52 protein-coding genes (1 of these 52 cut by a window edge) are annotated in these 56502 nt (G+C 66.8%); 25 read left to right on the top strand and 27 right to left on the bottom strand.

The window, feature by feature from the left end; translation table 11 throughout:
- The 4 genes from L6Q96_06095 to L6Q96_06110 form a co-directional block, all read right to left on the bottom strand.
- Nucleotides 1-1719 carry the 5' portion of a VCBS repeat-containing protein gene (locus L6Q96_06095; GenBank protein MCK6554142.1) on the bottom strand. The gene continues 1002 nt to the left of window position 1, outside the view, so the window shows 1719 of its 2721 coding nt (coding positions 1-1719); its start codon is at nt 1717-1719; its stop codon lies beyond the left edge, outside the window.
- A gap of 149 nt (nt 1720-1868) precedes the next feature.
- Nucleotides 1869-2216: a Grx4 family monothiol glutaredoxin gene (gene grxD, locus L6Q96_06100; GenBank protein ID MCK6554143.1), complete on the bottom strand. Its 348-nt coding sequence runs from the start codon at nt 2214-2216 to the stop codon at nt 1869-1871.
- Nucleotides 2217-2241: 25 nt separating this feature from the next.
- A complete protein-coding gene (locus L6Q96_06105; GenBank protein ID MCK6554144.1) occupies nt 2242-2487 on the bottom strand; it encodes a BolA/IbaG family iron-sulfur metabolism protein in 246 nt (81 codons plus the stop codon).
- A gap of 146 nt (nt 2488-2633) precedes the next feature.
- Nucleotides 2634-3308 carry an NUDIX domain-containing protein gene (locus L6Q96_06110; protein ID MCK6554145.1) on the bottom strand — a complete coding sequence of 225 codons (675 nt, stop codon included), beginning with the start codon at nt 3306-3308 and terminating at the stop codon, nt 2634-2636.
- A gap of 130 nt (nt 3309-3438) precedes the next feature.
- On the opposite strand from L6Q96_06110, the gene L6Q96_06115 reads away from it, so the two are divergent.
- Together L6Q96_06115 and purN are read left to right on the top strand one after the other, a co-directional pair.
- Entirely contained in the window at nt 3439-4650 is a 1212-nt protein-coding gene (locus L6Q96_06115) for a M20 family metallopeptidase (protein MCK6554146.1), read from the top strand.
- 126 nt (nt 4651-4776) lie between these two features.
- Nucleotides 4777-5427, top strand: coding sequence for a phosphoribosylglycinamide formyltransferase (purN, locus tag L6Q96_06120; protein ID MCK6554147.1), 651 nt, complete (start codon nt 4777-4779; stop codon nt 5425-5427).
- Between the two features lie 12 nt (nt 5428-5439).
- Here the strand turns inward: purN and infC are convergent, their stop codons facing one another.
- Nucleotides 5440-6081 carry a translation initiation factor IF-3 gene (gene infC / locus L6Q96_06125; protein MCK6554148.1) on the bottom strand — a complete coding sequence of 214 codons (642 nt, stop codon included), beginning with the start codon at nt 6079-6081 and terminating at the stop codon, nt 5440-5442.
- Between the two features lie 222 nt (nt 6082-6303).
- Entirely contained in the window at nt 6304-6522 is a 219-nt protein-coding gene (locus L6Q96_06130; GenBank protein ID MCK6554149.1) for a sulfurtransferase TusA family protein, read from the bottom strand.
- A gap of 255 nt (nt 6523-6777) precedes the next feature.
- Between L6Q96_06130 and L6Q96_06135 the strand changes: the two genes are divergently transcribed.
- A complete protein-coding gene (locus tag L6Q96_06135; GenBank protein MCK6554150.1) occupies nt 6778-8772 on the top strand; it encodes an ATP-dependent helicase in 1995 nt (664 codons plus the stop codon).
- Nucleotides 8769-8939 (top strand): hypothetical protein, encoded by a 171-nt coding sequence (locus tag L6Q96_06140; protein ID MCK6554151.1) that lies wholly within the window; start codon nt 8769-8771, stop codon nt 8937-8939. The genes L6Q96_06135 and L6Q96_06140 overlap by 4 nt, the downstream gene beginning before the upstream one ends.
- 23 nt (nt 8940-8962) lie before the next feature.
- On the opposite strand, the gene L6Q96_06145 is transcribed toward L6Q96_06140, so the two are convergent.
- From L6Q96_06145 to L6Q96_06160, 4 genes are all read right to left on the bottom strand, one after another.
- Nucleotides 8963-10030, bottom strand: coding sequence for a mannose-1-phosphate guanylyltransferase (locus tag L6Q96_06145; protein ID MCK6554152.1), 1068 nt, complete (start codon nt 10028-10030; stop codon nt 8963-8965).
- Between the two features lie 121 nt (nt 10031-10151).
- Nucleotides 10152-10463, bottom strand: a complete 312-nt coding sequence (locus L6Q96_06150) for a hypothetical protein (GenBank protein ID MCK6554153.1) — start codon at nt 10461-10463, stop codon at nt 10152-10154.
- Nucleotides 10464-10511: 48 nt separating this feature from the next.
- Entirely contained in the window at nt 10512-11651 is a 1140-nt protein-coding gene (locus L6Q96_06155; protein MCK6554154.1) for a hypothetical protein, read from the bottom strand.
- A gap of 54 nt (nt 11652-11705) precedes the next feature.
- The gene (locus L6Q96_06160; GenBank protein MCK6554155.1) at nt 11706-12581 is read right to left on the bottom strand and encodes a formyltetrahydrofolate deformylase; all 876 of its coding nucleotides are present in this window, start codon (nt 12579-12581) and stop codon (nt 11706-11708) included.
- A gap of 160 nt (nt 12582-12741) precedes the next feature.
- On the opposite strand from L6Q96_06160, the gene L6Q96_06165 reads away from it, so the two are divergent.
- The 4 genes from L6Q96_06165 (at nt 12742) to L6Q96_06180 (ending at nt 16240) form a co-directional block, all read left to right on the top strand.
- Nucleotides 12742-13509 carry a TraR/DksA C4-type zinc finger protein gene (locus tag L6Q96_06165; GenBank protein ID MCK6554156.1) on the top strand — a complete coding sequence of 256 codons (768 nt, stop codon included), beginning with the start codon at nt 12742-12744 and terminating at the stop codon, nt 13507-13509.
- Nucleotides 13506-14075 carry a THUMP domain-containing protein gene (locus L6Q96_06170; protein ID MCK6554157.1) on the top strand — a complete coding sequence of 190 codons (570 nt, stop codon included), beginning with the start codon at nt 13506-13508 and terminating at the stop codon, nt 14073-14075. Before L6Q96_06165 ends, L6Q96_06170 begins: the two co-directional genes overlap by 4 nt.
- Before the next feature lie 147 nt (nt 14076-14222).
- Complete coding sequence (locus tag L6Q96_06175; protein MCK6554158.1) at nt 14223-15407, top strand: RNA polymerase sigma factor RpoD/SigA; 1185 nt, start codon at nt 14223-14225, stop codon at nt 15405-15407.
- A 164-nt stretch (nt 15408-15571) separates the two neighbouring features.
- Nucleotides 15572-16240 carry an FKBP-type peptidyl-prolyl cis-trans isomerase gene (locus L6Q96_06180; protein ID MCK6554159.1) on the top strand — a complete coding sequence of 223 codons (669 nt, stop codon included), beginning with the start codon at nt 15572-15574 and terminating at the stop codon, nt 16238-16240.
- Between the two features lie 65 nt (nt 16241-16305).
- On the opposite strand, the gene L6Q96_06185 is transcribed toward L6Q96_06180, so the two are convergent.
- A complete protein-coding gene (locus tag L6Q96_06185; protein ID MCK6554160.1) occupies nt 16306-17250 on the bottom strand; it encodes an MBL fold metallo-hydrolase in 945 nt (314 codons plus the stop codon).
- 196 nt (nt 17251-17446) lie between these two features.
- On the opposite strand from L6Q96_06185, the gene ilvE reads away from it, so the two are divergent.
- Nucleotides 17447-18316 (top strand): branched-chain-amino-acid transaminase, encoded by an 870-nt coding sequence (gene ilvE / locus L6Q96_06190; protein MCK6554161.1) that lies wholly within the window; start codon nt 17447-17449, stop codon nt 18314-18316.
- Nucleotides 18317-18326: 10 nt separating this feature from the next.
- Here the strand turns inward: ilvE and L6Q96_06195 are convergent, their stop codons facing one another.
- Nucleotides 18327-19490, bottom strand: a complete 1164-nt coding sequence (locus L6Q96_06195; GenBank protein MCK6554162.1) for a beta-lactamase family protein — start codon at nt 19488-19490, stop codon at nt 18327-18329.
- Nucleotides 19491-19603: 113 nt separating this feature from the next.
- On the opposite strand from L6Q96_06195, the gene L6Q96_06200 reads away from it, so the two are divergent.
- From L6Q96_06200 to L6Q96_06210, 3 genes are all read left to right on the top strand, one after another.
- On the top strand, nt 19604-21502 hold the full coding sequence (locus L6Q96_06200; protein ID MCK6554163.1) for a thiamine pyrophosphate-dependent enzyme: 1899 nt from the start codon (nt 19604-19606) through the stop codon (nt 21500-21502).
- A 59-nt stretch (nt 21503-21561) separates the two neighbouring features.
- Nucleotides 21562-23025, top strand: coding sequence for an NAD-dependent succinate-semialdehyde dehydrogenase (locus L6Q96_06205; protein MCK6554164.1), 1464 nt, complete (start codon nt 21562-21564; stop codon nt 23023-23025).
- A 96-nt stretch (nt 23026-23121) separates the two neighbouring features.
- On the top strand, nt 23122-24810 hold the full coding sequence (locus L6Q96_06210) for a dihydroxy-acid dehydratase (GenBank protein ID MCK6554165.1): 1689 nt from the start codon (nt 23122-23124) through the stop codon (nt 24808-24810).
- Between the two features lie 35 nt (nt 24811-24845).
- Here the strand turns inward: L6Q96_06210 and L6Q96_06215 are convergent, their stop codons facing one another.
- Nucleotides 24846-25910 (bottom strand): Gfo/Idh/MocA family oxidoreductase, encoded by a 1065-nt coding sequence (locus L6Q96_06215; GenBank protein ID MCK6554166.1) that lies wholly within the window; start codon nt 25908-25910, stop codon nt 24846-24848.
- A gap of 117 nt (nt 25911-26027) precedes the next feature.
- Here L6Q96_06215 and L6Q96_06220 point away from each other — a divergent pair, with 117 nt between their 5' ends.
- Entirely contained in the window at nt 26028-26447 is a 420-nt protein-coding gene (locus L6Q96_06220) for an NFACT RNA binding domain-containing protein (protein MCK6554167.1), read from the top strand.
- Between the two features lie 59 nt (nt 26448-26506).
- Here L6Q96_06220 and L6Q96_06225 read toward each other — a convergent pair whose 3' ends face one another.
- From L6Q96_06225 to L6Q96_06255, 7 genes are all read right to left on the bottom strand, one after another.
- Nucleotides 26507-27301 carry an SDR family oxidoreductase gene (locus tag L6Q96_06225; protein MCK6554168.1) on the bottom strand — a complete coding sequence of 265 codons (795 nt, stop codon included), beginning with the start codon at nt 27299-27301 and terminating at the stop codon, nt 26507-26509.
- Between the two features lie 114 nt (nt 27302-27415).
- Nucleotides 27416-28648, bottom strand: coding sequence for an ABC transporter permease (locus L6Q96_06230; protein ID MCK6554169.1), 1233 nt, complete (start codon nt 28646-28648; stop codon nt 27416-27418).
- Nucleotides 28645-29379: an ABC transporter ATP-binding protein gene (locus L6Q96_06235; protein MCK6554170.1), complete on the bottom strand. Its 735-nt coding sequence runs from the start codon at nt 29377-29379 to the stop codon at nt 28645-28647. Before L6Q96_06235 ends, L6Q96_06230 begins: the two co-directional genes overlap by 4 nt.
- A gap of 1 nt (nt 29380) precedes the next feature.
- Nucleotides 29381-30601, bottom strand: a complete 1221-nt coding sequence (locus L6Q96_06240) for an efflux RND transporter periplasmic adaptor subunit (GenBank protein MCK6554171.1) — start codon at nt 30599-30601, stop codon at nt 29381-29383.
- Nucleotides 30602-30731: 130 nt separating this feature from the next.
- Entirely contained in the window at nt 30732-31703 is a 972-nt protein-coding gene (gene corA, locus L6Q96_06245) for a magnesium/cobalt transporter CorA (protein ID MCK6554172.1), read from the bottom strand.
- A gap of 60 nt (nt 31704-31763) precedes the next feature.
- Complete coding sequence (locus L6Q96_06250; GenBank protein ID MCK6554173.1) at nt 31764-33086, bottom strand: TolC family protein; 1323 nt, start codon at nt 33084-33086, stop codon at nt 31764-31766.
- A gap of 110 nt (nt 33087-33196) precedes the next feature.
- On the bottom strand, nt 33197-35023 hold the full coding sequence (locus L6Q96_06255) for a TolC family protein (GenBank protein MCK6554174.1): 1827 nt from the start codon (nt 35021-35023) through the stop codon (nt 33197-33199).
- Between the two features lie 160 nt (nt 35024-35183).
- Between L6Q96_06255 and L6Q96_06260 the strand changes: the two genes are divergently transcribed.
- From L6Q96_06260 to L6Q96_06275, 4 genes are all read left to right on the top strand, one after another.
- Nucleotides 35184-36506 carry a citrate synthase gene (locus tag L6Q96_06260; protein ID MCK6554175.1) on the top strand — a complete coding sequence of 441 codons (1323 nt, stop codon included), beginning with the start codon at nt 35184-35186 and terminating at the stop codon, nt 36504-36506.
- Entirely contained in the window at nt 36472-37701 is a 1230-nt protein-coding gene (locus L6Q96_06265) for a class I SAM-dependent rRNA methyltransferase (GenBank protein MCK6554176.1), read from the top strand. Before L6Q96_06260 ends, L6Q96_06265 begins: the two co-directional genes overlap by 35 nt.
- Nucleotides 37702-37770: 69 nt before the next feature.
- A complete protein-coding gene (gene radC, locus L6Q96_06270) occupies nt 37771-38451 on the top strand; it encodes a DNA repair protein RadC (protein ID MCK6554177.1) in 681 nt (226 codons plus the stop codon).
- Between the two features lie 110 nt (nt 38452-38561).
- Entirely contained in the window at nt 38562-38915 is a 354-nt protein-coding gene (locus L6Q96_06275) for a four helix bundle protein (protein ID MCK6554178.1), read from the top strand.
- A gap of 130 nt (nt 38916-39045) precedes the next feature.
- On the opposite strand, the gene L6Q96_06280 is transcribed toward L6Q96_06275, so the two are convergent.
- The gene (locus L6Q96_06280) at nt 39046-39885 is read right to left on the bottom strand and encodes an alpha/beta hydrolase (GenBank protein MCK6554179.1); all 840 of its coding nucleotides are present in this window, start codon (nt 39883-39885) and stop codon (nt 39046-39048) included.
- A 182-nt stretch (nt 39886-40067) separates the two neighbouring features.
- On the opposite strand from L6Q96_06280, the gene L6Q96_06285 reads away from it, so the two are divergent.
- Genes L6Q96_06285 through L6Q96_06295 form a run of 3 tightly spaced genes read left to right on the top strand, consistent with a single transcriptional unit; the run spans nt 40068 to nt 42215 of the window.
- Complete coding sequence (locus tag L6Q96_06285) at nt 40068-40979, top strand: DNA-processing protein DprA (GenBank protein ID MCK6554180.1); 912 nt, start codon at nt 40068-40070, stop codon at nt 40977-40979.
- The gene (locus tag L6Q96_06290) at nt 40976-41752 is read left to right on the top strand and encodes a cupin domain-containing protein (GenBank protein ID MCK6554181.1); all 777 of its coding nucleotides are present in this window, start codon (nt 40976-40978) and stop codon (nt 41750-41752) included. The genes L6Q96_06285 and L6Q96_06290 overlap by 4 nt, the downstream gene beginning before the upstream one ends.
- Before the next feature lie 16 nt (nt 41753-41768).
- Nucleotides 41769-42215 carry a hypothetical protein gene (locus L6Q96_06295; GenBank protein MCK6554182.1) on the top strand — a complete coding sequence of 149 codons (447 nt, stop codon included), beginning with the start codon at nt 41769-41771 and terminating at the stop codon, nt 42213-42215.
- Between the two features lie 34 nt (nt 42216-42249).
- Here the strand turns inward: L6Q96_06295 and L6Q96_06300 are convergent, their stop codons facing one another.
- Complete coding sequence (locus tag L6Q96_06300) at nt 42250-43677, bottom strand: aldehyde dehydrogenase family protein (protein ID MCK6554183.1); 1428 nt, start codon at nt 43675-43677, stop codon at nt 42250-42252.
- Nucleotides 43678-43839: 162 nt separating this feature from the next.
- Between L6Q96_06300 and L6Q96_06305 the strand changes: the two genes are divergently transcribed.
- The 3 genes from L6Q96_06305 (at nt 43840) to L6Q96_06315 (ending at nt 49335) form a co-directional block, all read left to right on the top strand.
- A complete protein-coding gene (locus tag L6Q96_06305) occupies nt 43840-45108 on the top strand; it encodes an MFS transporter (GenBank protein MCK6554184.1) in 1269 nt (422 codons plus the stop codon).
- 316 nt (nt 45109-45424) lie between these two features.
- Nucleotides 45425-48445 (top strand): PAS domain S-box protein, encoded by a 3021-nt coding sequence (locus tag L6Q96_06310; protein ID MCK6554185.1) that lies wholly within the window; start codon nt 45425-45427, stop codon nt 48443-48445.
- A 137-nt stretch (nt 48446-48582) separates the two neighbouring features.
- Nucleotides 48583-49335 (top strand): DUF72 domain-containing protein, encoded by a 753-nt coding sequence (locus L6Q96_06315; protein MCK6554186.1) that lies wholly within the window; start codon nt 48583-48585, stop codon nt 49333-49335.
- 263 nt (nt 49336-49598) lie between these two features.
- Here L6Q96_06315 and L6Q96_06320 read toward each other — a convergent pair whose 3' ends face one another.
- The 4 genes from L6Q96_06320 to L6Q96_06335 form a co-directional block, all read right to left on the bottom strand.
- Nucleotides 49599-49820, bottom strand: a complete 222-nt coding sequence (locus L6Q96_06320) for a CopG family transcriptional regulator (GenBank protein MCK6554187.1) — start codon at nt 49818-49820, stop codon at nt 49599-49601.
- Nucleotides 49801-50070, bottom strand: a complete 270-nt coding sequence (locus tag L6Q96_06325; protein ID MCK6554188.1) for a BrnT family toxin — start codon at nt 50068-50070, stop codon at nt 49801-49803. Before L6Q96_06325 ends, L6Q96_06320 begins: the two co-directional genes overlap by 20 nt.
- A 339-nt stretch (nt 50071-50409) precedes the next feature.
- Complete coding sequence (locus L6Q96_06330; GenBank protein MCK6554189.1) at nt 50410-51672, bottom strand: DUF1566 domain-containing protein; 1263 nt, start codon at nt 51670-51672, stop codon at nt 50410-50412.
- Between the two features lie 109 nt (nt 51673-51781).
- A complete protein-coding gene (locus L6Q96_06335; GenBank protein ID MCK6554190.1) occupies nt 51782-52081 on the bottom strand; it encodes a hypothetical protein in 300 nt (99 codons plus the stop codon).
- Nucleotides 52082-52164: 83 nt separating this feature from the next.
- Here L6Q96_06335 and L6Q96_06340 point away from each other — a divergent pair, with 83 nt between their 5' ends.
- Nucleotides 52165-53049 (top strand): phosphoribosylaminoimidazolesuccinocarboxamide synthase, encoded by an 885-nt coding sequence (locus tag L6Q96_06340; protein ID MCK6554191.1) that lies wholly within the window; start codon nt 52165-52167, stop codon nt 53047-53049.
- A 60-nt stretch (nt 53050-53109) separates the two neighbouring features.
- Here L6Q96_06340 and L6Q96_06345 read toward each other — a convergent pair whose 3' ends face one another.
- Nucleotides 53110-53604: a DUF721 domain-containing protein gene (locus L6Q96_06345; GenBank protein MCK6554192.1), complete on the bottom strand. Its 495-nt coding sequence runs from the start codon at nt 53602-53604 to the stop codon at nt 53110-53112.
- A gap of 139 nt (nt 53605-53743) precedes the next feature.
- Between L6Q96_06345 and L6Q96_06350 the strand changes: the two genes are divergently transcribed.
- On the top strand, nt 53744-56491 hold the full coding sequence (locus L6Q96_06350; GenBank protein MCK6554193.1) for a vitamin B12-dependent ribonucleotide reductase: 2748 nt from the start codon (nt 53744-53746) through the stop codon (nt 56489-56491).
- Nucleotides 56492-56502 lie beyond the last annotated feature (11 nt).

Consider the following 56502-nt stretch of genomic DNA (forward strand, 5'->3'; position numbering starts at 1 on the left):
GATCAAGAGCAGGAACGACGGGGACTCGGCGACCCCGACCACGGCATCCACAAGCCCGTCGGTTCCGATCTGCAGGGTATGAACCGACACCGGCGTCATCGGCAGCGGAATATCCACGGGCGCACGCAGCGCCCCACGGCCGTTGCCCCGCAGCATGGAGAGCGAGTTGTTCCCACGGTTCGCGACGAGAGCATCGACGAATCCGTCCCGGTCGACGTCCGCCGCCGCCACGCTCACGGGCTGCCGCGCCGCCGGATAGTTGTTGGCGCCGACGAAGGCGCCGCCGCCGCGACCCCGCAGCACTGACACACTGCCCCCGGTGCTATCGGCGACGGCAATATCGACCGCGCCGAGGGTGTCGTTGTCGAACTCACCGAGAACCAGTGTTGTCGGCCCGCGGCCCACGAGCACGCGGTTGATCGGTTCGAAAGTGCCGTTGCCGTGTCCGGCCAGAATCGACACATCGTTGGAGCCGCTGTTGGCGACGATGAGGTCCGGAAGTTGATCGTTGGAGACGATCTGCAGGTCGTCATCGGCAATTGCGACACCCGCCGGCGCGACGCCGGTAGCGGCCGTCTGACGGGCGACAAACGCCCCACGACCGTCGCCCCGCCACACCGAAACCGTGTTGTCGCCTTTCTCGGCAACCGCCAGGTCCGGATTGCCGTCGCGGTTAACGTCGCCGAGGGCGAGGGCCGCCGGCTCCCGGCCGGTTGTAACGGTCGGGCCGCGCGCAAAGGAACGGGACCCCAGTGCCAGCAGGATGGTCACCGTGTCGAAAGTCGGATCGGCAACGGCAATGTCCGCCAGGCCGTCGCGGTTCAAATCCGCAACCGCCATGGGTCCCGGTATGCCGCCAACCACGAGCGTAGTAACCGGCACGAGCTCACGGCCGGCACTGACTTCTGCAAAGACGACGCTCCCGGTGCCGGCGTCGGCAACGGCCAGCAGGTTGCCGATGGCCACGATCGCTCGCGGCTCCTCCGCTATCGGCACACTCGATGGCGTCTCGAAGCGGCCGTCGCCGCGGCCGAACACCAGGGTGACCGTGCCGTCCCCCGCATTGGCGGTCGCGAAGTCAAGGGCGCCGTCGAAGTCGAAGTCGCCGGTAACCGCGCCTTCGGGACTCGCGCCGACGACGACCGCCGGCCGCAGCGTAAACCCACCCGTGCCACGCGCAAGCATCAATCGAGCTGAACTTCCGTCGCGGTCGGCGACGATAATGTCAGCGGTGGTGTCGGGTACCGGTGTGACGTTGGCGTTGAAGTTGCCGGCGGCCAACCCACTCGGATAGCTGCCGGTCAGAAACGCCGGAGCGAGGCGGAAGGTGATGGCCGTGCCCGTTGCCTGAGGCGTCGGCGTCGGGGTGGTTGACGGCGACCTGGGAATAGTCGGGGTCGGGGTGCGCGTCGCGCCCGTCGGCGTCGCGGTGCGGGTTGGCCCGGTCGGGGTCGGGGTGCGCGTCGCGCCCGTCGGCGTCGCGGTTGGCGGCGTCTGCGTGCCAGTGGCAACACCAGTCGCCGAGGGCGTCGGCGTTGCCACGGGCAAAGGGGTTACGGTCGGCGTCTGTTTGCGCGGAGTCTTCGTCGGGCGCGGGGTGCGGGTCGGCTCCGGGGTACGGGTCGGGCCGGGCGCGGCGCCCGCCGGCGCACCGACCAGGATCGCAGCCACAATCAGCAGGAAGGCGGCAGTCAAACCTACCGCTCGGAACGGAGTCACGCCCGGCTCTTTCGGAGTTACGGAATCGGCACGACCTCGTCCCGAGGAACAGCCCGGGGACGGGGTTTCGATCATGGGTCGAGCATCCCGTCCGGGGCGGCCTTTTTCAAGCCGAAAGCGGCCGCCGCGGCGGTGCGGTCACAGAACGGTCAACTGCCCGCCGAGGCGCCAGTCGATTCCGCAAAGGCCTGGCTCAGCAACTGGCCGAGCTCGCCACTGGCCGCGAGTTCTTCCACGACGTCGCAACCGCCGACGAACTCGCCCGCGATGTACACCTGCGGAAGTGTCGGCCACTTCGAGAAGACCTTGATCGCCTCGCGCTTCTCGGGATCTTCGAGGATGTTCACGTGCGCAAACGGCTTACCCGCGGCCCGCAGCACCTCGACGGTGCGGGCCGAAAAGCCGCACATCGGAAAGCTGGGCGTGCCCTTCATGTAGATGATCACCTTGTTCGCCGCGATCTCGTTCTTGATATCGGCCATCACGTCTCGCGCCATTTCTTTCTCCTTCGCCCGACCGGGATCAGCCCTGCCGGGTCCACTCTTCCGGGGTGTAGGCCTTGATGGACAGCGCGTGCACGCGATCCGCCATCGCCCCTTTCAGGCTCTCGTACACGAGTTGATGCCGGGCGACGAGACGCTTACCCGCGAACTCCGCAGCCACGACGGTCGCCTCGAAATGATTGCCGTCGCCCACTGTGTCGATCACGCGCACCGTCGCTCCCGGCACACCTGCACGAATCAGCGCCTCGATATCGGCTGGACCCATCTAACCCTCACCGGTGTTCTGAGCGCCACCGAACATAACATGCGCCGATGCACCGGCAAGCGGGGCGTCCCCCTCGGCGTGCGCGGGCCGCCCCCTCGCTACCGCATCCGGCGGCGATACCAGGACGAAGCGGGACCGTCCGGGGCTCAGCCGCGCTCGTAGCGCCAGCCGGATTCGACGATCCACAGGCGATGGCGCGGGCCCGCCACGTCGACCTCGCCGGCCTCGTACCCTGCATCGCCCTCGTACAAGGAACAGGCGCCGTCCGCGGTGGTAAACAGCTTCGGCAGGAATCGCAGCACGCCGTCACGCGCCACTGCGGTCAGCACCGCGGAGACCGTCGGCTGACCGTCAAGGTAAGTCAACGTCACGAACGTCGGTGGAGGCAGAGTGATGGCGCCGGCTTTGTGCGCTACCAGCGCCGCCGCCGGACGCATCCACTCGTAGGCGTGAATCTCGCCCCCATCGACTTCGACTTGTTCATCTCCGACCCGTCCGACGAAGAACCAGGTGTCGAACCGCTTCGGCAAACGCATCGGAGTCACCCAGCGGGCGAAGGCCACCAGCGCATCCGCGTCAACCGCGAGCCCCGCCTCCTCGCGCGCCTCGCGGGCGGCAGCACGGCGGGCCGCCGCAACGACGTCATCCCCATCGCCAGCATAATCGTCGGGATCTATCCGTCCACCCGGAAAAACCCACGCCCCGCCGTGGAATGCCAGCTCGGCGTTGCGCTGGACCAGCAAGACCTCGCAGCCCCCCGGGCGGTCGCGCAATAAGACCACCGTGGCCGCCGGGTGCGCTGGGGATGGCGTCGTCGGCATACGGCCGATGTTTGTAGCGCGCCCTGGCCAGTCGCCGCAATCGCACTGGCTAGATGCAGCCGCCGGTGGACAGCTTCTCGCGTTCGGGTCCATTGACCGGGCCATCACGCTCGTGCGAATGAGGCCGGTCATGGACGAATCGGTTCTGCACGCGATTCGCACGCGGGCGCAGGCACTCGCTCAGAGCGTCATCGACGTCCGCCGCGACATTCACAGCAATCCCGAGCTGGGCAATTGCGAACGACGGACACCGGCCCTGGTCGCCGATACCCTGCGCCCTCTCGGCTTCGACATTCGCGAGGGCGTCGGCGGCACCGGCGTCGTGGCCACTTTACGCGGTGGCCGACCGGGCCGCACGATCGCACTGCGCGCCGACATGGACGCCCTGCCGTTAAACGAGGAGAGCGACCATGCTTACCGTTCGTGTGTTCCCGGCGTCATGCACGCCTGCGGACATGACGGACACGTGGCCATGGCACTCGGCGCGGCGCGTGTCCTGCACGAGCTGCGCGACCATCTCCGGGGCAACGTCAGGTTCCTCTTCCAGCCCGCCGAAGAGACCATCGGCGGCGCGAACGAGATGATCGCCGACGGTTGCCTGGCTGCCGATCCGCCCGTCGACGCCGTCTTCGGGCTCCACCTCTGGCCACTCATGCCGGCGGGCCAACTCAGTCTGAAGCCAGGCCCGATCATGGCCAGCGCGGATCTCCTGCGCATCGTCGTCAAGGGCGAGGGCGGCCACGCCAGCGAACCCCACACCTGCACCGATCCCGTGCCTGTGGCGGCCCAGGTCATCAACAACCTGCAGGCGCTGATCACCCGGCGCTTCGATGCCCGCAGTCCGGTGGTGGTAACGATCACGTACATGCAGGCGGGCTCGGCCTTCAACATCATACCGCCGGAGGTGGTGCTGGGCGGCACCGTGCGCACCGTCGACCCGGAGGTCCGCGCCGCAGTCCCGGCCCGCATCGAGCACCTGGTCCGGCACACGACGGCGGCGTTCGGTGCCGACGCGGAGGTCACTTACATCCGCGGCTCCGGCGTGGTGATGAACCACCCGGGTTTCACCGGGTTTGTCCGGCAGACGATTCAGGCCGCGCGCGGCAGCGAGAGCATCCACGACATGGCGCAGCCGATCATGGGCGCCGAGGACTTCGGAGCATTTCTGGAACAGGTCCCCGGCGCCTTCGCATTCCTCGGCGCGCGGCCCACGCACCAGGAGCCGTATCCGTGCCACCACCCCCGGTTCGACATCGACGAACAGGCGCTGCCGGAAGGGGTGGAGATCCTGGCAACGGTGGCGATGAAGTTCCTCGACCGGGAGGCGGAGGTAGACGGCTAGGAGCCTTCCCTTAATCCGGGCGCAGGGCCTGCCCCACGCCCCCGCGAAGGGACGCGGCGAAAAAGAGGCGGGCTGTCGGCGGCCACCGGTTGCTTCGCCCGCGCAAAGGCCATAGCGTTCGTGGGCATGCCGTCGGTGCCGCCGCGTCTCGCCGTGTTGCTCTCCGGGGAGGGGACAACCCTGCAGAATCTGATCGACCGGATCGCCGACGGTCGTCTCGGCGCGGAGATCGTCGTGGCGATTTCCTCGCGCGCCGGCGTTGGGGGTCTGGAACGGGCGCGGCGCGCCGGGATTCCCGCTATTGCAGTCGAGCGCAAGGCGTTTCCCGACGTCGACGCCTTCAACGACGCTCTGCACGCCGAACTTGGACGTCGACCCGTCGATCTCGTGGTGTTGGCGGGTTTCCTTTCTCCTTTTCAGTTGCGGGACCGCTACGTTGGCCGGGTACTCAACATCCACCCGGCACTCATCCCCGCGTTCTGTGGCAAGGGGCTCTATGGCGAGCGGGTCCACCGTGCCGTCATCGAGGCGGGGGTAAAGGTAACCGGTTGCACGGTGCACTTCGCCGACGACGAATACGACCACGGCCCCATCGTCTTGCAGGGATGCATACCGGTACTCGACGACGACACGCCGCAGACGCTGGCCGCGCGGGTGCAACAGTTGGAAAACGAGCTCTACCCGGCGGCAATCCAATTGTATGCCGAGGGGCGACTAGTGGTGTCGGGACGACGGGTCACGTTGCGCCCGCTGCCGAGCGCGACGGTGGCCGGCTGAGCGACGGCCGGACTAACTGCCCGACGCGGCGGGCTCGGCGGTCTTGGGCGGCTCCTGCTTGGGCGCCTCTCTTGGTTGCGGGCGGGCGGCAATGGCCTTTTTCTTCGAGGCACCGGGCGCCAGGATCATCCCCATTAGCCGGCCTTCCATGCGTGGCGTGCTGTCGATCGAGGCAATATCGCTCAACGCATCGCTGATCTTCATGAGTTTCTCGCGGCCCAGGTTCTGGTAGGCCATCTCGCGCCCACGGAAACGCAGCGCGAACTTCACGCGGTCGCCGGCGAGCAGGAACTCGCGCGCCTTCTGGATCTGGCGCTCGATGTCGCCCACGTCGGTGCGGTAGCCGAGGCGCAGCTCCTTGACCTGCGTGGTCGCCTGTTTGCGGCGCGCCTCCGACTCCTTCTTGTGCTGCTGGTACTTGAACTTGCCGTAGTCGAGGATGCGGCAAACCGGCGGCTGCGCCGTCGGTGCTATCTCGACCAGATCGAGCTGCGCCTCCTGCGCCATGCGCAACGCATCGTCCGTCGATACGATCCCGACCTGTGAGCCATCGGCCCCGATCAGTCTGACCTGGGGCGCCCTTATGTGGCGATTGATGCGATGCGCATCAGGGGGTGGGGGAATGAACCGTGGGCCTCGTCCGCGAAACGCCAAATGACCTTCCTTTCGCCTGCGCTCTCTTCGAACCGCTTCCGTCTTTACACCGCCGCACGCCGGGACACAATGGTCCAGTCGCAGGCGGCTGGTGGCACCGCTTAGCAGCGCCCCCAAAGGAAACCACCGCCCGACCTCGGCACAACCCGCGCCAGGCAACCGGGAAGTCTCGGGTCAACCTGTCGTCCGGACTTCCTTACCCTGCCCGGCCCATCGGGCGACTCAGACCTGGAGCAACACCCGCCACAGGGCGCCGGCGGCCACCACGTCGCTGACGTGGTAGCCCTGGGCCTCGGCGGCACGGGGAAGGTCGCGCACACCCTTGGGATCGTCGAGCCAGATCTCGACGTCCGTCCCCGGCGCAAGCTCCTCGAGCCGCACCCTGGCCTTCGCCCAACTAAGTGGACAGGGCACGCCACGCAGATCGATAAGTTCGGACATGGAAGGGGCTCCGGAGCTCCGGTCGTCAACGGTCGATCGACGTTTGTCGTTTGGGAATTGGGCTGGTAGTGACCGATCGGGTAGGGGGTCAAGCCGAGACGATGATTTGTGAGGTCGGGGACGGTTGCTATAGTCAGTGGCACCCATGATCGGAACTGGCGCAGCCGCGCAACGGCGGCAGTCTAGCAAAGCACAGTGCGCCGCACACGGTCGCGCCGGGTCTGGCGGCGTAGATTCTGTAGTGGCCTGACTCCCATGGGTGCCCCGGAAGCCGACAAGTACGTCCTCCGCCACAGCATGGTGCCGCCGCGAGGGGCGGGGTTCAGGATCGATTACGCCGCCGAGCTCAACGCTTCCCAGCTCGAGGCCGTGACGACCACCACAGGTCCCATTCTCGTGGTTGCCGGCGCCGGCACCGGCAAGACGCGGACGCTGGTTTACCGTGTCGCTCGGCTCGTCGAATCGGGTGTCGACCCGGGGGCGGTGCTGCTGCTCACTTTCACCCGCAAGGCCGCCGGCGAAATGCTCCGCCGTGCCAGCCGCCTCCTCGACGGCCGCTGCGACCGCGTCGCGGGCGGGACTTTCCACTCCTTTGCCAACATCACGCTGCGCCGATACGGCAGGGCCATCGGCATCGAAAGCGGCTTCACGATTCTCGACCGCGGCGATGCCGAGGACGTCATCAATCTGCTGCGCGCGGAGATGGAACTCGACAACAGGGAACGACGATTCCCGCGCAAGCAGGCGATCGCCGAGATGTTCAGCATGGCCGTGAACAAGTCGCGGCCGCTGCCTCAACTCGTCGAAGCGGAGTACCCGCTCCTCGTCGATCACCTCCCCGAACTGATCGAACTCAACGGCCGTTACACGGAGTATAAACGCACGCGCCAGCTACTCGACTATGACGACCTGCTCGTCCGTCTGCGCGAACTGCTCGCGGCCGGTGCGGAAATCCGGCAGCGCATCGGTCGCACGTACCGATACCTGATGATTGACGAGTACCAGGACACCAATGCCTTGCAGGCGGCCATCGTTAGGGACCTTGCCACCGAGCACGACAACGTGCTCGCGGTCGGCGACGATGCCCAGAGCATCTACGGCTTTCGCGGCGCCGATTTCCGCAACATCATGGATTTTCCCGCCCTGTTTCCCGGCACCCGAATTATCGCCCTGGAAGAGAACTACCGCAGCACCCAACCGATCCTCGACGTCTCCAATGCCATCATCGCCGGCGCCCGGGAGCGGCACCAAAAGACCCTGTTCACGCGCCGAAGCGCGGGATCGCCGCCGATGCTCGTAAGGGCCGACAGCGAACTCTTCCAGTCCCACTTTGTCTGCCAGCGCATTCTGGAACTGCGCGAAGAGGGAGTGGACCTGCGGGACATCGCGGTGTTGTTTCGCTCGAGCTTCCACTCGTTCGATCTCGAAATCGAGCTGGCACGGTGCAACCTCCCGTTCGTGAAACGCGGCGGTTTCAAGTTCATCGAGACCACGCACATCAAGGACATGCTGGCCCACCTGCGCGTTCTTCAGAATCCGCGCGACGCGGTCTCGTGGCACCGGATACTCCTGCTGCTCGACGGCATCGGCCCGCGGACCAGCGAGGAGATCGTGCACTGGATCATGACGGGCGGGGAACCGGCGACGCGCCTCGAAAGCTTTCCGCGCCGCTCCGTCGGCACCGTCCTGCACCGCCTTGCGGCACTGTTGCGCCGGATCGCCGAACATCCTCTTCCGGGCCACCAGATCGACGAGTTGCTGCGCTACTACGATCCGATCCTGAAGCGCCGCCATCCCGAGGACTACGCCAAGCGCCACCGCGACCTGGAACACTTCGCCACCATCGCCGCGCGCTACCGGGAACTGATGCCACTGCTGGCCGACATGGCGCTGGAACCGCCTGCCGACAGCGTCGGCGACGTCCTGGCAGCCGAGCCAGACGAGGGGCTGCTGACTCTGTCAACGATCCACTCCGCGAAGGGACTGGAGTGGCACACGGTATTCCTGATCTGGGCCGCGGACGGCCGGTTCCCTTCCTCGTACAGCGTCAGCGAAGACGATCTGGAAGAGGAACGGCGGTTGATGTACGTGGCCGCCACCCGCGCCAAGGAGCACCTGTACGTCAGTTACCCGGTCAACATCTTCGACCGCGGCACCGGAATGGTGACGGGCAAACGGTCGCGCTTCCTCGAAGGTATCCCGTCCGGCGTACTCAGGCCACTCGATCTCGTGCACGAGAGGTGGGCATGATGGCCCTCTTCGGGCTCGATGACGGCACCCTGAGGGAGCGCATCGCGGCGCTGCGCGGGCGTCTCGGCGAGCCGGGGGTGCGCGACAGGCTGGTCAATATTGCCCTTGGCGCCGGGGTCGCCATCGTGTTCGGAATGGCGATCTACATGATCATGAAGGGTCGCTGACGCGAGCCCGGCCCCGGGACATCTCAAAGGAAGCGGAGCATGCGGCGCTGCGCGAGCCGGCGCGTCACCTCGCGGACGTCCTGGGCGCGGTCGCGCCGGCAGACCAGCAACGCTCCGCCACTTTCGACAACGACCAGATCGCGAACGCCGACCAGTGCCACGAGTCGATCGGGCGCGTAGACGACACAACCGCCCGCATCGACGGATACCAGCGTGCCCACGGCAGCGTTCCGATCGCGGTCGCAACCCCACAGTTCCGGCATGGCACTCCAGCTACCGACGTCGAGCCATCCGAATCCCGCCGGGGTTACGGCTATGCGAGCGACCTCACCCTTCTGCCTGGCAACAGCCTGCAAGACCCCCACATCGACGGAAATGTCGGGCAAACGGCGGTAAGCGCGCTGCAATCGCGGCGAGGGGTTCGCCTCGGACCAGACCCCGGCGAGCCCTCGGCGCACAGCCGGCAAGCACTTGTTCAGAGCCGCAAGGAAGGTGCTCGCGTTCCAGGCGAACATTCCCGAGTTCCACAGATAATCGCCGCCTGCCACGTAGCGCCGCGCGGTCGCCAGGTTCGGCTTCTCGTGGAAGGCGCGAACCCACGCCGCCCGATCGCTCAACTCGCTCGGCACGGGTCGGCCGACGCGGATGTACCCGTACCCGGTCTCCGGGCGGGTCGGCTGCATACCGACGAGCACGAGGAAATCACCCTGTCGGGCCAGAGCACCCGCACGTGCCAACGCATCGCGCAAGGCATCCGCCTCCCGCACGACGTGATCGGCCGGGACCACCAGCATGAGACCGTCACCGCACTGAGTGACGATCCACTCCGCGGCCAGGGCGATGCACGCCGCCGTGTTGCGGCCGCGCGGCTCGACGAGAATGTTCTCGCGCGGCACTCGCGGCAACTGGCGGTGGACCTCCGCGGCGTGTTCCGCGGCGGTCACCACCAGCAGACCGCGCGCCGACACCAGCGGGATCAACCGTGCCGCGGTTTCCTGCAGCAGCGTGCGGCGGCCGGTCAGGGCCAGAAGTTGTTTGGGAAGCCGGCGACGGCCGAGCGGCCAAAACCTGGTACTGTGTCCGCCGGCCATGATCACGGCGAACGTCCGCGGGCGTGCCGATCGACCGCGTCGGGATCTCTCCCCGGGCAGTGCCATGGCGGCCGGGCTTGCGGCCACCGCGCCGGCGGCAGGGCGACCGGGGCGACGGACGTCAGAACTGACGCCGCGCCGTTTCAAGGCTCTGCGGTTCCTGGCGGTGTGGCAGCCAGTTGCCGTTCTTCGGCCGGCGCAGGTGCAGCCGATCGCTTACCAGCCGCATGACCAGCCCCAGCGGAAGAACCAGGACCACGTAAAAGGCGATCATCAGGAGGCGGGTCTGCACCACGCCAATGGCACGGGCGATCTGCTTCCAGCGTTCCCAGGTCGCCCGCGCCAGCCCCATGGCAGGAGCCGGCGAATCGACAACCTCGACGTCCGACTCGGGGGTGACCCGAGCCTCCGATGCGGGCACTGCGTTTGCCATATACAGACTGCCTTTATGACACGACGCGGGATCGTATCTCAAGCCAATTCACACTCCTCCCGTAGCCTCACTCGTCGGTAATCTCGGGGCGGCGGCCGCCGTCGGGGGCGGCGAAGGCGTTGCACCGTCGCCGGGCAGGGCCGTCACCGAGCCGGTCGGCTCCGGGGCCCTTATCGCCGGGGTTGGCGTGTCGGGCGGTGGCGTGAGAGAACCAGACGGACGGGTCGGCGTGCCCGGAGTAGGGGTTCCGCAGGTGGCGGTGCGCTCCGGCGTAAGGTCGCTCTCCGGAGTCGGCGTACCCTCGTCCGCGGACCCGGTTTCGGTGGTCTCGGGCGTCGGTGTCTTCAGTGGAGCGGCCCGCCATCCGCTGGCCCTTTCGCGCATCGCGGAGGTCGAGTCGGAATCCAGCGCCGCGTCGCCACCGACCGTCACCCCGTCCACGGCGACAATGCCGAACGCCTCCGGACCGATCGCCCGCGACCCTCCGCGTCCGGCAGCAACCGGGGCGGTCGTTTCCACCGAAACCCGCAATACGCCAACCCAGTCGCTCTGCCCGTCCGCACTGGGGACGGGAGCCGCGCTGGACACGAGGTCGACATCGACGAACCGATGCGGCGGCAGGAATGACACAGCGCTCACGGTTATCCTGGTTCTACCGTCGTCGTAGGAGTCCTGTGGCACACCACTGACCGGTACCACCGGGAGCGCGACCGTCACTTCCGCTCCGTTCGGGCGCGGCGCCACGCCGTATCTGTATGCGCCCCGCGGAAACAGGACCGAAATCGCCGGCCGGTCCACGACGCCGTCGAGAAAGATGTTGAGCGCCCAGGAATCGTAACCGTCGTCTTCGGTGAGCGGGCCCGGTTCGCCGACGAGCGTGAAGTCATGGTCGCCGGATTCGAGGGGGATCCGAATCCCGAAGTCGCCGGCGTTGAGTAACGGGGTAGTGAAGCTCTCCGGAGGCAGGCCCCGGAGAACTCCTAGGCCAAACCATCGCGACGACGAGAAGGTATGCCAGAGCTGTCCGGCCTCGATCGTCGCCGACTGCGGATCGAACCCTGTCGGCATACCGCGGAAATCGGCGGAATACACGACGATGCCGGTTATGGTCGACGCAGCCTGCACTCGGCCGCGGAGTGGAACCAGAACGCAGGCGAGGACAAGCAAAGCGGCGGTACGCGATAACATTAGAAGTCGATATCCTGGGTCACCGGGAGCGACCGCGCCAACCACGCCGGCGGTCTATCCGTCGGCGGGCAGATGCCCCGGTCTGAAGATGACTTTCTTGTCCTTCACGATCAACTGATCGTTGAGATAGAGCTGCACGGCCTGCGCAAGAACGGCCGCCTCGAGTTGCTGGCCGCGCAATCGCACATCTTCCAGAGTGTCTTCTCCGACCCGTATGTGGAATACGTCCTGCAATATGACCGGCCCCTGATCGAGTTGCTCGGTGACGAAATGCGCCGTGCAGCCGGAGACTCGCACGCCTTCCTCGTATGCCTGTTTGTAGGCGTTGGGACCCGGATGATAAGGGAGCAGGGACGGGTGGATGTTAATGATGCGGTGCCCGTACCGCTCGACCAGTCCCGCGGTCAGGATCTGCATGTAACGCGCCAAAACCACCAGATGCACATCGTACTCGCCGAGCTTCTCGATCAGGAAGGCCTCATGGGCGGCCTTGTCGGTCGAGGCGTGGAAGAAGAACGGAATGCCGTGGCGTTCGGCCAGCGGACGCAAGATGTCGTGGTTCGACAGCACGACGACAAGATCGCCGTTGAGTGCACCGCGATCGCGGTCCTCGATGAGCCGTTCGAGGCAATGCGGCTCCCGACTCACCAGTACGCCCACCCGGCGGCGTTCCCGGCGCCCGTGGAGCCGGATGCTGACGTCCATGTGAATCTCTTCGCCGATGCGCTTGAGGCCGAGGATCAACTCGTCCAGATTGCCGCTGAGATCGCGCAGGTCGACGAGCATCGTCATGATGAACAGGCCTTCGACGATACGCTGTTCGATGTCCTCGATGTTGATGCCGGAAGCGGCGAGAAAGGTCGAGATACGAGCCACGACCCCCTTCTGATCGCGGCCGATCACCGATACGATGGCGAGGTTCTTGTCCATAATACGGGTCTCCTCGAACGGCACACCTTACGAACTGCGCCGGCCATGGTCAATTTCACGGTTTGTCAGCCGCCCGACGGTGCGAAAGTCGACGGCAGCGATTAGAATTCACGTGGGCCTGACGCAGCCGGGTAGGCTGCGCGATGCACGGAGGGCAACCATGACCCCAAGAGACCGTGACCGATACCGGCAGAAGCTCCTGGAACGCCGGGAGGGACTGCTGCGCGATGTGGCACATGTCAGGGCCGAGATGGCCGGTCTCGCCGAACAGCGTGAACCCGAGTTCGAGGAGCAGGCCGGCGACGACCGGGCGACCCAGGTCCTCGATCGCCTCGATGCCCGCGAACAGGTCGAGCTCGAACTGGTGGAAGCCGCCCTTGCAAGACTCGACGACGGCCGCTTCGGCACCTGCGCCGCGTGCCAAAAGCCCATCGCGGTGCGTCGTTTGACGGCCCTGCCATGGACGCCTTACTGCCGGGATTGCGCCGAGGCAGTCGAACGCGGCACATCTGCGGGGGAAGAGCCCGAGGCACGTCCAGCGCCCCTGCCGCCTGACTATGCTTTGCTGACCGGCAGCGAGCTCGAAGCGGCGATTCGCGAACACCTGCACGAAGACGGCAGGGTCGATATGGACGAACTCCGCATCGTCTGTCGCGGCGCGGTGGTCCACCTCGAAGGGGTCCTGCCAAGCGCCGCCGAGAGGCAGATCCTGCTGCACACGCTCACCGACGTCATGGGCCTCGCCAACGTCGTCGATCGGCTGCGCATCAGCGAGGTGCCCTGGGAACGCGAGGACCGCACCGCCGACAACCTGGCCGCCGAGCAGAAGCCATGGGATCAAGCGGTCGGCAGCGAAGACATCGTCGAAGCTACCGAGGACGGCGCGGATTTCATGGCCCCGGACCGTCCCGTCCCGGACGAGGAATGATCGGCGATCGGCCCGGGGGGACGTCGGAGGAGGCGCCCTGGAATGTCCTGGTCACGGCACAGGAGGGTGCCGGACGGGATCTGAAGCGGCTGGTGAAACGGTTCGGAACCTTCCGAGCCAGCGGCTTTCGCAATGTCATCGTCGGCCACGTAGCCGCGGTGCCGGAGTTCTGCCGTGCGCTCGACGCCGAACTCGAACGCCGACCCTACGCCCGCGCCTGGCTCGGTAAGGTACGCCCGATTCAGCATACGCTCCCGGTCGACGTCGCCACCTTCGCCGCTGACGTCGAGGCCATACTGGCGACCATGGCGGACCAGATCGGGGAGCGCAGCTTCCACGTCCGTGTGGAACGTCGCGGCCATAAACGGGTCCTGAGTACCCGTGACCTCGAATTGCGCCTCGGGGAGTACATGTGGAACGCCCTGGAAGCCCGCGGCTGCCACCCGACGGTTGCCTTCGACGACCCCGACGTCGTCGTCGCCATCGAGATCGCCGGCGATGTTGCCGGAATCTCGATGATTTTTCGAGAGCTTCGGGGGGAGTTCCCGTTCGTTAAGATCGACTGATACGGCTCAGCAGTCGATCTCATTCGCAAACTCGAAACAATCGGCATAATTGAATTTGCACGAAGCGCGTGCGTCGAGTAGTTTGACGCGGCGGTCAACGCCTGCCCGCGCAGCACTCCAACTTAAGCGGCAAAGAGGTCTGGTACCATGGATGATGGGTTCGGTGCACTTGCACTGAAGGTGGAAGAGTCGGAAGAACAGGAACGGGAATTAGCCGTCGAATCGGCGCTCGAGGAAATCGAGGAAGACGGAGCTGACTCCGTTGCCGAAGTCAGCGGCGATTACGACCTGCCTCAGTACTTCTTTCAAACCGTTGGCGCCACGGCGATGCTCACGCGCGAGGAAGAACTCGACCTCGCCCATCGCATCGTGCGCGTACGCAATCGCATTCGCCGGCTCCTGCGGCGTTTCCCGCGGCTGGTCAGCGCGGCGCTGCCGGCGCACGGCCGTAGCGTTATTCATCCCAGCGACGATTTCCGCGAACGCGAAACCGTGATGGTCCTCGAATTTGCCCGGGCCCTGCTGCGGTCCCGGCGCCGGGTGGACGTTCAGTTCGGCACACGCCTGCGACTGAAGGAGTTCGTTCAGGACCTTTCCCGCGCGCTGGACGATTACCGGCGACTGCGCGACCGCATGATCGAGGCCAACCTGCGGCTCGTGATCTCGTTCGCCAAGCGCTACCGCCGCGCCGGAGTGTCCTTTCTCGACATGCTCCAGGAAGGCACGCTCGGGCTGATCCGCGCGGTGGAGAAGTACGATCCGGTCAAGGAGGTCAAGTTCGGCACCTACGCCGTGTGGTGGATTTGGCAGCAAATCGGCCGCGCCGGCGACATGCACGGCGGACTTATCCGCACGCCAGTGCATTGGAACCAACTGCGCCGCAAGGTGGGTCGAGAAACGCAGCGTTTGCAGACCAAGCACGACGGCACTGTTGACCGCGAGGCTCTCGCCGAAGCCAGCGGCGTCGACATCGAGCGGCTCGAGACCATGACCCAGAATTTCCAGTGCCTGTCGCTCGACTCCCCCCTGGGAGCCGACGACGACCGGACACTGGAAGAGCTGCTCGCCAGCGACCAGGCGGACCCCGAGTCCGAGGTCGCCGCCGGGAACCTCAGCGAACGCCTCGAGTGGGCGCTCTCGCAGCTTCCTGCCCGGGAAGCCGACATACTCCGACTCCGGTTCGGCACCGGCGACGCCAAGTCGCTGACCCTCGAAGAAGTAGGGCGCCGGTACGGCGTCAGCCGCGAGCGTATTCGGCAACTCGAGGCTCGAGCCCTGCGGCAACTGCTCCCAATCTGCGAAGAGCAGGGACTCCGCGCTTACGTCGACTGATTGTCCGCCCCGATGGGGCTTCCGATTGCCGCACCGGTACCCTGGGCACGCAAGACCCGCAGCCGCACCAATGCTGCGGGTCTTGCGAAACCGTACCGGGACAGAGTAGTAGCCCCCCGTCGGCGCTGGGCAGTGGGCCCGGCGCCCCAACCCGAGGAGAACAAATGAGGAAGGTCGCCGCCACCATCGTGGGCTCACTGCTGTTGCTGAGCCTCCCCGCAGCCGCAATCGAACTGAAAACCGAAGAACAGAAGACTCTCTACGCACTCGGCGTCGCACTGAGCCGCAACCTGACCTCGCTCAACCTGACCCCCGCCGAGCTGGAAGTCGTTGAAGCCGGCCTTGCCGACGGCACCCTGAACAAGCCTAAGCTCGTCGAAGCCGAGCAGTATCTTCCCAAAGTACAGGAGCTCATGAAGACCCGCATGACGGCGGCCGCGGAAGTCGAGAAGAAGGCCGGCAGCGCGTTCATCGACAAAGCTGCGGCGGAAAAGGGGGCCAAGAAGACCGAGTCGGGGATGGTTTACCTCGAACTCACGCCCGGCAGCGGCGACCAGCCGAAGGCCACCGACAAGGTCAAGGTGCACTATACCGGCACCCTGACCGACGGGACCGTGTTCGACAGCTCGGTCCAACGCGGCCAACCGGCTACCTTCCCCCTCAACGGCGTGATCAAGTGCTGGACGGAAGGCGTGCAGTTGATGAAGGTGGGCGGCAAGGCCAAGCTCGTCTGTCCCGCCGACCTCGCTTACGGCGAGCGCGGATCGCCGCCGAAGATCAAGCCGGGCTCGACTCTCGTGTTCGAGGTGGAGCTACTCGGCATCGAGAAGTAAACGTACCGCGCCGGCAGCGCTGCGAGAGGCGCACTGACCAGCACGGGCACGAACGGGCGTGGGCCCTACCAGCGGCGGGTCTCGCCGACGTTCAGGGTCCACGCTCGATCGGCTGCCATGCCAGCACCGCGGGCCGCCGAATGGAAGCGCCACGGCGGTTCTCCCATCGGCTCGTCGGTAAGCTCGAAGGTACCGAAGTGCATGCCGATAACGCGAGTTGCACGCACGTCCAGCGCCGCCTGCACGGCTTCCTCCGGGTCGAGGTGGACCGGCCGCATGATGCTCGACGGCGCATAGGCGCCAATCGGAATCGCGGCAAGATCGATCTTCCCGAAACGTTTGCCGATCTCCGCAAACCCAGCAAAATACCCCGTGTCGCCGGCGTGATAGAAACGCCGCGTCGGACCTTCAACCACCCATCCCGCCCACAGCCGTTTGCCCGCGTCGGTTAGCGACCGGCCCGAGAAGTGCTGCGCCGGCACGCAGTGGATGCGAACGTTACCGAGCGCGATCGACTGCCACCAGTCCAGCTCGATCGCTTTGCCACCGACCGACTCCACCAGTTCACCCATCTCCAGCGGCACCACGAAGACGGCGCCCCGTTCGGCCAGCGCACGCACCGACTCGAGGTCGGTGTGGTCGTAATGGTCGTGCGAAAGCGTGACGAAATCCACCGGCGGCAGCGCCTCCATCGGCACACCCGGCACCACCGCGCGCCGCGGTCCGGCGAACGACACCGGACTCGCTCGTTCGGAAAACACCGGGTCGGTGAGGAATGTCATGCCGTCCATGCGCACCAGAAAAGTCGAATGCCCGATCCAGGTGACGCTCGGGTTGTGCATCATCCCGCCGCGGTCGAACTGAACCAGCCGCGCACCGACCGGGCGCGCTACGATCGACGACCACGCCCGCCGCAACATGAACGGAACGAACTCCAGACTCGCGCGTTGTATCGGCCCGGCTCCGTTGACGAACCGGCCCTCGACGCGCGGCGCTCCCGCTCTGGCCATACTCGCTCCCGCGATCGACAGAGTCGCAGACAGCGCCGCGACCCACCATGATTGAAGCATTGCACACCATTGTGCGGAATCGAGTCGGCGGCGCAATGGGGCCGGGAGCGGCCCCCCTGCCCCTCCACAACCATCGAAACCGCCCAGCCACGGCTCCCTTGACCGTCGCGCGTTTCCCGGCCAGCCTGAGCACCCCATGGACATTTACATCGATGGCAAGTGGCTGCCGCGCGACACGGCGACGATCTCGGTCTTCGACCACGGCCTCCTGTACGGCGACGGAGTTTTCGAGGGCATCCGCGTCTACAACCGCCGTATCTTTCGTCTCGATGCCCACGTCGATCGCCTCTACGCGTCCGCCCGCGCCATCGCCCTCGAAGTGCCGCTATCCCGCAACGAAATGATCGAGACCGTACGCACCGCCGTCAGCCGCAACCGCACTGCCGACGGCTACATCCGGCTGGTGGTGACCCGCGGCTCGGGCGATCTCGGCATCGACCCGCGCAAGTGCCCGCGTGCTACGGTCATCGTCATCGTCACCGGAATCGAGGTTTACCCGGCGGATCTATATGCCCGTGGGATCAGAGTCATCACCACCGCGACGCGGCAGGTCTCGCACGATGCGTTCGACCCGCGCATCAAGTCGCTAAACTACTTGAAGAACGTTCTCGCCAAGATCGACGCCTACAAGGCCAATGCAGAAGAGGCGATCTTACTGAACGCCGCCGGCTTCGTCGCCGAGTGCACGGCCGACAATCTCTTCGTGGTCCGCAACGGTCGCGTCTCGACGCCCTCGCCGCTGGACGGCGCACTGGAAGGTATTACACGTGCCGCGATCCTCGAACTGGCCGCCGAGGCCGGGATCCCCGGCGGCGAAGCCAGACTCACGCGCTACGACGTTTACGTCGCCGACGAGTGCTTCGTCACCGGTACCGGCGCCGAAGTCATGCCGGTAACCGAAGCCGACGGCCGTCCCATCGGCAACGGCCAGCCCGGGCCCATCACGAGCCGGCTCTCCACGGCCTTTCACGCCCTCGTGCGCCATGAGGGCGATCCGCTCTGGTAAAGCCGTTCGTTCAGTCGAGAGCGTCGTACAGCGCCCCGATCAGCGCGGCGGCGCGCGGATCGACCAACCAGAAACCCATGTGCATTTCGTTGGGAACGTAGCCGAACCCGAGCCCGCGATCGGGGTCCGCAAAAGCCATCGAGCCGCCCATCCCGCCGTGCCCAAAACCGCGCGGACTGGGCCCGAGTCGCTCCGTCGGCGTAGACAACATAAATCCGAGACTGAACCGCGTGTGCTGCGGCATCATCGCGTCGGGCCCATCCGATTGCACACGCCAACACCGTTCAAGTCCCTCGCCGCTGAGCACCGGCGTGTGACCGGCCCGTCCGCTGCACGCCAGCGCACCGTAGATACGCGCGAGCGCCCGTGCAGTGGCGTGGCCGTTGGCCGCCGGCACCTCGGCCGCACGCCAGGCTCGCGTGTTTACGTCCTCGATGACGAGAACGGGGTTGGTCAACAGCTTCGCCTGCATCGACTCGGGCTCCGCCAGTACCTGCGCAACGTAGGCCATCTGTTCCGCACTCGGCGTCGCCGGAATCAGGTCCGCCGTACGGGCGTCGAACGCCGGCGGCGTGCCGAAGTGGAAGTCTACGTCGAACGGCCCGGCAATCGTCTCGCGGAAGTACGCACCCACGCTCTGCCCGGTAACCCTGCGCACAACCTCGCCCACGAGATGCCCGAACGTGAGACCGTGATAGCCGTGACGGGTCCCCGGCTCCCACCACGGTTCCTGCGCGGCGAGCGCAGCGGTCATCGTCTCCCATCGCAACAGGGCGTCTGCGGGCAACGGCGCCGCAATCGCCGGCAGCCCGGCACGGTGGTCCAGCAGGTAGCGCACCGGCAGTCCCGCCTTGCCCGCCGCGGCGAACTCCGGCCAGTAGCGGTCCACCGGCGCATCCGGATCGAGACGAGCGGCATCGACGAGTCGATGCGCGCACAACGCCGTCATCCCCTTGGTCGTCGAGTAGACGTTTGCAAGGGTGTCCGGCGTCCAGGGCTGCGTGCGGGCCGCGTCGCGCCACCCCCCGCAGAGGTCGACAACCGAACGGCCGTCGATCGTAATCGCCAGCGCCGCCCCGGTCTCGCCATGGGTCGCCGCGTTGCGAGAGAATGCCTCACGGACTGCCGCAAACCGCGCGTCACAATCGCCGCTGATGGGAAAGCTCTTTTCCATGGTGGCCCCACCTGTAGCACGACCGGCCCGGCCCGCCACACCGGCGCACCGCGGTCGTTCTTGCAGGTGTGCCGCCCGCAAAGTACTGTGCGCGCCGCGCCCGGAACCTGGCCATGCCCGCCATCGACACCGCCGCCCGCACCGCCCGACGCCGGGAGCGTGCCAACGCCATTGCCGCCGCCGGCGGTATCGACGCCGCCGTCTCGTCGGGAGCTTTACCGCACCGGATCGACACGACGCTTTCGGAAGCACTCGTCCTCGGTCTTCTGCGGCAGGGAGTTCGTACCTACCTCAGCGTCCTCGGTCACGGCTCCACCGAAATCGGCGAGGTGCTGCGCGTTTACGAGGAGGCGGGTCTCGTGCGCACCTGCGGCCTGCGACATGAAACCGAGGCGGCGCACGCCGCAACGGCCCTGCGCTGGGTCACCGGAGAGAAGGCCGCCGTCCTCACCTCCATCGGCCCGGGCGCCTTACACGCGCTCGCGGGTTCGCTCGCATCTGCCAGCGACGGCATCGGCGTCTGGCACATCTATGGCGACGAGACGACCCACGACGAAGGGCCGAATATGCAGCAGATCCCGAAGGCGGAGCAGAACCTCTACCTCCACCTCTGCGCCACGCTGGGTGCCGCATACTGCCTGCACACCCCGGCCGCGCTCGGCACCGCACTCAGACGCGGCCTCGCCGTCGTCGACCACCCGCACCGCGGCGGCCCCTTCTACCTCCTGCTGCCGCTGAATACGCAGCCGGCCGAATTGCGTGGCTTTCACCTGGACGAGTTGCCGGTGGGGACGCCCCCCGCGCTGGGCGCCGCCGCCGACCACGGGGCCTACACGCTCGCCGCCGACGCCTTGCTGAAGGCAAGCAGGATCGTCGTCAAGCTGGGCGGGGGCGCCCGTCACGCCGGACCCGAAATCGCCGAGTTCCTCGATCTCGTCGACGGGGTCGCCGTTACCAGTCCCCTGGTCTCCGGCGTGATTCCGTTCGCCCACCCGCGCAACATGACCGTCGGCGGCTCGAAGGGCTCGTTGAGCGGCAATTACGCCATGGAGCACGCCGACTTGCTGGTCGCGGTCGGCACGCGCTTCGTCTGCCAATCGGACTGCTCGCGCACCGGCTACCCCGAGGTCAAACAAGTTATCAACGTCAACACGGACCTCGATGCCGCTCTGCACTATGCGCACAGCCTTGCCCTGGTCGGCGACGCCGCACCCACCCTTGCCAGACTCAACGCGGCCCTGCGTGACCACGGCGTCAGACCGCCGGCCGTTCAGTCCCCGTGGCTGCACGACTGTCGCGCCCGGCGCCGGCAGTGGGAGGAGTACAAGGCGGAACGCTATCGCCGCGAACGCCTGTTCGACGCGGTGTGGGGTGGGGAGGTGCTCACACAGCCCGCCGCGATTAAGGCCGCCACCGACTGGGCCCGCGCCCACGATGTCGTCAGTTTCTTCGACGCCGGCGACGTGCAGGCCAACGGCTTCCAGATCGTCGAGGACGACCGCCGCGGCCGCACCTTCACCGAAACCGGCGCCAGCTACATGGGCTTCGCCGTTTGCGCCCTGCTGGCCACCGGACTCGCGTCCCGCCCCTTCTACGGACTCGCGCTCACCGGTGACGGCTCGTTCACGATGAATCCGCAGATCCTCATCGACGGCGTCGTGCATGGCGCCCGTGGGTGCATTCTCCTCCTCGACAACCGCCGCATGGGCGCGATCGCCGCTCTGCAAGAAGCGCAGTACGACGCCGGTCATGCCACCTGGGACCACCTCGCCGTCGACTACCTGGCGTGGGCCCGCGCCGTCCCCGGCATCGCCGCCTTCGACGGCGGACGCTCGATCGAGGCCTTGCGCACCGCTCTGGACCGAGCCCACGCCCACCCCGGTCTCTCTCTGGTTCACGTCCCCGTGTACTTCGGACCGGACCCGCTCGGCGGCATGGGCGTCTGGGGCCGATGGAACGTCGGCAATTGGGTTGACGAGGTCGAGGCCGGCAGGCACGAGATCGGCCTGTAGGAAGAGGCTGGAGGCTGAAGGCAGAGAACGGACCGCGAACACTGTCAGGTGAGATCAAGATGACCGCACAATCGGGCGCGACTCGGCCTCCGGCCCCCAGCCTCCTCTTCATCGCCGGCCAATGGTGCGACGCCGCAGACGGCGCGCGCATTCCCATCGTCAACCCCGCCACAGAGGAAATCGTCGGGTATGTCCCGCGAGCGACGGCCACCGATCTCGATCGGGCACTCGCCGCCGCCGACGCGGCCTGGCGCCACTGGCGCGAGACCGATGCGTGGAGCCGCAGCGCCGCCCTGCGGCGCGTTGCCCAACTCCTGCGCGAACGCGCCGACTACATCGCCGACGTCCTGACCGAAGAACAGGGCAAGCCGTTGGCGGAATCGCGCACCGAAGTGCAGGCCGCGGCCGATCAGTTCGACTGGTTCGCCGACGAGGCGCGGCGCATTTACGGCCGCGTCGTCGAGGGCCATTCGCCGGCGCACCGCCTGCTCGTGTTGCGGCAGGCCATCGGACCCGTGGCGGCCTTTACGCCCTCGAACTTCCCCGCGCTCCTCCCGGCGCGCAAGATCGCGCCGGCTCTCGCCGCCGGTTGCTCGATCATCGTCAAACCGGCCGAGGAGGCCCCGCGTACCTGTCTGTGCATCGCGCAAGCGTGCGCCGAAGCCGGGGTGCCGCCCGGCGTGGTCAACGTGGTTACCGGCGATCCCGGAACGATCAGCCGGCACCTCGTAGCCTCCGAGGTCATCCGCAAGGTAACCCTCACGGGTTCGGTGCCGGTGGGCCGCGAGATCCTGCGGCTCTGCGCCGACGGCATCAAGCCGGTCGCCATGGAACTGGGCGGCCATTCGCCTTTGCTGGTATTTGCCGACGCCGACATCGAAGCGGCCGCCGAGATCGCCGCGCGCGGCAAGTTCCGCAATATGGGTCAGGTGTGCATCGCAGCCAGCCGCATCTTCGTGCAGGACACCGTCGCCGACCGCTTCACCGAACGGTTCGTCGCGGTTACCCGGTCGCTCCGCGTCGGCGACGGCCGTGACCCCGCCAGCGATCTTGGCCCCCTCGCCAGCGCGCGGCGCCTGACCGCAACCGAGGCCCTGATCGAAGACGCCAGGCGCCACGGCGCCCGCGTGGTCACCGGCGGCGGCCGCCCGCCGGAACGAAAGCGCGGCTTTTTCTTCGAGCCGACCGTACTCACCGACGTCTCGCCGGCAATGCGGGTCATGGTCGAGGAGCCCTTCGGCCCGCTCGCGCCCATCACACGCTTCTCGAGCATCGAGGACGGCCTCGCGCGCGCCAACGCCACGGAGTACGGGCTCGCGGGTTACGTCTTCACGCGCGACACCAGCACCGCCTTCCGGGTCGCCGAGGGGCTCGATGTCGGCATGGTCGGCGTCAACAACGTCGTGATCGCAGCCGCGGAAATCCCATTCGGCGGCACCAAACGCTCCGGCTTCGGACGCGAAGGGGGCAGCGAAGGCATCGAAGGGTACAGCGTGACGAAGTACGTAAATATCAAGTTGTAGGAAACCGGGAGCCGTCGTTCGTGATTATCCCATCGATCCCACCGCCCGGCCGCGCCACGACGCAACCCCCGACTGCGCCCCGCAACGAGGTCCAAGATGCCCATCGATCGCTCCCTGACCTCCTACGGTGATCCGGGATTCAGCCGTTACCTCCGGCGAGCGTTCCTGGCCTCGGCCGGATTCGACGGTGTCGATCTTGACCGCCCGGTCGTCGGTATCGCCGACACCACTTCGGACTACACGACCTGCCACCGCAACATGCCCGAGCTGGTCGCCGCCGTGCGCCGGGGCGTGCTCGAAGCGGGCGCCCTGCCGCTCGCGTTCCCGACCGCCTCGCTGCCGGAGATCCTGATTTCGCCGACGTCGATGCTCTATCGCAATCTGCTGGCGATGGAGACCGAAGAATCGATCCGCTCCCAACCCATGGACGCGGTCGTTCTGCTCGGCGGATGCGACAAGACCGTTCCGGCGCAGCTCATGGCGGCGGCCTCGGCAAACCTGCCGGCTTTGTGCGTGGTCACCGGGCCGATGATGACCGGGAGCTGGCGCGGACAACGGCTCGGGGCCTGCACCGATTGCCGGCACTACTGGGCGGCGCATCGTGCCGGCGAGATCGACGAGCGGGAGATCGGCGAGGTCGAACAGCGACTCTGCGCCACCGGGGGCACGTGCATGGTCATGGGCACGGCATCGACCATGGCATGTCTGACCGAAACGCTCGGCATGATGCTCCCCGGGGGCGCGGCACCGCCGTCCGCCTCGGGAGATCGGCTGCGCCACGCCGTAGCGAGCGGGCGCCGGGCGGCGGAGCTGGCCCGCACCCCCATCGCCCCGCGTCAGGTGCTGACGCCGGCGGCGTTCCGCAACGCCCTCACGGTGCTCGCCGCAGTTGGCGGCTCGACCAACGCGATCATTCACCTCACCGCCGTGGCGCGCCGCGCCGGAGTGTCGCTGACGCTCGACGACGTGCACGCGATCTGCGCGCAGGTGCCCTTACTGGTCGACTGCAAGCCGGCAGGGAGCGGGTATATCGAGGACTTCCACCACGCCGGCGGGCTACCACCGCTGTTGAAGACCCTGGCACCGCTGCTGGACCTCACCCACGTCGGCATGAGCGGCCAGCCGCTGGGCGATTTGCTCGCGGCGGTCGAGCCGCCTGCCGCGTGGCAGACGACGATCCGGACGCTGGACCAGCCGCTCGGACCTACGGGTGCGCTGGTCACCCTGCGAGGCTCGCTTGCACCGGACGGTGCGGTGATAAAACGAGCCGCGGCCTCCCCTGCCCTGCTCCGGCACAGCGGACCGGCGGCGGTGTTCGATTCGCCCGAAGACGCGGCGGAACGTCTCGACGACCCGGCGCTGGCACTGACGCCGCAGCACGTTCTCGTGCTGCGCAACGCCGGGCCCGTCGCCGCCGGCATGCCGGAGGCGGGTTCGCTGCCGATTCCCCGGTATCTCGCCGAAGCCGGCGTGCGCGACATGGTCCGTGTCGCCGACGCCCGCATGAGCGGCACAGCCTACGGCACGGTGGTGTTGCACGTGTCGCCGGAAGCAGCGACGGGCGGCCCGCTGGCCCTGGTGCGGAACGGCGATATCGTCGATCTCGACGTCGACGACCGCCGCATCGACCTGCGTGTCGACGCCGACGAGTTGGGCCGCCGTCGCGCCGCCTGGCGCCCGCCGCCACGCCCCCTGCGCGGCTGGGCCCGTCTGTACGCGGATCATGTCCTGCCTGCCCACCTCGGCGCCGATCTGGATTTCCTCGGCCCCGAACCGCAGCGGTGAGCGCTACCGCCCTTCCCGACTGCCCCGTTGCCGCTTTAGAATCCCATCTCCCGCATCTCCACCGGCCGGCGCTCGCGGATCGAACGTTCCGCCGCGGCGCCGACGGCGACGGCAAGCGCACCGTCGAGGGCCGTCACCGCCGCCGGTGCGCCACTGCGAATTGCCGCCTGGAAAGCGACATGCTCGCGGTACGTCGAGCCGTGATGGGCACCCGCCGCCTGCACCGCGTCGTCGAGACTGAATCTTTCGGTCGTATGGGCGCCACCGTCGCGCGGACAGAGTACGAACGCGTGATCCGGCTCGAACGCCAACGCCTTGCCGCGGTCTCCCGTCACCGCCAGCTCCACCTCGTGCAGCGAATTCTCGGCAAACATGCACAGGTCGAGCATCGCCCGTTCGCCGCCGGCATAGTCGACGACGGCGAAAGCGTTATCGATGATGTCCGGCGTCTCTCCGCCGTAGGATTCGTCGAGGTGGTTAACGTCCTGCGCCCCGGAGGCGTACACGCGCGCCGGCGGCCCCGCAACGACGAGGTTCATCAGATCGAAGAAATGGCAGCACTTCTCCACCAGCGTGCCGCCCGTGTTGCGCGCAAAACGGTTCCAGTCGCCGACCTTGGGCAGGAACGGGAAGCGGTGCTCGCGGATCGCCACCATGCGCAAACGTCCGATCGTCCCTTCGCGCACCGTATGGAGCAACCTCTCGACGCTCGGCATGAAACGGTACTCCATCCCTACCCACACCAGACCGGGGTGTCTTGCCGCCGCCTCGACGATACGGTGGCAGTGCTCGACCTCGGTACACAACGGCTTTTCGATCATCACGTGGAGGCGCGTGCGAAAGACATCCTGTAATACGTCGAAGTGCGTGAAGTTCGGCGTGGCCACCACCACGGCATCGACCGGCGCCCGTCGCAGCAAGTCGCGGTAGTCCTCGTAGACCTCCACCTGCTCGCCGGCGAAACTGCGGCCCCACTCGCGACTCGTGGGATTGCTGTCCGCAATCGCCACCACCTCCGCACCGGTCAGTTTAATGTTCATGATGTGCTCGCAGCCCATCATGCCCGTGCCGACAATTCCGAACCGCATCCCGTCGCCCATGGTGTCGATGTCTCCTTGCCGCGCCGTGGCGCCTCGTTTCTGCTAGCGCGTTTTGGTAGCGTCGCGCCACATGAAAGCTCCGCAGATCGCGTTCGCAGAGAACTCTGTCGGCAAGCCATGACGCACCCGGAGCGCGGACCAACCGACGCCGACGCCGGCGTCTTCGAGGGACGGCGTATAGCCAGGCGGTTCGTATCTCCCGACGGCTTGATCGTTCTGGTCGGCAAGACCGCCGCCGACAACGACATCCTCAGCCTGCGCCTCGGCGCACCGCAGGATTTCTGGATGCACGTCGCCGGGGAGTCCGGATCGCACGTCGTCGTGCGCAACCCGGACCATCTCGACCGCCTGCCGAAAGACACACTGCATTTCGCCGCCGCCCTCGCGGCGCGGTACTCGAAAGCTCGGCACGGGGGACGGGTCGCCGTACACGTCGCGCGCTGCCGCGACGTCTCGAAACCGCGCGATTTCGAACCCGGGAAAGTCCTCCTCTCCCGTTACACGACGACCCACGCGACGCCAGCCGATGTCGGGTGACGGAGAAGGGCGGGGGCTGGCGCGTTAGCGATCACTCGGGATCACCCGTAGCGGCCGCCTCATTTCTTGACCCGCCGCATCAACTCGGACCCTGCCCGCCGCACCCAGGCGCGCGGTAACGCACCGGTGACACTGCTCAGCATGCGGTTGCCCAGTCCCGGCACACAGATCAGTTCGCCCTTGCGCATCGCCGCCAGCGACGCCCCGACCACGTCCTCGGGGCTCATCCAGAACATGTCCGGCATGCTCGAAGCATCGATACCGGCGCGATCCTGGAACTCGGTCCGCGTCAGGCCCGGACAGAGCGCCTGAACGTACACGCCGGTGCCTCGCAACTCCTCGTGCAGCGCCTCGGTGAAGCTGTTCACATAGGCTTTGGTGGCGGCGTAGGTCGCATTGAACGGTCCCGGTTGGAACGCCGCCAGCGACGACACGTTGACGATCGCCCCGTGCTTGCGCTTCGCCATCGCCGGTAGCGCGGCACGGGTCAGCCGCACCAGGGCGAGCACGTTGAGGCGGATTTCGTTCTCCTCCGCATCCACGTCGAGCTTGTCGAACCGGCCGAAGGTCCCGAACCCGGCATTGTTCACCAGCAGGTCGAGGTCACGATGCTGCGCCACCAGGCGCTCCACGGCATGCAATCCGGCAGTATCGGTCAGGTCCGCCGCATGCGCTTCGACGTCGACGCGGTATTCGCCGCGCAACGCCCGCGCCAGCGCGCTAAGGCGATCCCTGCCGCGGGCAACGATCGTCAGATCGTATCCCTCCCGTGCGAGCTGCCTCGCAAACGCTTCGCCGATCCCCGACGACGCCCCCGTGACCACCGCCCAGCGCTTCCCGTGCTCCTTTGTCATCGATCCTCCTCGTCTCCCGGTTCCGACGCCAAACCAACTCGCAAGAACCATCGTCCATGTCGCAACTACCGGCGCCGAACGTCCAGCACCCACCAACCGCGCAACGCCTTCTTCTCACTCGTACCTCAGCGCAACGATCGGATCGAGCCGGGCTGCCTTGCGTGCCGGGTAATATCCGAAGAACACGCCGACCGCGCCCGAGAAGAGGAAGGCGCCAACGACGGCGGACGGGGCGATGAGCATGGGCCAGCCCGAGAAATAGGCCAGCAACTCGGCCGCACCCAGACCCAACCCCACGCCGAGAACGCCGCCGACCATGCTCAGAGTCACGGCCTCGACCAGGAACTGCAGCAAGATGTGGCGCGCCTTGGCGCCAACGGCCATGCGCAGACCGATCTCGCGGGTCCGTTCGGTCACCGACACGAGCAGGATGTTCATGATGCCGATGCCGCCGACCAGGAGCGAGATCGCCGCCACACTCAGCAGCAGATTGGCCATGACCTGATTCGCCATCTGGGAAGCTCGCGCCATATCGTTCAGGCTCCGGACGGTGAAGTCGTCGTCCTCACCGGGCTGTATGCGATGGCGCTGGCGCAACACGTCGGTAATCTGCCCGATCGCTTCGTCGATTTCGTCCGCGGCCACGGCCGATGCCCAGATCATGTCGACCGTGCCGAGCAACTGGGAGCCGAGGACACGCCGTTCGGCGGTTGAGAAAGGCATCAACACCAGGTCGTCCTGGTCCTGTCCCCACGCCGTCTGCCCCTTGGCCGCGAGCACTCCGATGACCGTGAAGGGCACATTCTTGATGCGGATCGTCGTCCCGACGGGGTCCTGCCCGGGGCCGAAGACGTTATCGACAACCGTCTGCCCGAGAACCGCGACGCGATTGGCCGTTTCCTCGTCGCGTTCCGTAAACGCGGATCCGGAGGAGACCGGCCATTCCCGCACGGCGAGGAAATCCGGAGTCGCCCCCTGCGCGACGGTCGACCAGTTAAGGTCGCCGTTGACCACCTGAACGACCTGCCGGCGGAAGTAGGTCACCGTGGCGACCGCCGGGCAATCCTTCTCGATTGCCCGCGCATCGCCGGCGGTCAGCGTCGACACGCCTCCCCAGCCCGAACGCGCCCCGGCAGCGGTGGTCGCACCGGGGATTATCATTAGAACGTTGGTGCCGAGGCTGCGGATCTGCTCCTGTACGGCGGCGTCGGCGCCGCGGCCGACACCGACCATCGCAATTACCGCGGCAACGCCGATGACGATCCCCAGCATGGTCAGCGCCGAACGCATCTTGTTCCGGCGTAACGCCCGGAATGCCGCGCGAACGGTCATGGCGAGGAGTTTCATGGTGGCGTTCCCGTCTCTTGTGCGATCGCACCACCCGGGTTCCGGGTATCGCTGAGAATCCGTCCGTCGCGGAACGTGATCACGCGCTGCGCGTGACGGGCGACGTCGGCCTCGTGAGTGACCATCACGATCGTCAGGGCGCGTTCGCGGTTCAAGCGGCCGAAGATCTCCAGAATCTCCTCGCTCGTGCGCGTGTCGAGGTTGCCGGTAGGCTCGTCGGCGAGCAGCAGCGCCGGTTCGTTGACCAGGGCGCGGGCAATGGCCACCCGCTGCTGCTGGCCGCCGGAGAGCTGGCTCGGCAGGTGCGCCTCGCGACCGCCGAGGCCGACATTGACGAGCGCCGCACGGGCGCGGGCAGCGAGGTCGCCGACCGCGCCGTCGGCGTAGAACAGCGGCAGCTCGACGTTCTCGAGGGCCGTCGTGCGCGGCAGCAGGTTGAAGTTCTGAAACACGAAGCCGATGCGACGGTTGCGAATCTCGGCGCGAGCGTCGGGAGACAGCGCGGCAACGTCCTCGCCGGCGAGGCGGTACGACCCGCGCGTCGGCCGGTCGAGGCAGCCGACGATGTTCATGAACGTCGACTTGCCCGAACCCGACGCGCCCATGATCGCCACGAACTGCCCGGCTTCGATCGCCAGCGAAACGCCGCCCAGGGCGGCGAGTTCGACGTCACCAAGGACGTAAACCTTCCAGAGGTCGTGAACCTCGATGAGCGGAGCGCGGGTCGACACGTCAGCGGAAGCGCGGCGCACCCGGAATGCGCGGCCCTTCGGTCTTTCTCGCCGCCGGCTTGCGTCCGACCGCGACCAGGGTTCCCGCTTCGAGCGGGCCGCTCAGCACCTCGGCGAAGCGTTCGTCGCGCAGGCCGGTGGTGATGTCGGTTCTCCTCAGCTCACCGTCCGGCTGCGCCACCCATACCGCCGACCCGGTCCCATTGGTCCTCCAGTCGCGCCGCGGCGTCGGCGTACCGCCGCCTGTCGTCTCGGGATTGAAGCGCAGGGCCCGCAGCGGGACCCGCAGCACATCGTCGCGCTCTGCCGTAACGATCGTTACGTTGGCGGTCATGCCCGGCTTGAGCTCCATCCCCGTGTTATCGACTTCGACGATGACATCGTAGGTCACGACGTTCTGGACCGTGATCGGCGCGTTGCGAACCTGGGTAACCGTACCGGCGAACGGTTTGCCCGGATACGCGTCGACCGCGAAGGTCGCCTGCTGGTCGGAATGGATAGTGCCGATATCCGATTCGCTGACACTGGCGTTGACCTGCATGCGCGTCAGATCTTCGGCGATGAGGAAAAGCGTCGGTGTCTGGAAGCTGGCGGCCACGGTCTGGCCGACGTCGACGTTGCGCGAGACGACCACGCCGTCGACGGGCGACGTGATATCGGTGTACGCGAGGTTGATACGCGCTTCGTCGAGGTCCGCCTGGGCTTGTTTGACGCCGGCCTCCTCGAGCGCGAGTTGGGCGCGCGCCTGGTCGAGGTTGCTGCGGGCGGTGTCGACATCCTGTTGGGAAATGAGGTTCTTCGCGCGCAGGCCGAGGTTGCGGTCGAAGGTGAGTTGTTTGAGTGCGAGGTCGGCGCGCGCCTTGTCGATGCGGGCGCGCGCATTGGCGAGGTTCGCTTCGGCGCGCTCCACTTTGACGACGAACGGCGCCGGATCGATCTTGGCGACGCGCTGGCCCTTGCGTACCGGCGAGTTGAAGTCGACGTCGATGTCGCGAATCGGACCTGAAACGTAGGTGCCCACCTGCACGGTCGTCACCGGGTTCACGGTTCCCGTGGCGGTGACCACGGCGGCGATCGGGCCGCGGTCGACGGTTTCGAAGGTATACTCCGGCGGTTCGTTGGCGCTACCGGTTTGCCAGTACCAGACCCCGCCGCCGGCGGTGGCGAGGAAGAGGACGAGGACCAACGGGGTGCGCAGGCGGCGCAAGCGAGCGGAAGCCACGGCAGTTGGGTGAACAGTACCAGCCCGCGCGGGCGGTCACAATGTTGTTGGAGTCCTGGGCTCCTGGGGGCTTGGGACGGAGGGCGCGGGCCTCCGCAAGACCGTCTGGGCCAGGACCCCAGGACCTCCGTCACAGCCAGCCGGCGCGCTTGAACCACCAGTACAGGAACCCGCATGCCGAGAACATGAACCCCATGATCGCGTAGTAGCCGTATTCCCATTCCAGCTCGGGCATGAAGCGGAAGTTCATGCCGTAGATGCCGGCGATCATCGTCGGCACGGCAAGGATGGCGGCCCAGCCGGCGAGCTTCTTGGTCACCTCGTTCTGGCCCACCGAGACCAGGGACAGGTTCGCTTCGAGCGCGGTGGTCAACAGTTCTCGCTGACTGTCGATCGATTCGTTGATGCGGATGACGTGGTCGTAGACGTCCCGGAAATAGACCCGCGTGTCCTCGTGAACGATGCCGACGTCGAAACGCACGAGGCGGTTGCAGACTTCGACCAGCGGCGATACGGCGCGCTTGATCGCGACGAGGTCGCGCTTGAGCCCGTAGATCCGCTGCATGGTTGCGCGCTCGAAAGTCTCCTCGAAGATCTCCCCCTCGAGGTCTTCGAGCTGGTCCTCCAGGGCGTCGACGATCGGGAAATAGTGATCGACCACGAAGTCCATAACCGCGTACAGAACGAACCCGGGGCCTTTGCGGAGTAGCTGCGGGGTCGATTCGGCGCGGCTGCGCACTTCCGAGTAGGACAGCGAGGCGCCGTGGCGCACCGTGACCAGGTACTGCGGACCCACGAAGATGTGCGTTTCGCCGAAGCCGATGGCGCCGTTCTCGAGCAGCGCGGTGCGCAGCACGACGAAAAGGCTGTCACCGTATTCCTCGAGCTTCGGCCGCTGGTGCGCCCGCAGCGCGTCCTCGACGGCCAGGTCGTGGAGGCCGAACTCCTCCTGAATCTTGCGCAGCGTACCTTCGCTGGGCTCGTGCAGGCCGATCCAGATGAACTGGCCGGGAAAGCGCAGGATTTCGCTGATGTCGTCGATGTCGACCTTACCGACCCGGCGGCCGTCGGCGTACGCCACGCAGTTGACGACGGTGTCCATGTCGCTCCGAGTCCCGGCAGGCGCAATAACCGAGCCCACCGGGCGCTGCAAGCACAAGCGTCAATCGGCGGTGGGAATCGGCTGCGCCGTGGCCCGTTCGAGCGCGGCAACGGCGATCCGGTAATTGTACAGGGCCTGCACGTAACTGGCATCGGCGCTCGTGTACGAAGTCTGCGCATCGGTGAGTTCCAGGAAGGTGCCCACTCCCTGAGCGTAGCGCTCGCCGGCGAGGTCGAGATTTTCCCGCGCCCGCCGGAAGCCCTTCTCGGCGACGCGGATGCTCTCTCGAGCCTCTTGCAGTCTTACCAGGGCCTCACGCACCTCGAGTGCAATGTCCTGCCGGGTCACTTCGGCGCTGAAGCGGATGCTGTTCAGGGTCGCTTTGGCCTCGCCGATCTGCGCCGTGGTCAGCCCCCCGCTGAACAGCGACATGTTGACCGATGCGCCAACGTTCCAGGTGTCCTGCAGCGGGTAATCGGTGCCCGACCAGTTGTAGGTGGCGCTGCCGGTAACATTCGGCAGGTAGTCTTTGTACAGAGCGGCGATTTCGGCGAGTTTCGTGGCCTCCTGGGCGCGCAGGCTGAGCAACTCGCTCCGGCGATCGTAAGCCAGCGCGAGCGCCTGCGCCTCGTTCAGCTCGACCGGAGGGGTTTCGAGCGTGTCGACGATGTCGAATTCGACCGGTTCGGTCACCCCGAGGGCGTTGCGCAGCGTAACCTGAGCAAGCGCGACGGCGTTGCGCGCCGTGACCTGATTGAGCTCCCCGTTGGCCAGTTGCACTTCGGCCTGCGTGACGTCGAAGCGCGGCGCGAGACCGACGTTGAGCTTCTCCTGTGCGAGTTCGAGTTGCTTGCGGTTCTGCTCCACCGTCTCGTCCGCGACCACGAGGAGGCGGCGGGTGGCGAGAAGGTTGAAGAAGGACCGTTTGACATTGAGGACGACGGTCTCCCGCTGCGTCGCCTGATCGTAGGCCAGCGCATCGACCGAGGCGATAACCGCCTGGATGCCGTTGAGGACACGCCCGAAGTCGAACAGAACCTGACTGAGCGAAAAGCCGGTGGTGTAGAAGTCGAACGTGCGCACGGTGGCGGAGATGTCCGTGCCGGTGCCCGCCAGACCGCTGGTCTGACGTCGATTCGGCGAGAAGTTCGCCGATATCTGCGGCAAGTAGCCGGATACGGCCTGGCGGACACGCTGCTGACCGGCGTCGACGGTGGCGGCAGCGGCCTTTAGACTGGGATGGTTCACGAGGGCAATGGCGATACACTCGCGCAGAGTTCGCGGTGCAACAACCTCGGCAGGGGCCGGAAAGGCGACACCGGCCAGCACCAGTGCGACGGCAGCGCCACGGCGGCGGAACGCGCGGCCCCGCGCCCGAGGCACAGCCTCCGCCGTCGGCGGTGCGAAGCTGGGTCCGGGCGCCGCGATCGGCGCTCCGTGTTCCGGGCTCGATGTTCGGCGTGCGGCGATCCGGGCGGCTGTCTCGACCCGGTTCAGAACGACGCCCACCACGGTGCCGATTCGGGTTCGGCCCGTTCGACAAGGACATTGCGGGCCGTCAGCAGCGTGCCCTCGACCCGACGCATGCGGGCAAGGTCGCTGTTGTACTCGGTAAGGGCCTGAACCTCGCGGAACTGCGCGCGCGTCAAGCGTTCGAGGTAGTCGAGGAGATCTTTCGTCGTTGCCAGCCCGACTTCGTAACGGGCGTACTGGTTGCGGACGTTTTCTTCCTCCAACTCGCGGGCTATGCGCGTGGCGTCAATGGTCTTGAGATCGGTCAACAAATCGGTCACCGCCGTCTTGATCTCGAGGGTTACGCCCTCTTCGAGCCGTCGCAGCGCCAGCCGCGACTGCTCGAATCCTACGTTCGCCTGCGCGTAGTCGGCCTTGGCCTGCGCGTTGTCGATCGGCACTTCGATCACGGCGCCAACGCTGTAATTGTAGAAGCGGCCGTCGGGCAGCAGTTCGAGGGCACGGCCGTAACCGCCGATACCGATCGGGTTGGGCACCGCGAACGGTGTCGGCTCCGGCGGCGCCCCGGTACCCGAAAGGCCGTTCAGCCCGAGACCGCCGACGACGTTGACACGCGGCAGGAGCTGGTTCTCGGCAATCTTGCGCTGCAGCCCGACGCCGCGAACCTCGAGACGGGCGGCGACGATTTCGGGCCGCTGCTCTATGGCGGTCTTGAGACTGCGCCCGAGATCGATGTCGTACGGGACCACCATGGGAATATCCGCGGGATCGATGCGGATCAGGGCCTGATCGGTCGCGTCGGGGGCGTTGACGAGCGCGCGGAGCACGTCACGGGTGTTGGCTACGGCGTTCTGCACGAGCAGGAGATTGGCCTCGCGGCGGGCCACCTCGGCACGCGCCTCGAGCACCGCAGTCTGCGGCAGGGCACCGACCTTGAACTTACCCTCGTTCTGCCGCTGCAACTCGCGAGCCAGCGCCAGACCCTGCTCTTCCACCTTGACGCTCTGTTGCGCGAGCACAAGGTTCCAGTATGCCTCTTCGACGCGGGCGATAACGTCGGCGATGCTGGCAAGGTAGCGGTAGTAGTCCGTCTGTTCGGTGTTCTGGGCGATCTCGACCCGCAACAGCGAGTAACCCCAACCGAAATCCCGCAGCAGCGGTTGATTGAGGGAGAGGCCGAGGGTGGTGAGATACTCCGGCTCGTACTGATTGAGCACGGACGGATTTGCCTTGTTGCGGTTGTTCCGCCAGGCGACGGAAACCTGCCCGCCGGTGAGCAGAAGCTTGCGCAATCCGATGCCGCCGCCGAAGTTGTCGTTGAACTGCGTGGAAGCGCCGCCCGACGTGAATACGCTGATGCTCTGCGCGAGCTGGACACTGCGGTCGCGCGTCAGATCGGCGAACAGTGCCGGATCGAATATTGCCCGCGCCCGCCGCACCCCGGCCGCGGCGTTGACCGGCGCGAGGCGTCGGATCTGCAGGTCGGTGTTGTTCTTGAGGGCCAGCGCGACGCACTCCTGGAGCGAGGTCACCTGCAGCGGCCCAATGTCGGTGAGCAGTCCGTAACCCCGATCGGATCGCTGCGCCTCCTGCACGGACTCGGGTACCGGATCGAGGGTCCATTGATCGGTAAACACGAACGGCAGCGAGGGCCGATCGTCGAGCAGCTTTGGCATCGCGGGGTTGGGAGCCGGCTTCTGGAACTCGGGGCCCGGCGGCACGGGCTGCGGCGTCGGCGTGGTCCGCCAGACCGGGGCGGGGGGCGGCTGGGCTGCAGACGGGCCGACGTTTCCGGCGAGGCCGGTGACAAGGACGATGGTCAGGAAGGTACTCGCACGCGCACTCATGCCTGTCTTCTCCTCTTTACGCCAACCGCGGCCTTAGCACGGCGGCAACGGTCGGTCACGCCCGGGTGAGGCCATTTCTTTTCCCGCTGCGCCACGGCCCGCCCGCCAATTGCAGCGCCGGGCGGCGCATGGCAACGTGGGGTAATTCCGGGAGGCACTTATGCGTAACGACTCACTGTCGATCACCGACAATCGAACCGGCAAGCGGTACGAGATCCCGATCAAAGAGGGGGCGATCAACGCCTCCGATCTGCGCCAGATTCGCGTCGACGCCGACGATTTCGGCCTGATGAGCTACGATCCGTCCTTCAACAACACGGCCTCGTGCCGCAGTGCGATCACCTTCATCGACGGCGACAAGGGCATTCTGCGCTACCGCGGCTACCCGATCGAGCAACTGGCCGAGGAAAGTTCCTTTCTCGAAGTCGCCTACTTGATCGTCAAGGGCGAACTGCCGGCGCCGTCGAATCTCAAGAGCTTCGTGCACAACATCACGATGCACACGATCATCCACGAGAACATCAAGAAATTCATCGACGGCTTCCACTACGACGCCCATCCCATGGGCATCCTCGTCAGCACCGTCGGGGCGCTGTCCACCTTCTATCCCGACGCCAAGCGCCTTTTCGACCCGGAATCGCGCAAGATCCAGACGCACCGGCTGATCGCCAAGATGCCGACGCTGGCCGCATTCGCATATCGGCACTCGATGGGCATGCCGTACGCCTACCCGGACAACGACCTCAGCTACGCCGGCAACTTCCTCAACATGATGTTCAAGAAGACCGAGCTGAAGTACAAACCGAACCCCGTCCTCGAGAAGGCCCTCGACGTGCTGTTCATTCTGCACGCCGATCACGAACAGAACTGCTCGACGCACGCCATGCGCGTCGTCGGCAGCTCGCAATCCGACCCCTTCTCGGCGGTGGCCGCCGCCACGGCGGCGCTCTACGGCCCGTTACACGGCGGCGCCAACGAGCAGGTGGTGCGGATGCTCACAGAAATCGGCCATACCGACCGAATTCCGGCATACATCGCGGGCGTGAAGGGCGGCGATCACCGGCTGATGGGCTTCGGTCATCGCATCTACAAGAACTACGATCCGCGGGCCAAAATCATCAAACGCATCGCTCACGAGGTGTTCGAGGTCACCGGCCGCAGCCCGTTGATCGATATCGCCATCGAACTCGAGCGCATCGCGCTGGAGGACGACTACTTCGTAACGCGCCGGCTTTACCCCAACGTCGATTTCTACTCGGGGATCATCTATCAGGCGATGGGCTTTCCGCTCGACATGTACCCCGTGCTGTTCGCAATCGGCCGCACCCCGGGCTGGGTGTCACAGTGGCAGGAGATGCTGCTCGACAAGGATCAGAAGATCTCGCGACCGCGGCAGCTTTACGTCGGCGCGCCGGCCCGCAACTACGTTCCGGTCGAGCGGCGCGGCGATGACACCGCCGACGCACGGGAGGCGCAAAATTGAGGCGGCAGCGGGGAGCCCGCGAACGATCCTGACCCTCAAGCCCGGCCGCGAGCGTCCGCTGCGCCTCGGCCATCCGTGGGTATTCGCGGGCGCCTTCGCCGATCTCCCCGCCGACACGCCGGCCGGCGCGATCGTCGACGTCCATGCGGCCGACGGGACGTTCTGCGGCCGCGGCTACGCCAACCCGCGCTGCACCATCGCCGTCCGACTGTTAACCCGCCACGACGAGACCATCGACGCCGCCTTCGTCCGCCACCGTATCGAGGCCGCCCTCGCGCTCCGGCGCTCGGTCGTTCCGCCCGGAACCGATGCCTACCGACTGCTCAACGGCGAAGGCGACTTCCTGCCCGGCATCGTTGTCGACGTCTACGGACGTGTCGCCGTCCTGCAGTGCCTGACTGCCGGCGCCGACGCTCTCAAGCCGTGGCTGCTCGCGGCGCTGCAGGCGACGCTAGCTCCGGACGGGGTCTGGGAACGCAGCACGGGAGCGGTTCGCCATGAAGAAGGTCTGGAGGCCGCCGCCGGATGCGTGCTTGGCACCGTGCCCGACGAGGACCTCTGGATAGTCGAATGCGGCCACCGCTTCGCCGTCGATATTCGGCACGGGCAGAAGACCGGCTTCTTCCTCGATCAGCGCGACAACCGGATGCTGGTCGCCCGCCTGGCATCCGGGCGCCGCGTGCTGAACGCGTTCGCGTACACCGGAGCGTTCGGCGTGTACGCCGCTGCCGGCGGGGCAGCACATGTCGTCGCGGTCGAGACCTCCGTTCGTTCCCTGGAGACGGCGCGCCGCAACTGGGAGGCCAACGGCCTACCGGCCGGCGCGGGCGATCTGGTTCACGGAGACACCTTCGAGTACCTGCGCGACACCGCCGGCGACTTCGACCTGATGGTACTCGACCCGCCCGCGCTCGTGAAGCGCCGCGGCGACCTCGAGCGCGGCATCAGGAAGTACCGCGAGCTGCACCGCGCCGCCTTCCGCCGCACCGCACCAGGAGCCCTGGTATTCACGTTCAGTTGCTCGCAGCACGTCAGTCTCGACGCCTTCCGCGGCGCCGTTCATGCCGGCGCCGCCACAGCCGGCCGCCCCGTGCAGGTCCTCCAACACCTCGGGCCGGGCGCCGACCATCCGATCGATCTGGCCCACGACGAGGGGGGATACCTGAAGGGATTGCTGCTGCGGGTTGGGGGGTGACGGCCCGGGGGCGTGGGGGCTTGTTAAGTTACTGGACAAGGAGAGTTAACTTTACTATTTTCGGTGCGGATGGCGGTGCCGGTGCAGGAGTGGCCCATGGCGGATCGGCCGCGCGAGAAGTTGCTCGCGCATGGACCGGGCGCGCTCACGGACGCGGAATTGCTGGCGGTGGTGCTGGGGACGGCAGGCCGCGACACGGGGGTACTCGACCGCGCGCGGGCGCTGGTGCGGGCGTTCGGGGATCTGCGCCGTCTGGGGTCGGCCGGGGTCGGGGAGCTGCGTGCGGCGGCGGGGGTTGGGCGCGGGCAGGCTGCACGGTTGGTCGCGGCGCTGGAGATCGCGCGGCGCCACGGCGAGTGCACGTTCGAGCCGGGAATGCCGTTTCGCGGCAGTGCGGACGTCTACGCTCACTTCCGCGAGCGCCTCGGGGCGGAGCGCCGGGAGCATTTCTACGCCGTTCTGCTCGATCAGAAGCACCGCAAGATCCGTGACGTTCCCGTCTCGCTCGGGTCGCTGACGGCGAGCGTGGTGCACCCGCGCGACGTCTTCGCCTCGGTCGTGCGCGAAGCGGCCGCGGCGGTGATCTTCGTCCACAATCACCCGAGCGGCGATCCGACTCCGAGTCCGGAAGACATCGCCCTCACGCGCCGCCTGCGCGAGGTGGGGGATCTCGTCGGCGTGCGCGTCCTCGATCACATCGTCATCGGCAAGGGACGGTACGTCAGTTTTGTGGACGAGGGGTATTGGTGAGGTCTTGGGGTCTTGGGGTCTTGGGGTCTTGGGGTCTTGGGGTCTTGGGGTCTTGGGGTCTTGGGGTCTTGGGGGGCTGAGGGGGCTGTTGCTAGGAAAGGCTTGGACGGATGAGAGATCATCGGAAGTTGGTGGCGTTTCAGTTGGCGGATGGCCTGGTGGAGGCGGTATACAGGGCGACCAGCGCATTTCCGCGCGGCGAGATGTTCGGGATCGCGGCGCAAATGCGGCGATGTGCGGTTTCAGTTCCGGCAAACATCGTCGAAGGCTGTGCGCGGGAAACTCAACGCGAATGCGTGCGGTTCTTCGGCATCTCCTTCGGGTCGGTACGGGAGTTGGGCTATTTCATCGAGCTGGCCGCACGGCTCGGTTATCTCGACGATGCGGTTGCCGCGGACTTACTGACAACTCAGGGGCGAGTGGCGGCCGCGCTCGCCGCGCTGAGCCGGGCGTTGCGCTCATGACTCCGCCCGGTTCCTCGACGCGACCCTCTGGCCCGCCCCGTCCTCCAACCCCAGCCCCTCAAGACCCCAAGACCTCAAGACCCCAAGACCCCAGGACCCCAGGACCCCAAGACCCCAAGACCCCAAGACCTCAGGCCCCCAGGCCCCCAAGAAACCGACGCACCGCCGCCACGAACGCTTCCGGGTTGTCTCCCATGACGGAATGGCCCGCGCCGGGGATCGACACCAGCTCGCTGCCGGGAATCGCCGCCTGGAGTCGTGCCGCGCTCTCGGCCGACAGGATGTCGCTTTCGCCGCCCTTGAGAATCAGGGTCGGGCACGCGAGTGCGCGCACGTCGTCCCAGAGGTTGTGGAGCGCGCTGGCCTCGAAGCGGCGGTCGCCCGAGCGCAGGTACTTGTCGTACTTCCAGGTCCACTTGCCGTTCGGCAGTTGCTTCAGGTTGTGGGTGAGGCGGCTGCGGATATTCTCCGGCGAGCGGCGCGGGTTGAACTGATGTGCGCGTTCGACAAAGGCTTCGAAACTGTCGAGTTCGTCGGCGGCCTGAATGAAGCTGCGAATGCTCTCGACGCCACTGGGTTGGATCTCGGGGCTGACGTCGACGATGACCAGGGCGCGCACCCGTGCGGGATGCCGCGCGGTGAAGGTGATGGCGTTGATCCCGCCCATCGACATGCCGGCGAGCAGGAACTGCGACAGACCGAGCGCGTCGGCAACGGCGGCGATATCGGCCGCCTGAGTGATGCGGCTGTAATCGCCGTCGGGGGCCCAGTCGCTGTCGCCGTGGCCACGCTGATCGAGGCAGATGACCCGGTAATCGGCGGCAAGGTCGGCGGCCACTTCGTCCCAACTATGCGCCGTTTGCGTAATGCCGTGGAGGCAGAGAAGAGGCGGCGCACCGGCCGCACCCCACTCGACGCAATGGAAGCGCAGCCCACGTGCGGTAACGAAGGCGTCCTGCGGTGTCGGCATACGGTCTCCCTGGCGCGGGCTTCGCCCGCAACCCATTGCGGATTGCGGAATGCGGATTGCGGAACTCATGAATGCGTCGTCCGCAATCCGAAATCCGCATTCCTAAATTCTTCGCACCATGCGACGAACTCGCGAACTAGTAGCTCCGATTGCGCGACCGGTGGCTAACACGGGGGCGGGGTATGGACAAGGAGGCGGCGCTGTACGCGCTGATGCTGTCGGAATTGCCGCACGTGGGCGAGCGATTGGCAGACCGAATCCTGAGTTGCAACCGCGAGCGCGGCCACGGCCTGGCGACGTTCTTTCGCTTGCCGCCGGCTGTCCTGCGCGAAGTCTACCGTTTGCCCGCCGACACGGTCGCCCACCTCGACGTCGGGATGGAGGCGCACCGTGCACGGTGCGGTTGGTTGCTCGGTCGCCTGACCGTGGCCGGCGGTGACGCCTGGTGCGCCGGCGACGCCGCGTATCCACGCCGGCTCGCGCGCCGGCTCCGGCCACCTCCGCCGGTACTGTACACGGTCGGAGCGCCGGATCTCCTCGAGCGGCCGACGCTGACCGTTCTGAGCTCGCGCATGCTGAGCGAACACACGGTGCCGGCGACCGCGGCCGTGGCCGAGGCTGCGGCGGCGCAAGGCTTCACGCTGGCCGGCGGCGGGATGAAGGCGTCGTACCGCGTAGCGTCCGTGGCCGCACGGGCGGCGGGAGCGGCGCGGGTTATCGTCCTCGACCGCGGACTGTTTGCCACTTTCGGCGCACGGGCCGACCGTGACCCGTCGGGGTTCGGCCCCGGACGCGCCGCGCTGGACGTCAACCGCACGCTGGTCGTGTCGCCGTTTCGACTCGGCGATCATGCATCGCCGCGCAGCGGACAACGGCGCGACGAGTTGGTGGCAGCGCTGGCCGACGTCGTCGTCGCCGTACACGCGCAGCCCGGAGGCCAGATCGAACGCGTGTGCCTGGCCGCACTCGATCGCGGCCAGTCGGTGCTGTCGTGGTACGGAGAGAACGCCGGTCTCGTCGCCGCGGGAGCCACGGCCATTACGGAGGCGGATCTGCCGGAGCTGGGTCGTTTCGTCAGTTCGGTGCCGGAATGAGCCGCCGGCGCTCGATTCGGTTGCCGGGGTACGACTACTCTCTCCCGGGTTCGTACTTCTTCACCGTCTGTCCTCAGGACCGAGCGTGTCTGTTCGGCGAGGTGCTGGGGGACGGGATGGGACTGACCGATGCGGGGCACATGGTGGCAGCAGTGTGGAAGGCGCTGCCGGAGCGGTTCCGCGGCGTCGATCTCGACGCGTTCGTTGTCATGCCCAACCATGTACACGGCATCATAACGATCGATAGGGGGAGGGAAGGCTGTAAGGTCGATCTTATGACTGAGTCTATTCGCAACCGGTTCGGCGCCTGCAGACACGGGAGGATGGCCGCCATCCTGCTCGTCATCGGTCTGCTGGGGGCAGCGACGCGCACTGTCGCCGCCGAATCCGCCACGCCGGCACGCCGTCCTGCACCCATCGCCGTCGAGAGCCTGCGCTGGGCGAGTCCCCCGGGGATGTCCGGAGTCGAGGCCGCGTGGGCGATCGGGTCCGAGCGGGAGTCGGGCCCCTACGTGCTGCGCGTGCGACTGGCGTCGGGAACCCGCGTACCGCCGCACACGCACCCCGACGTGCGCGTGACGACAGTCCTTTCGGGCACCCTGTACGTCGGCTTCGGCGATCGCTTCGAGGAGGGCAACGTCGTTGCGGTCCCGACGGGCGCTGTGTACGTTGCGCCGGCCGGGGTGCCGCATTTCCTCTGGGCCAGAGACGGCGATGTCTTCTACCAGGAGAACGGCACGGGGCCGACCGGAACGGCCATGCTGGCTCACTGAACGGAGGGAACGACCGATGTCAGCACGGATCGACAATCCGCCGACCTTCTGGTTCCGATGGCTCGTGGTCGCCACCATTGGCGTGACGGTGTTTGGGGCGAGCATGATGTTGGCCCCAGGGCTGATCCGTGCCGCGTTTGGGTTGCTCACTTACGGTTCGACCGACGCGCTGGAAGCCTTTGGACCCGAGGCCGCCGCGTACATCTCTTTTGCGCACGGGATCATTGGCGCGGTGATGGTCGGGTGGGGCGTGGCGCTTCTGTTCGTCATCCTCGGCCCGTTCCGGCGCGGTTCGCGCGAGGCGTGGTTGACAGTGGCCGTGTCGCTTGCGGCCTGGTTCGTACCGGACACCATCTTCTCGGTGTGGACCGGCTTCTGGCCGAACGCGATCCTGAACGCCTCGCTGGCCGTCGTGTTTCTTATCCCGCTCGCGGCGACTTACGGCGGCATGGATCGCCGCTGATCTCGACTCCCTTCCGCGCCACCTGCCGTCCGCCCTACGCCGGGCAGCCCATGACCGCCTTTACTTCGAGGAACTCCTCGAAGCCGTACTCGCCCCATTCGCGGCCGTTGCCGGATTGCTTGTAGCCGCCGAATGGGGCGGAGAAATCCGGGCCCGCCCCGTTGATGTGGACGTTGCCAGCGCGCAAACGCGCCGCGACGCGCAGGGCCCGCTCCGGATCGCCGGACGACACGTACGCGGACAAACCGTACGGCGTATCGTTGGCGATGCGGATTGCGTCCTCCTCACTATCGTACGGCAGGATCGACAGCACCGGCCCGAAGATCTCCTCGCGCGCGATGGTCATGTCGTTGCGCACGTTCGCGAACACCGTCGGGCGCACGTAGTAGCCTTTCGTCAGACCCGCGGGCAGGCCCGGCCCGCCCGTCACTAACTCCGCACCGTCGTCGATGCCGGCCTGGATCAGCCGCTGAATCTTGTCGAACTGCGCCTGGCTGACCACCGGGCCGATCGTCGTGCCGTCCGCCTGCGGGTCGCCCACGACCGCCTTCTCCGCCGCCGCTCTGGCAACCGCCACCGCCTCGGCGAGCCGCGCCCGCGGCACCAGCATACGCGTCGGTGCGTTGCACGACTGACCGCTGTTGGTGAAGCAGCTCCGCACGCCACCCTCGACCGCGCGCTTCAGGTCGGCGTCGTCGAGAACGATGTTCGCCGACTTGCCGCCCAGTTCCTGAGCGACGCGCTTGACCGTGTCGGCGGCCGCCTTCGCGACCAGCACGCCGGCGCGGGTCGAGCCCGTGAACGACACCATATCGATGCGCGGATGGGCGGCGATGGCCGCACCGACGGTCGGACCGTCGCCGTTGACCAGGTTGAACACCCCCGGCGGTACGCCGGCCGCGTGCACGATCTCCGCAAACAAGATCGCATCGAGCGGCGCGATTTCGCTCGGCTTGAGCACCATCGTGCAACCCGCCGCCAGCGCCGGCGCGACCTTGCAAGCGATCTGATTGATCGGCCAGTTCCACGGCGTGATGAACCCGCACACCCCGATCGGCTCCCTGACGATGCGGGTCTTGCCCTTCTGGTGCACGAACTCGTACGAGCCGAGCACCTCGATCGCCTGTTTGAAGTGAGCGAGTCCGGCCGGCGCATGCGCCGCATTCGCCAGGAACTTCGGCGCGCCCATTTCGAGCGAAATCGTGCGCGCGATTTCGTCGAGGCGCGCCTCGTAGGCGGTGACGATGCGCTGCAAGAGAGCGAGCCGTTCCTCCCGCGAGGTCCGGCCGAAGGACTCGAAGGCCGCTGCGGCCGCGGTGACCGCCCGGTCGACGTCCGCCGCACTGCCCAGACTGATCCGGCCGATCACCGCCTCGGTTGCCGGGTCGCTGACGTCCATCGTCTTCGGCGTGACCGGCGGAACCCACTCTCCGTTGATGTAGAACTTCAGGCACTCCTGCATGGCGCGCTCCTCGTTGGTTGTCGTTCGGCGTCAGAATGACCGCGACGCCCTCGGGCGGCATCGCGGTTTCAAGGTGACGCGCGCACCGATCGGCGTCAAGCCGGTACGGAGTGCCCGCGGGCAGGTTGAGCTAGCCGGGCCGTCGGGGCAAGGTATGCGCCGATGGCTCGAACTCCATCGACTCCAGTCGAATCGGCGAGCTGGCGCGGACTGCCGGCGAGCGTCTGGGCGCTCGGCTTCGGCTCGTTGTTCATGGACATGTCGTCGGAGCTGATTCACAGCCTTTTGCCGGTGTTCATGTCGGCAGTGCTCGGGGCGTCGATGGTGACCATAGGACTTGTCGAAGGGGTCGCCGAGGCGACGGCGGCAATCACGAAGGTGTTCTCGGGGGCGCTGAGCGACTATCTCGGCAAGCGCAAGTTGCTGCTCGTGCTGGGTTACGGTCTGGCCGCCGCTACCAAACCGGTCTTTCCCCTGGCCACCTCTGTCGGTTGGGTGTTCGCGGCGCGCTTTATCGACCGCGTGGGCAAGGGCATCCGGGGGGCGCCGCGCGATGCACTGGTTGCCGACCTGACGCCGGCGGCCCTGCGCGGGGCGGCATACGGGCTGCGCCAGGCCCTCGATTCCGTCGGCGCCGTGCTCGGTCCGCTGCTGGCTCTGGTTCTAATGGCGAGGCTGGCCGGAAACATCGCCGCTGTGATGTGGGTAGCCGTCGTGCCCGCCCTCGTCACGGTAGCTCTGCTGATCGGTTTCGTGCGCGACCCGGATCATGGGAGCGACGAGGGTGCCGCCCGTGCCCCCGTCAGTCTCGCCGATGCGCGGCGGTTGTCGGGCCGGTACTGGCGGGTCGTGCTGGTCGGCGCCGTTTTCACGCTGGCTCGGTTCAGCGAAGCCTTTCTGGTCCTGCGCGCTCAGGATGTCGGGTTATCGCTGGCCTACGTGCCGGCGGTCCTCATCGTGATGAACGTCGCCTACGCCGGGGTGGCCTACCCGGCGGGAGCCGCGGCCGACCGTATGAGTCGGCGCCGGCTGTTGCTGATCGGTCTGGCACTGCTGATTGCTGCCGACATCGCGCTGGCGGCTGCGGACGCGCCGTGGCTGGCGTTCGTCGGCGCCGCACTCTGGGGTCTGCACATGGCGTTCACGCAAGGCTTGTTCGCCAAGCTCGTTGCCGACACGGCTCCGGGCGACCTGCGCGGCTCGGCCTTCGGGATCTTCAATCTGGTCAGTGGCGTCGCGCTGTTACTCGCCAGCGTGCTGGCCGGCTGGCTGTGGACCGCCGTGGGCGCGCCGGCGACGTTCGTTGCCGGGGCGGCTTTCGGCGCCGTGGCGGCGCTCGGCCTCATAGCGCATCGTACCGGCCGGCAACGTCGCCACCCCGGCGGTAGGCCACCGCCCACCGACAGTTACTTGCCTCCGACGCAAACGTGACGCCTGACCGGTGCGCCGCGCGACGTGCGCGCACAGTGGATTCGGGTGCTTCCGGTGGCATAGCAGATGCACTTACACGCCCGGCACGACGTGGCGGGCACTTGCACAGCGGCGGCGAGTCGATCATGGATTGGACGCTCACCTTCAGAGATGCAATGCGACATGTCCGGTATTGCGGCATGGCCAGTAGCGGGCGGTGTTGCCCCGGGAGGTGGCCTGCGATCTCAGATCCTCGACGGCGGCGGCTGTTGGGCATCCATCCTCCGCCGCCCTTCCACCGTAGCCGCGGGCCGGGGGTCTCAGGCCGGTAGCGGACATGTTCACCCCCGACCCGACCGAGCTGCGCGCGCAGGCGCGCGCCGCAATCGATTCGCGCATCTCGCAGCGTCTCCCGACCGCGATGTTCGTCGTGGTGATCTGCAGCCTGGCCTTCACCGTCGAGGACTTCTGGCTGCAACCGCCGGAGCTACCCACGTTGCTGGTCATAAAGGCCGTGCAGCTTGCCATCGTTCTGCCGCTATTCTTGCTCATGCGCCTGCCGATCGGTCGCCGCTACCCGTCGTCGCTCGCGCTCATCGGCATCAGCGCAGTGATCGTTACGACGGCGGCTCTCGGCATCACGCGCGGGGAAACCGTAGCCGCACGGACCGTCATCATTCTCCTGACCATCGCCACGCCGGCGGTGCTGCCGTGGGGCATTGCCCCGCAGCTCGTCACCGCAGCCATCGCGGCGCTCGCTATTGCCTGGAACTCCTACGGCGTGGCCGGCAACTTCGATTCGATTACCGGCTATATCGGCGTCGGCACCACGGTGGTGTTCCTCGGCTCGGTATACGTGGCCTACGAGTTCGAGCGCTACCGGCTGGACATCGAGCAGCACAACATCGTCCTGTCCGGCTACCAGGACGTCGTCGAGAGCGCCACCGATCTGATCCAGTGCGTCCGCCCTGACGGTTCATTCGCCTACGTGAACCGCGCCTGGCGGGAGGCCCTCGGTTACTCGGAAGACGAAGTCCGGCGGTTGACCGTTGCCGACGTCTTGCATCCCGACAGCGCCGGGCATTGCTCGCTCGTGTTCGGTCGTTTGATGGCGGGGGAGTCCGTCGGGCCGATCGAAGCCAGGTTCCTGACCAGGAGCGGCCGCACGATCGACGTCGAGGGTACCGCGAGCTGCGCCAGGGTAAACGGGCAGCCGATCGGCTGCCGGGCATTGTTCCACGACGTCACCGAGCGCCGGCGCATGGAGGCGGCACTGCGGCAGAGCGAACGTCACTTCCGGTCGCTCATCGAGCACGCCTCCGACCTGATCACCGTCGTCGATCTCGACGGGACCATCCGCTATCAGAGTCCCTCGGCGGCACGTATTATCGGCTATGATGCGGAAGCTCTGATCGGCAAGAACGTCTTCGAACAGGTACACCCGGACGACCAGGCCGACGCAGCCGCAGGCTTTGTCCGCCGCATCAAGCAGGTGGGCGACGAAGAGCCACTGTCGATCCGCATCCGCCACCGGGACGGATCGTGGCGGGTGCTCGCTACTCTGGCGACGCCGCTCCCCGAGGAGTCGGGCGTCGGAGCCGCGGTCATCAACTCGCGCGACGTGACCGACGCCCTCGCCTCCGAACGGGCGCTGCGCGAGAGCGAGGAGCGACACCGTCTGGTATCGGAGTTGATGTCGGATGCGGCCTTCGCCTTCCGCGTCACCCCCGACGGACGCTTCCGGTCGGAATGGGGCATTGGCGCGCTCGATCGGATCACCGGGTACACGCCGGAGGAGATCGCCGATCTGCCCTTGTCCGCCTATGTCTACCCCGAGGACTTCCCGCAAGTCCGCGCCGCCCTGGATTGCATCCTCGCCGGCGAACCCGGGGTGGGGGAATGCCGGATTTCGTGCAAGAGCGGCGAGAAGCGCTGGACCCGCTACTACGCCCGGCCGGTTTCGAGGACTGCCGAGGGCTTCCGCTTTGTCGTGGCGGTCCAGGACATCACGGCCCGCAAGCGCGCCGAGGAGGACGAGCGGCGCGCCCGGGAAGCGGCGGAGGCGGCCAACCGCGCCAAAGGCGAGTTCCTCGCCAACGTCAGCCACGAGATCCGCACGCCGATGAACGGCATCATCGGAATGACCGACCTTGCCCTGGAAACGACGCTGACACCCGAGCAGCGCGAGTACCTCGGTCTGGTCAAGGACTCAGCGGAGTCGATGCTCATCCTGCTCAACGATTTGCTCGACTTCTCGAAGATCGAGGCCGGCAAGTTGCAGCTCGAGCCGGAGCCGTTCGGCCTCCACGCCCGGTTGGCCGATATGCTCAAGGCCCTGGCGTTGCGGGCGCGCGAGAAGGGTCTCGTGTTCGAGTGCCGCGTGGCACCCGAGGTACCGGAGGTGCTGATCGCCGACCCCGGGCGCCTGCGCCAGATCCTCGTCAACCTGGTCGCCAACGCGGTCAAGTTCACCGACCGCGGCGGCCTCAGCGTCGAACTGGAAGCGCGCCGACTGGGCGTCGGCGGCATCCAGGAAGGCCGTGCAACGAAGAACGAGGGACGACCGGCCAGCGAGGTTGCGTGCGTCGAGTTGCACTTCACCGTGCGCGATACGGGCATCGGCATCCCGGCCGACAAGCGGACGAAGATCTTCGAAGCCTTCGAACAGGTCGACGGATCGACGACGCGCAAGTATGGCGGCACCGGACTCGGGCTGGCGATCTGTTCGGAGCTGGTGGCAATGATGGGAGGGCGGATCTGGGTGGAAAGCGAGGTCGGTGTCGGCAGTGCGTTTCATTTCACCGCTCGTGCCGAAGCCGCACCCGCGCCGGCGGTCGCCGCGCCCGCCGCGTGCCCGGCGCCGCCGGCACCGCAACCTGCCCGTTGCCGGCGTTCTCTGCGCGTGCTCCTGGCCGAGGACAACCCGGTCAACCAGCGCCTGGCGTTACGTCTCCTGGAACGACAGGGACATTCGGTGGTGGTTGCCGGCGACGGCAAGGCCGTCGTGGAGGCCTGGGAGCGCGAACAGTTCGACGTGATTCTGATGGACGTCCAGATGCCGGAAATGGACGGCCTGCAAGCCACGGTGGCAATCCGTGTGCGCGAAGGGCAAGCGTGCGGCGAGTCGGCGGGCGCCGACAACGGCAGCCAGCCGCAGAGTTCCTCCGGCCATACGCAGATCGTGGCCATGACCGCGCACGCCATGAAGGGCGACCGCGAGCGTTGCCTGGCCGCCGGCATGGACGACTACATCGCCAAGCCCATCAGGGCTCAGGAGCTGTTCGCAATTCTCGATCGCATTGCCGGGTCGAATCCGGGCCCGGCGGCGAGCGCCGATCTCAGGACGGCATGTCGGTGAGCTTTCGGGCGGAAATTCCCCGCCCGTCCATCCCGTCGCGCCCGCGTACGGGCTCCGTCGCAAGGGCAGAGCCGCGCTTCGAGCCCGGTTGAGGAAGGTGGCTGTTTTCCTTCCGACCGCCGTGCTAGACGCCTCGAATGGCCCGGTTCTGGATCGGCACCTCCGGTTACGGCGCGAAGGATTGGCGCGGCGTCTTCTACCCCGAGAACCTGCCGGAGGAAGAACTGCTCCGCTACTACAGCGAGCGATTTCCGACGGTCGAGTTCAGCGCCCCCTTCCACCGTATGCCCAACATCCGCACCGTACAGGGGTGGGCCAAAGAGAGTGCCGCCGATTTCGCCTTTTCCTTGAAGGCCCCGCGGCGCATCACACACGATCTCCAATTGCGCGATGCGGCGGATCCGCTGACCTCGTTCTGCGACACCGTCCGCGTGCTCAGGGACAAGCTCGGAGCGTTGCTCTTCCAGGTACCGCCCTTCGTGCGTAAGGACGTTTCGCGTCTCGAGGATTTCCTGCACCAGATGCCGCCGGGCTACCGGCCGGCGTTCGAGTTCCGCAATCCCGCCTGGCTTACGGACGACACCTTCGAGTGTCTGCGCCGATTCGACGTGGCGCTGTGCGTTGCCGAGCAAGCGGAGCAGGCGACGCCGTTCGAGGTGACGGCGCGTTTCGGCTACTTCCGGCTGCGCCGTCCGGATTACTCGGCGGCGGATCTGGAGCAATGGGCCGGTCGCCTGCTCGCGGCCGCCGCGCGCTGGGAAGACGTGTTCGTCTACTTCAAGCAGGAAACGCCGGGGCGGGCACCGCGGTTAGCCGAGCAGTTGCTGGGACTCGTCCACCCCGCGCCGGTGGATTCCCGACCCGCGCCGCGGCCCGTCGCTTCCGTCTGAAGGGGGCGGAGCGCGGATTACGCAGGCCGACCCGCACGGCGACGGGGACTGTCGAGATACCCACTCCCTCGGGTCGGTATCGTCATCGGGATCGCGACCGATCCCCCCGTGCCACGCCGAACTCGGTGCCCATGACCGACGCTCGTCCATGCCCCGATACCGATAGCGACACCGACCCCGGCCCCGCTCGACATCCGCGGGGGCAGCGCGGCGGCTGCGGGGACAGTCCGGTCATCCCCGCCGGCTCACCTCTTCGGTCGGCGCTACTCTCGCTCCAGGCGCTCGGCAATCCAGAGTTTGATGATCGACTGGCGCGTTACCCCGAGACGACGGGCTTCCTCGTCCAGAGAGTCCACCATCCACGCCGGGAAGTCGACGTTCACCCGCCTGGCTTCGCGTCCCGGCCTGCGTAGGCGTCCTACATCCAGATCTCCGATCACGTCTTCGCCGCGGTCGAACTTGCGGTCAAAGGTCTTCGCTTTCATAGATCTCCACCTCGGACGATCGAGGTCGTCGCACAGAAATGAACCGCACGACATCGTTGCGGTACGTGATGACCGCCGACCAATGTCTGTCGGCGACCTTTCCGACGACCAGAAACCGTGGCTCATCCTCGGTTCTCGCCGGTACCTCAACCCGCCGGCCGTCTTCCCACAGTCGCTGCGCCTGGAAGAAATCGATCCCGTGTTTCTTGCGGTTCGATTCGCTTTTCGCCGCATCGAACTCGAACCGCATGAATAGTAAATATGCCCTTTCTCGACCGGCGACAACACGCCCGATCTCAGGGGACGATGGGGGCGGTGCGCCGATTCGGACAACCCGTCCCCTGGGCGGGGGCGGGTTCGCAGGGTGACCGAGTCGGCGACGGGGACTGTCGAGATACCCACTCCCTCGGGTCGGTATCGTCATCGGGATCGCGATCGATCCCCCCGTGCCACGCCGAACTCGGTGCCCATGACCGACGCTCGTCCCTGCCCCGATACCGATAGCGATACCGACCCCGGCCCCGCTCGGCATCCGCGGGGTTGTCGGTGTTGACCCCCCTGGCTTTCCCGTCCCGACCTGCGTGCGCCGTCAGAGGCCGCCGCGAACGGCACGCACCCGATCGACGCCCGCACCGCTCTTGAGGAAGACATTGGTGTAGCCGTAGCTGAAGTGCACGAACCACGCGAACGTCGCGTCGTTGGTGTAGGTCGTCGAGGTCCAGTACCCGGCACCCGCCGTGCACGTGCAGGCGAGCACCGTACACCCCGACGGCACACAGCCGTCGTGGAACACCGGGTAGCCCTGCGGTCCGCTCTGCCCGAAGTCGACGATGCTCTGCAGCTCGCGGATATTCGGGACGCGCCAGTCGTTGTACCCCGCGAACCCGGTCCCTCCTTCGGCGTTGAGGTCATCGAGCCAATCCCAAATCGTTTCCTGCGACCCGTTCCCCGACCAGACATAGGCGTTGTCCCAGTCGTGCAGCCCGCCGGCATCGTCTTTCTTCTCCCACATGAGGCCCGTGGTCACGTCCGTGATCGTACCGTCGCCGTTGTCGACGAAGCGGAGCGGCGCACCGGAACGTACATCGCCATCGTCCGCGACCGGAACGCCCCCCGGTATGCCCTCGTTCTTGTCGGCCCCGTACGACACAATCTGCCCGCTGGCCGGGAAGTTGCCGCGACCGCAGGCAACCTCGGGCTTGTCGTCGTCGGTCGGTCCCTCGATCGCCGCATTAACCTCATCCAGCTCCGCAATGGCGTCAGTCGGCGACGGCGACAGAGCCACCATTGCCGGCCGCACGGCGTCGAGCCATTCGAGGGCCCGCGGATACTGGGTCGACACTTGCACGTTGGTGGCGCACTCATGGGCAGCGATAAGGCAGTCGGTCCAGTCCTGCAGGCTGGCGACGGTGCCATTACCCGTGAAGCGCTTGCACCAAGCGTTCAAATTCTCTGCGTTAAGCGGCTCGGCCACGCTCGCCCCGGTTCCCAACACGTCCTGAAGCGTGTGTTCGAGGCCTGTCCCGCACGCCGCCGCGATCTTGGCCCCGGCTTTCGCCGCCAGCGTCTTGGTCGGATTGGCGTCGTTGCGCAACTTCCGCAAGGCGCTCACGCACGTGCTCGCCGCCGCCGCCCCGGTGCCATTCGCCACCACAACCTCCCTGGCGATCTTCTGCAGGCACACCTGGAGAGCCTTGGTGCGCCCCGCGGCAAATTTCGCCGCCTCTCCGCGCACGACCTTCTGGCACTTCTCGAGACTGCTCTCCGGCGTAGCGCCGGCAACCCCGGCCCCAGCCATCGCTGCTGCAAGCACCAACACCTGACCAAGCGGACGACCGCAAAAGCCCTTCATTCTCGCTCCTCCCTGCTCTCGCTCGCGCGACCGGTGCCTCTGCCCCGGGGCCCCGCTTGCGCTCGGCACATTCTTGTCCAACGAACCCTGCGGCACATCGCTTCCTTAGTCAAGGCAAACATGGAGCCCCGCGACCGCACCGGGCGACCGATCCGGCCGCGTACGCCTGTTCCTGGATGGCGTTCCGGAGGTCGATCTTCGCGGCGATGCGGCCGCCGTCGAAGATCGTTTGCACGAGGTTGGCGGCGACCCCGGCGGCAAACGCGCTGCCGCTGGTGAGCGCCCCGGACGGCCGCGGGCGGATTGCCGGGGGCTTGCCGGGCAAAGCCCCTTTTCGGGTGGCGCCCCGCACCCCGGAACGGCACAGATCGGTGGCGCCGCCGCGATCGGTCGAAGGCGCCGACTGCATCGGCGAGCCGCTGCGCGTGGCCGCCAGAGTGGGCAGTCGACGCGGCCTATCCGCCCGGGGGCGGACATGCTAGGCATCCGGCGATGAATCTGGCCTCCATCGAGCTTCCGGGAATCGAGAAGGTACGCAGCGGCAAGGTCCGCGACATTTTCGATCTGGGCGACCATCTGCTGCTGGTCGCATCCGACCGGATATCGGCATTCGACGTGGTGATTCCCACACCGATCCCGGGCAAGGGCGCCGTGCTCAATCAGCTTTCGGCGTTTTGGTTCGAGCGGTTGGATTTCGTTCCGAATCACATGATCGCGACCCGGGTCGAAGATTTCCCGGGGGAACTGCGGCCGTTCGCGGATCGTCTGCGCGGCCGGTCGATGATCGTGAAGAAAGCTCAACCTCTCGCGGTGGAGTGCGTGGTGCGCGGTTATCTGGTGGGATCGGGCTGGAAGGAATACCGGGAGCGGGGAACCGTCTGCGGCATCCGGTTGCCCACCGGCTTGCAGCAGGCGGGTCAGTTGCCGGAGCCGCTTTTCACCCCCTCCACGAAAGCCGAGACCGGACACGACGAAAACATCACGTGGGCGGAATGCTGCCGGCTCGTGGGCGAGGAAACGGCCCGCCTGGCGCGCGATTTCAGCCTCCGCATCTACAACGAAGGCCGCGCCCACGCGGCGGATCGGGGCATTATCGTCGCCGACACCAAGTTCGAGTTCGGCCTCCTGGACGGCAACCTGATCCTCATTGACGAATGCCTCACCCCCGATTCGTCGCGGTTCTGGCCGGCCGACCGCTATGCCGCGGGGTCCAATCCGCCGAGTTTCGACAAGCAGTTCGTACGGGACTATCTCGAGACACTCGACTGGGACAAGACTCCGCCGGCGCCGGCGCTTCCCGACGAAGTCGTTGGCAAGACCTCCGAGAAATACCGGGAGGCATTCACCCGCCTGACCGGACGGCGGCTCGAGGAATAACCGGCGACGGCGCGGCGCCAATCTTCTTCCGGCTGGCGGTCGCCCCGGACATCGCCGCCTTTACCGGCGGCGCCGCGGTCGGGTCGCCCCTTTGCCTGAAGTCGCGGCGCGCGTGCGGCGTGCGTGCGCACCCATGATGCGTGCAAACGTCGCCGCCAGCGCCGGATCGTCGAGGTCGGGCAGCGGCACCGGCGGCGCCGGCGCGCCGGGCGGCGGCGTTGGCGGCGGCTCGGCCTCCGCTGGTACATCGACGTGTCCGGCCACGAAGAAGATATCGCGAATCGCCGGCACGCCGAGACGGGCGTTGAGCCGCTCGCGCAGCGTCTCCTTCATGAACTGCAACTCCTGCATCCACGCGTGCGTGGCCACCGTCACCACGAGTACGCCATTGCGCACACGGGAAGGCTGCGCCCGACGCGCCACGGTCGGACCGACCACCTGCACCCACACGTCCCACACCCGGTAGGCACGCAGTTCCTGCTCCGGATCGAGACGCTGCAGCACGGCTTGCAGGACATCGCCCACGGTGGCGGGCGGGAGCGTTCGGCGCGACATGAGCGGGAGTGTACCCGCAAGCGGCGCGGCAGCGAAGAGGTGTGGAGACCGGAGGCGAACTTTCTGCAATCGACGCTTGACGACCTCAACATCTTGGGGTACTCGTTCGCTCACTACACAACATGAAGGGGTTTTGCGCATGAGGGAACCGGCGCGGCGGCGCAAGGAGGATGGGCAGGCGGGGCGCGTGCGGGCAGCGGCCGAGGCGGTGCGTGGGGTGACGGTGCCCCGGTCTTTCAGCGCCCCCGGGGTCGATCCGTTCGACGCCGTCGAGTGGGATCGGCGCAGCGCGGTGATCACCGGCGAACGCGGCGAAGTGGTCTTCGAGCAGCACGACGTGGAGATCCCGCGGCCCTGGTCGCAACTGGCGACCAGCGTGGTCGTGTCGAAGTACTTCCGCGGCCCCCTCAACAGTCGGGAACGCGAGACCAGCGTTCGCCAACTCATCGGTCGGGTGGTCGGAACGCTGCGCGGTTGGGGCGAGCGGCAGGGGTACTTCGCGACGCCCGCCGATGCGGAGCACTTCGCGGCCGATCTGACTCATCTGCTGGTCGAGCAGAAGGCGGCCTTTAACAGCCCGGTGTGGTTCAACGTCGGCATCGAGCCGCAGCCGCAGTGCTCGGCGTGCTTCATTCTGGCGGTCGACGACACGATGGAGTCGATCCTCGGCTGGTATCGCAACGAAGGGATAATCTTCAAAGGTGGGTCGGGCTCGGGGGTCAACCTGTCGCGCATTCGCTCGGCGAAGGAAAAACTGGCCGGCGGCGGCACGGCTTCGGGGCCGGTGTCGTTCATGCGCGCCGCCGACGCCTCGGCCGGGGTCATCAAATCCGGCGGCAAGACCAGGCGCGCGGCCAAGATGGTGATTCTGAACGCCGATCACCCGGATATCCTCGACTTCATTCGCTGCAAGGAAGAGGAAGAGAAGAAGGCCTGGGCGCTCATCGACGCCGGTTACGACGGCTCGCTCGACGGCCCGGCGTACGCCTCGGTCTTCTTCCAGAACGCCAACAACTCGGTGCGCGTGACCGACGAGTTCATGCGCGCCGTCGACACCGACGGCGTCTGGCACACTCGCTACGTCCTCGACGACAGCGTCGCCGGCACCTACCGGGCGCGAGAAATGCTGCGCATGATCGCCGAGGCGACCCACGTGTGCGGCGATCCGGGCATGCAGTTCGACACCACGATCAACGGCTGGCACACGTGCCCGAACGCCGGCCGCATCAACGCGTCCAATCCGTGCTCGGAGTACATGCACCTCGACAACTCGGCGTGCAATCTGGCGTCGTTGAATCTGCTCAAGTTCGTCGACGACGCCGGCGACTTCGATACCGCGGCGTTCAAACGCGCCTGCGAGATCATGATTCTGGCGCAGGACATCGTCGTCGATAACTCGAGCTACCCGACGGCGGAAATCACCGCCAATGCACGCGCCTATCGGGAGTTGGGTCTCGGTTACGCCAACCTCGGCGCCTTGCTGATGTCGCTCGGTCTTCCCTACGACTCGGAGGCCGGGCGGCAGTACGCCGCCGCCGTCACGGCCCTCATGTGCGGGGCGGCGTACGCGCAGTCGGCCCGCATCGCCGCCGCCAAGGGTCCGTTCGCCGGCTTCGCCGCCGACCGTGCGGGCACGCTCGGCGTCATCGAACGGCACCGCGCCTGCGCGCACAAACTCGATCCGACCTACGTGCCGCTCGAACTGCTGACGGCGGCGCGCGCCGCGTGGGACGATGCCGTCAGTCTCGGCGCGGCCCACGGGGTGCGCAACTCGCAAGTTACGGTGCTGGCGCCGACCGGCACGATCGCGTTCATGATGGACTGCGACACCACCGGGGTGGAGCCGGACATCGCCCTGGTAAAATACAAGAAGCTGGTCGGCGGCGGGCTGCTGAAGATCGTCAACGGCACCGTGCCGCGCGCACTGCGACGGCTGGGCTACGAATCGAAGCAGATCCAGGCGATCGTCGAATACATCGACGAGCACGACACCATCGAGGGCGCCCCGGAACTGCGCGATGAAGACCTCGCGGTGTTCGACTGCGCCTTCAAGCCCGCCAACGGAATGCGCGCCATACACTACCTCGGGCACCTGCGCATGATGGGCGCCGTCCAGCCCTTCATCTCCGGCGCGATCTCGAAGACCATCAACATGCCGAACGCCGCCACCGTTGAAGACATCATGGACGCGTACATGGAGGCGTGGCGACTGGGCGTCAAAGCGGTGGCGATCTACCGCGACGGCTGCAAACGCACGCAACCGCTCAACACCGGCAGCAAGCCGGAGAAGAAGGCTGCGGCCCCGCTAACGGAGGCCCAGCCCGTGCGGCGCCGCCTGCCGCAGGATTGCACCTCACTGCGGCACAAATTCGATATTGCCGGACACGAGGGCTACATCCACGTCGGTCTGTTCGAAGACGGCACTCCCGGCGAGGTCTTCATCAAGATCGCCAAGGAAGGCAGCACGATCGCCGGTTTGATGGACACGATCGGCATCCTCGTGTCGATGGCCCTGCAGTACGGCGTGCCGCTCGAGGTTCTCGTCAACAAGTTCAGCCACGTCCGTTTCGAACCCTCGGGATTCACGAAGAATCCGGCGATTCCGATCGCCAAGTCGCTGATCGACTACATCTTCCGCTTCCTCGGGGCGCGTTTCATGAGCCCCGAGAAGCACTCCGATATCGGTATTGCCAGCATCGAAGCCCCGAGCGAAACCCGCGGCGCGGGGCACGACTCGACCCAACCGGGTCGCGCAACCGGGGTCACCGCGCTGGGTTTCAGCCCGCAGGCGGATGCGCCAAGTTGCTCGGACTGCGGCGCGATCATGGTTCGCAACGGCAGTTGCTACAAATGCCTCAACTGCGGCGCCACGAGCGGGTGCTCGTGAGCCGCGACCGG

This window comes from Candidatus Binatia bacterium, from assembly GCA_023150935.1.
In the GTDB taxonomy this organism is placed as follows: domain Bacteria; phylum Desulfobacterota; class Binatia; order HRBIN30; family HRBIN30; genus JAKLJW01.

Bases quoted from the DNA above. Each gene is read 5' to 3' on its own strand.
- grxD (MCK6554143.1), bottom strand. From the start codon at position 2,216: ATGGCGCGAGACGTGATGGCCGATATCAAGAACGAGATCGCGGCGAAC.
- L6Q96_06105 (MCK6554144.1), bottom strand. From the start codon at position 2,487: ATGGGTCCAGCCGATATCGAGGCGCTGATTCGTGCAGGTGTGCCGGGA.
- L6Q96_06110 (MCK6554145.1), bottom strand. From the start codon at position 3,308: ATGCCGACGACGCCATCCCCAGCGCACCCGGCGGCCACGGTGGTCTTA.
- L6Q96_06115 (MCK6554146.1), top strand. From the start codon at position 3,439: ATGGACGAATCGGTTCTGCACGCGATTCGCACGCGGGCGCAGGCACTC.
- purN (MCK6554147.1), top strand. From the start codon at position 4,777: ATGCCGTCGGTGCCGCCGCGTCTCGCCGTGTTGCTCTCCGGGGAGGGG.
- L6Q96_06130 (MCK6554149.1), bottom strand. From the start codon at position 6,522: ATGTCCGAACTTATCGATCTGCGTGGCGTGCCCTGTCCACTTAGTTGG.
- L6Q96_06135 (MCK6554150.1), top strand. From the start codon at position 6,778: ATGGGTGCCCCGGAAGCCGACAAGTACGTCCTCCGCCACAGCATGGTG.
- L6Q96_06140 (MCK6554151.1), top strand. From the start codon at position 8,769: ATGATGGCCCTCTTCGGGCTCGATGACGGCACCCTGAGGGAGCGCATC.
- L6Q96_06145 (MCK6554152.1), bottom strand. From the start codon at position 10,030: ATGGCCGGCGGACACAGTACCAGGTTTTGGCCGCTCGGCCGTCGCCGG.
- L6Q96_06150 (MCK6554153.1), bottom strand. From the start codon at position 10,463: ATGGCAAACGCAGTGCCCGCATCGGAGGCTCGGGTCACCCCCGAGTCG.
- L6Q96_06155 (MCK6554154.1), bottom strand. From the start codon at position 11,651: ATGTTATCGCGTACCGCCGCTTTGCTTGTCCTCGCCTGCGTTCTGGTT.
- L6Q96_06160 (MCK6554155.1), bottom strand. From the start codon at position 12,581: ATGGACAAGAACCTCGCCATCGTATCGGTGATCGGCCGCGATCAGAAG.
- L6Q96_06165 (MCK6554156.1), top strand. From the start codon at position 12,742: ATGACCCCAAGAGACCGTGACCGATACCGGCAGAAGCTCCTGGAACGC.
- L6Q96_06170 (MCK6554157.1), top strand. From the start codon at position 13,506: ATGATCGGCGATCGGCCCGGGGGGACGTCGGAGGAGGCGCCCTGGAAT.
- L6Q96_06175 (MCK6554158.1), top strand. From the start codon at position 14,223: ATGGATGATGGGTTCGGTGCACTTGCACTGAAGGTGGAAGAGTCGGAA.
- L6Q96_06180 (MCK6554159.1), top strand. From the start codon at position 15,572: ATGAGGAAGGTCGCCGCCACCATCGTGGGCTCACTGCTGTTGCTGAGC.
- L6Q96_06185 (MCK6554160.1), bottom strand. From the start codon at position 17,250: ATGGCCAGAGCGGGAGCGCCGCGCGTCGAGGGCCGGTTCGTCAACGGA.
- ilvE (MCK6554161.1), top strand. From the start codon at position 17,447: ATGGACATTTACATCGATGGCAAGTGGCTGCCGCGCGACACGGCGACG.
- L6Q96_06195 (MCK6554162.1), bottom strand. From the start codon at position 19,490: ATGGAAAAGAGCTTTCCCATCAGCGGCGATTGTGACGCGCGGTTTGCG.
- L6Q96_06200 (MCK6554163.1), top strand. From the start codon at position 19,604: ATGCCCGCCATCGACACCGCCGCCCGCACCGCCCGACGCCGGGAGCGT.
- L6Q96_06205 (MCK6554164.1), top strand. From the start codon at position 21,562: ATGACCGCACAATCGGGCGCGACTCGGCCTCCGGCCCCCAGCCTCCTC.
- L6Q96_06210 (MCK6554165.1), top strand. From the start codon at position 23,122: ATGCCCATCGATCGCTCCCTGACCTCCTACGGTGATCCGGGATTCAGC.
- L6Q96_06215 (MCK6554166.1), bottom strand. From the start codon at position 25,910: ATGGGCGACGGGATGCGGTTCGGAATTGTCGGCACGGGCATGATGGGC.
- L6Q96_06220 (MCK6554167.1), top strand. From the start codon at position 26,028: ATGACGCACCCGGAGCGCGGACCAACCGACGCCGACGCCGGCGTCTTC.
- L6Q96_06225 (MCK6554168.1), bottom strand. From the start codon at position 27,301: ATGACAAAGGAGCACGGGAAGCGCTGGGCGGTGGTCACGGGGGCGTCG.
- L6Q96_06230 (MCK6554169.1), bottom strand. From the start codon at position 28,648: ATGAAACTCCTCGCCATGACCGTTCGCGCGGCATTCCGGGCGTTACGC.
- corA (MCK6554172.1), bottom strand. From the start codon at position 31,703: ATGGACACCGTCGTCAACTGCGTGGCGTACGCCGACGGCCGCCGGGTC.
- L6Q96_06255 (MCK6554174.1), bottom strand. From the start codon at position 35,023: ATGAGTGCGCGTGCGAGTACCTTCCTGACCATCGTCCTTGTCACCGGC.
- L6Q96_06260 (MCK6554175.1), top strand. From the start codon at position 35,184: ATGCGTAACGACTCACTGTCGATCACCGACAATCGAACCGGCAAGCGG.
- L6Q96_06265 (MCK6554176.1), top strand. From the start codon at position 36,472: ATGACACCGCCGACGCACGGGAGGCGCAAAATTGAGGCGGCAGCGGGG.
- radC (MCK6554177.1), top strand. From the start codon at position 37,771: ATGGCGGTGCCGGTGCAGGAGTGGCCCATGGCGGATCGGCCGCGCGAG.
- L6Q96_06275 (MCK6554178.1), top strand. From the start codon at position 38,562: ATGAGAGATCATCGGAAGTTGGTGGCGTTTCAGTTGGCGGATGGCCTG.
- L6Q96_06280 (MCK6554179.1), bottom strand. From the start codon at position 39,885: ATGCCGACACCGCAGGACGCCTTCGTTACCGCACGTGGGCTGCGCTTC.
- L6Q96_06285 (MCK6554180.1), top strand. From the start codon at position 40,068: ATGGACAAGGAGGCGGCGCTGTACGCGCTGATGCTGTCGGAATTGCCG.
- L6Q96_06290 (MCK6554181.1), top strand. From the start codon at position 40,976: ATGAGCCGCCGGCGCTCGATTCGGTTGCCGGGGTACGACTACTCTCTC.
- L6Q96_06295 (MCK6554182.1), top strand. From the start codon at position 41,769: ATGTCAGCACGGATCGACAATCCGCCGACCTTCTGGTTCCGATGGCTC.
- L6Q96_06300 (MCK6554183.1), bottom strand. From the start codon at position 43,677: ATGCAGGAGTGCCTGAAGTTCTACATCAACGGAGAGTGGGTTCCGCCG.
- L6Q96_06305 (MCK6554184.1), top strand. From the start codon at position 43,840: ATGGCTCGAACTCCATCGACTCCAGTCGAATCGGCGAGCTGGCGCGGA.
- L6Q96_06310 (MCK6554185.1), top strand. From the start codon at position 45,425: ATGTTCACCCCCGACCCGACCGAGCTGCGCGCGCAGGCGCGCGCCGCA.
- L6Q96_06315 (MCK6554186.1), top strand. From the start codon at position 48,583: ATGGCCCGGTTCTGGATCGGCACCTCCGGTTACGGCGCGAAGGATTGG.
- L6Q96_06320 (MCK6554187.1), bottom strand. From the start codon at position 49,820: ATGAAAGCGAAGACCTTTGACCGCAAGTTCGACCGCGGCGAAGACGTG.
- L6Q96_06325 (MCK6554188.1), bottom strand. From the start codon at position 50,070: ATGCGGTTCGAGTTCGATGCGGCGAAAAGCGAATCGAACCGCAAGAAA.
- L6Q96_06330 (MCK6554189.1), bottom strand. From the start codon at position 51,672: ATGAAGGGCTTTTGCGGTCGTCCGCTTGGTCAGGTGTTGGTGCTTGCA.
- L6Q96_06335 (MCK6554190.1), bottom strand. From the start codon at position 52,081: ATGCAGTCGGCGCCTTCGACCGATCGCGGCGGCGCCACCGATCTGTGC.
- L6Q96_06340 (MCK6554191.1), top strand. From the start codon at position 52,165: ATGAATCTGGCCTCCATCGAGCTTCCGGGAATCGAGAAGGTACGCAGC.
- L6Q96_06345 (MCK6554192.1), bottom strand. From the start codon at position 53,604: ATGTCGCGCCGAACGCTCCCGCCCGCCACCGTGGGCGATGTCCTGCAA.
- L6Q96_06350 (MCK6554193.1), top strand. From the start codon at position 53,744: ATGAGGGAACCGGCGCGGCGGCGCAAGGAGGATGGGCAGGCGGGGCGC.